Raw genomic sequence first — 55329 nt, 5'->3', positions numbered from 1 at the left:
ACGCCCGCGGCGAAGTGACGCGACTGATCGACACCTTCCGCATCGCCGCCGGCGAAGCGACCCGCATCGGCGGCGAGGTGCTGGAACTGCAACTGTCGCCGCGCACACGCGCCTATCGCGGGATGACCAAGCGCGTGCCGGTCGGGGCCTGCAGCTTCATCACCCCGTTCAACTTCCCGCTCAACCTGGTCGCCCACAAGGTGGCGCCGGCGATCGCCGCGGGCTGCCCGTTCGTGCTGAAACCGGCAGCGAAAACGCCGCTGGGCGCGCTGATCATCGGCGAGGTGCTGGCGGAAACGCACCTGCCGGCAGGTGCGTTCTCGATCCTGCCCTGCAGCAACGAGGACGCCGCCGCACTGGTCGAGGACGAGCGCATCGCCCTGCTCAGCTTCACCGGCGGGCTGGTGGGCTGGGACATGAAGGCGCGCGCGGGTCGCAAGAAAGTGACGCTGGAACTGGGCGGCAACGCCGCCTGCATCGTCGATGCCGATCCCGGCCGGCGGCTCGACGAAGTGGTCGAACGACTGGTGTTTGGCGCCTACTACCAGAGCGGCCAAAGCTGCATCAGCGTGCAGCGCATCCTGGTCCATCGCGATGTCCACGATGCACTGGTGAAGAAGCTCGTCGCCGCGGTGAAGAAGCTCAAGGCCGGCGATCCGCGCGAGGAGGCGACCTTCATCGGCCCGGTGATCGATGAAGCCGCGGCGACGCGCATCGACGGCTGGATCCACGCCGCCCTCCGCGGCGGCGCGAAGGCACTGGTGCGCGGCAAGCGCCTCGGCAACCTGCTGGGCGCATCGCTGCTGCGCGACGTCCCGCACGATGCCGACCTGCAGCGCAAGGAAGCCTTCGGGCCCATCGCCTGCATCGACGTCTTCGACAACTTCGATGACGCCATCGCGCGGGTCAACGACAGCGACTTCGGCCTGCAGGCGGGCGTGTTCACCGCGCGCATCGACCATGCGATGCGGGCCTGGGATCGGCTGGAGGTGGGTGGCGTGGTGGTCGGCGACGTGCCCAGCGTCCGCGTCGACAACATGCCCTACGGCGGGATCAAGCAGTCCGGAGTGGGCCGCGAGGGCGTGCGCTGCGCGATCGAGGACATGACCGAGCCGCGCCTGCTGGTGCTGCGCGACTGAGCGCAGGCGTTACGCCGCCGGCGGCGGGATGACCAGCGCCGGCGGGGCCGGCCGGCCGAACAGGTAGCCCTGCGCATACATGCAGCCCAGGTCGTGCAGGCGTTCGCGCTGGCGCTGGGTTTCCACGCCCTCGGCGATGATCTCGATGTTCAGGCTGTTGGCCAGCGCCACGATCGCGCGGATCACCGCCACGCTCTCGGTGCGGACGTCGCCATCCAGCCCGGAGACGAAGCTGCGGTCGATCTTCAGGCTGGCGATCGGGTAGCGGTGCAGGTAGGACAGCGCGGAAAAGCCGGTACCGAAGTCGTCCAGCTGCGCCAGCACGCCGTGCGAGCGCAGCATGTTCAGGCTTTCGCTGGTGCGCGGTGCATCGTCGAGCAGGGCGACCTCGGTAATCTCGATGCGCAGCCGCGATGGCGCGACCTGCGCGGCGTCCAGCAGGTCGAGCAGGCGGCTGGCGAAATCCGGCGCGCGGAAATGCCGCGGCGACACGTTGATCGCCACGTAGCCGGGCATCGGATGGTGGCCCATGTCGGCGATGACCCGCGCGTACATCAGCCAGTCCACCTGCTCGATCAGCCCGCTCTCCTCGCCCACGTCCAGGAAGTCGCCGGGGGTGAGCAGGCCGCGCTGTTCGTGGCGCCAGCGCAACAGCGCCTCGTGGCCGACGCGCTCGCCGCTGACCAGTTGCACGATCGGCTGGTAGAACGGCTCGAACGCCTCGGCGTTGATCGCGCGGCGCAGGTCGGATTCCATGTCGAGGATGCGGGTGGCTTCGTCGCGCATGTGCTCGTCGAACATCACCGAGCGGTCGCGGCCGTCGCCCTTGGCGCGGTACATCGCGGCGTCGGCATCGCGCAGCATGTCCTCGCCGCTGTCGTAGCGCGCATGCGACAGGGCGATGCCGATGCTCGCGGTCGGGAACAATTCGCGCCCGGCCAGCCAGACCGGCGTGCCGAGCGCGGCCAGCACGCGGCGACCGAGTTCGGCCGCCATCTCCGGCCCGTCCAGGCTTTCCGCGAGGATCGCGAATTCGTCGCCACCGAGCCGCGAGACCACGTCGCCAGTGCGCACGCTGCCGACGATGCGGCGGGCAGCCTCGATCAGCAGTTCGTCGCCGACCGCGTGGCCGGCGCTGTCGTTGACCAGCTTGAAACGGTCGAGGTCGAGGAACAGCACGGCGAAGCAAGCCTGCGGGTTGCCGCGCGCCACCGCGATCGCCTTGCCCAGGCGTTCCAGCAGCTGGGTGCGGTTGGGCAGGCCGGTCAAGGCATCGTGGGTGGCCTGGTAGGTCAGCTTGCGCTCGGCGCGCATGCGTTCGCCGATCTGTTCGACCAGTTCGGCATTGGCCTCGGCCAGCTCGCGGGTGCGCTCGCTGACCCGCTGTTCCAGCCCCGCGTGCGCGTGCATCAGCCGATCCTGTGCCTGCTTGCGGGCCAGGCTGCTGCCGATGTGGTAAGCGACGAAGGTGAGCAGTTCCTGGTCGCGGGTGGTGAACGCCACGTCCGGCGAATAACTCTGCACGGCGATCACGCCGACCACCTTGTCGTCGTAGAGCAACGGCACGCCCAGCCAGCAATGCGCCAGGGTGCCGATGCTTCGGACCTTGCCTTCGGATTCCAGCCGACGGATCCGCGCACGATCGGCCAGCAGGGGCTTGCCGGTGCGCAACACGTACTCGGTCAGGCCGTTGGCGACCCGGCGCGGTTTGCGCATCTGGTCGCGGTCGTCCACCGAATACGGGAGCTCCAGCATGCTGCCGTCGATGGTCAGCATCGCGATGTAGAAATTGCGCGCGTACAACAAGCCGCCGACGACCTTGTGGATCTCGGCGTAGAAACGCTCCAGCGTCTCGCTGGTCATCGACAGTTCGGCGATCCGGAACAGCGCGCGTTGCAGTTCCTGCGCCCGTTGGCGCTCCACCACCTCGGCCTGCAGGTCGTGGTTGGCCTGCTGCAGCTCGGCGGTGCGCTCCTGCACGCGCTTCTCGAGTTGCTCGCGCGCTTCGTAGCGATCCAGCGCGGTGAGGATGTGCTGGGCCACGTAGGCCAGCAGCGCGCGATCCTCGTTGCTGTAGACGTCGCGCTTCTCGTAGTTCTGCACCACCACCGCGCCGACCACGTGGCTGCCGCGGCGCATCGGCACGCCCAGCCAGTCGGCGCTGTCCGGGCCGCTGGATTCGCCGAACGGGATGCCGTGCTGGATGCGCAGCTCCGCCGACGGCCCACGCAAGGCGTCGCCGGTGCGCAGCAGGTGCATGGTCAACGTGTTTTCGTCGTCGGTGACGGGGATCTCTTCGGCGGGATCGTTGACCCACGGGTCCAGCAGGTCGACGAAGTACAGGAACCGCATCGTCTGCTGGTGCTCGTCGTAGAGCACGATGTAGAGATTGCCGGCGTACATCAGCTCGCCGACGATCGCGTGGATCCGGCGCAGCATGTCCTGGAGTTCCAGGCTGCCGCCGGCCAGGTCGGCGATCTCGTACAGCGCCTGCTGCAGGCGCTCCGAGCGATGCAGGGACTGGATCCGCTGTTCCGCCGCGTCCAGCAGGCGGGCCAGCTCGTCGCGGCCGAACCCTTCGCGCGCGGGCGCGGCACCGCGAGGCAGCTGCGCCTCATCGGCACCATTCGGCAACGGCACGATCCGGACCCCGTTCATGCAGCGAGCATACTTGAACTACGCCGCCGGGCACCGCGAGCGGGCAACCCCATTGCGTCCATTCGCCCGTTCCCGTCTGCGTGCCCCATGCCCTGCCCGCCCCCGACGCCCGTCGCGCACCCTTCCCGACAGCCGCGCCAGTCCGTAGGCTGGCGAGCGTGGATGCCCCGGAGACCAGCGACGAAGCCCTGATGCTCGCCTACGCGGCGGGCGATGCCGCGGCGTTCGGGGAACTGTATGCGCGCCATCGCGGAAAGCTGTACCGCTATCTCCTGCGGCAATTGCGCGACAACGCGCTGGCCGACGAATTCTTCCAGGACGTCTGGCAGCGTGTGGTCTCGGCACGCGCCGGGTGGACGCCGGATGCCGGTTTCGCCACCTGGTTGTACACCATCGCCCACCACCGTCTGGGCGACCATTGGCGCAGCCTCAAGCACCGCCCGTCCGCGCCGTCCGACGCCGACGAGCGGCTGGCCCGCGTTGCCGACCCCGACACGCCCGAGCGGGTATTGTCGGAATTCGAGCGTCGCCGCCAGTTGCAACTGGCGCTGGACGACCTGCCCGAGGAACAACGCGAGGTCCTGCTGTTGCGGCTGGAACAGGAACTGACGCTGGAGGAAATCGGCACCATCACCGGCGTTGGCCGGGAGACGGTGAAATCGCGCCTGCGCTATGCCATGGACAAGCTGCGCATGAGGTTGCCCGCATGACCCGCCTGCCTCGCGAACCGCTGGACGCCGAGGAGCGCGCGCTGGCCGCACGCCTGCCGCGCCTGCACGGCCGCGACGAACCGGACGCGGCCCTCGACGCACGCATCCTGGCTGCCGCGCATGCCGCGCTGGCGCCGGCCCCCATTGCCAAGCGTCGCCGCGGCTGGATCGTGCCGCTGACTGCGGCGGCGTCGGTGAGCCTGGCCGTGGGCCTGGCCTGGCAATTGCAGCCACCACCACCGGCGCCTTCGGTATCGCCAGCGGACACCGCGGCCGCCAGTGCGGGCCAGGCCCACGATGGCGAACATCCCGTCATGCGCTCGATGGAAGCGGCCCCGCCGCCCACGGCGCGTGCCATGCGATCCCCGCCGATGCCGATGACCTCGCCGGCAACGCAAGCGGTGCTGGTCGAAGACGACGCCCGGATCGCCCGCGAACGCGCGCCGGCAGAACCTGTCGCCGACCCGCGAGCCGCCGCCCCCGAGTTCGTCCCGGCCCCGCCGCCGGAAGCGGCAATGGCCGAGACGATGCCGGTCGAAGTGATGGCACCGCCCCTTGCGCCACCGGCACCACCCGCCCCCGCCACGCCCGCGGCTCCGCAGGCGGCGCTGGGACGATCCGCGGCGACCGACGAGGCGGTCAGCGTCTCCGGCACGCGCGCCAGGCCGGAGGCGAAGCGCGCTCGTGCGCAGAACGAGGCCGAAGCCGCTGCGGACGCCGCCACGCTGGACACGTTCAGCAAGGCGATGGACGAGGACGACGTGCCGCCGGCGACGATGGACGCACCCGCCGCGCGCGATGCCTGGTTGCGCCGGATCTTGGAACTGCAGCAGCAGGGCAAGATCGACGAAGCCAGGGCCAGCCTGGCCGAGTTCCGCCGCCGCTATCCCGATGCGGTGCTGCCGCCGGAGTTGCGCAAGCTCGAACCCTGATGCCCGGTCGCGGCACCACGCCGCTACCATGTGCACCATGACCTCCCCCACTTCGGCGCCGAAGGCGCCCATCGGCTCGCTGCGCGCGCTGTGGCCGTTCGTGCGCCGGCATTCCGGCCTGTTCCTGGCCTGGCTGCTGGCGCTGGCCTGTTCCTCCGCCGCGACACTGAGCCTGCCGGTGGCGTTCCGTTCGATGATCGACCACGGCTTCAGCAGCGGGGCGAACACCGACCGCACCTTCGGCTTCGTGCTGCTGGTGATCCTCGCGCTGGCGCTGGCCACCGCGGCACGCTACTTCTTCGTCACCCTGCTCGGCGAGCGCGTGGTCGCCGACCTGCGCACCCGGTTGTATGCGCACCTGCTGGGGCTCGATGCCGGTTTCTTCGATCGCACCCGCAGCGGCGAATTGATTTCGCGGCTCACTGCGGATGCGGAACTGCTGCGCAGCGTGGTCGGCTCCAGCATGTCGGTCGCGTTGCGCAGCGTGGTGACCGTCATTGGCGCGCTGGCGATGCTGTTCGTCACCAGCCCGAAACTCGCCGCATGGGCACTGGTCGGCATCCCGCTGGCAGTCCTGCCGATCGTGGTCGGCAGCCGGCGCATCCAGAAGGTCTCGCGGGCCAGCCAGGATCGGGTCGCGGATGCGAATGCGGTCGCCTCCGAGGCGCTGGGCGCGGTGCGCACGGTGCAGGCGCACGCGCGCGAAGCCTACGAGCGGCAGCGCTATGCCGCCGCCATCGCGACCGCGGTGGCGACCGCACGCAAGCGCATCGGCGCGCAGTCGATCGTCACCGCGGTGGCGATGAGCCTGATCTTCGGCGCGATCATCCTGGTGCTGTGGTCGGGCGCACACGACGTGATCGCCGGGCGAATGAGCGCCGGTAGCCTGGGCCAGTTCGTGCTTTATGCGCTGATCGGCGGTGGTTCCGTCGGTGCGCTGGCCGAGGTCTGGAACGAATTGCAACGCGCCGCCGGCGGCATGGGCCGGATCAACGAACTCCTGCAGGAAGATCCGCAGGTCACCGCACCCGCGGCACCCGCGAAGCTGTCCGAGCCGGTACGCGGCGAGATCGTGTTCGACGCGGTCACCTTCCACTACCCGCAGCGCCCTGACAGCGCGGCGTTGCACGACTTCAGCCTGCACGTGCGGCCCGGCGAGACCGTGGCCCTGGTCGGCCCGTCGGGTGCCGGCAAGAGCACCCTGCTCTCGCTGCTGCTGCGCTTCCACGACCCGCAGGCGGGCACGATCCGCCTGGACGGCATCGACCTGCGCACACTGGATCTCGATGCGCTGCGCGAAGCGATCGCGCTGGTGCCGCAGTCGCCGACCCTGTTCGCCGCAAGCGCGGCCGACAACATCCGCTACGGGCGCCTCGACGCCAGCGACGCCGAAGTCCGGCAGGCCGCCGCGGCCGCGGAAGCGGAGACTTTCCTCGACGCATTGCCGGACGGCTTCGCCAGCGAACTCGGCGAGCGCGGCGCACGCCTGTCGGGTGGCCAACAGCAACGCGTGGCCATCGCCCGCGCGTTGCTCAAGGACGCGCCGGTGCTGCTGCTGGACGAAGCGACATCGGCACTCGATGCGCAAAGCGAGCGCGCGGTGCAGACGGCACTGGAGCACCTGATGGAAGGGCGCACCACGCTGGTCGTCGCCCATCGCCTGGCCACGGTGCTGCGCGCCGACCGCATCGTGGTGATCGATGCCGGCCGCATCGTCGCCGAAGGCACGCATGCGCAGCTGCTGGCGGAGGGCGGCCTGTACGCCGAACTGGCGAAGCTGCAGTTCCTCGACTGACCCCCGCCGCGTCGTCGACAAAAAAGCCCCGCGCAAGGCGGGGCTCGAAATCGTCCGTTCGCTGTCGCGATCAGATCGGCTTGACCCCGGCCGCCTGCGCGCCCTTCGCGCCCTGCTGCACTTCGTAGCTGACCCGCTGGCCTTCCTGCAGGCTGCGGAAGCCCTTGGAATCGATCGCGGAGAAATGCACGAACACATCTGCACTGCCATCCTCGGGCGAGATGAAGCCGAAGCCCTTGGCGTCGTTGAACCACTTCACGGTGCCGGTTTGCATGGATTGAATGACCTCTTGCCGAGCGGTTGCAGGAACGTGCGCCGCCGGCTGGCGGCTGCACCGCGCGAGTATGCCGCAAGCGCGTTTCCGCGCAACGGCGCGCAGGCGTCACGATGGATTGGCGTTCCCGACGGCTCGCAGTGCGTGCTGCAAGCCGGCCACGAATGCCTCCTCCAGCCGATGGCGACCCCACCAGCCCTGCTGGGTACCGGCCAGCACGCGGAGCATGTGCCCGCGTGCACCTGGCATGCGCCCCATCGGCAGGAACGCGAGGTCGCGCACGCGCGCCAATGCATCGCGATCGGACTGGAACAGCGGCGTCAGCCAGCGACTGAAGCGGTGGTATGCCGCCAGGTGCGCGCGCCGCGCGCGTTCGTAGCCCTCGAATGCCGCGCGGACATCGCCTTGCGCGTCGAGCGCGCGCGCCAGCGCCAGTGCATCCACCAGTGCCATGTTCACGCCCTGCCCGAGCTGCGGACTCATCGCATGCGCGGCATCGCCCAGCAAGACGGCACGGCCGCGCGACCATCGTTCCGGGATGGCATCGCGATAGGCCGCGCGTGCCAGGCATTCGACCGGGAACGCATCGCCCAATCGTTCGCGCGCCTGCGGCCACAGCGCGTGGACTTCGCCAAGCCACGCGTCGCGCCCGCCCTCGCGCCAGGCATCGAACTGCGCGACCGGCAGGCTCCAGAAGAAGCTCAACCGCCGCACCGGATCGCCGGGCATCGTCCCCACCGGCAACATCCCCACCATCTGTCGCGCGAGGCGGTAGCGCTGGCGCAATTCACCCGGCCACGGCCAGTCGCCTTGCGGCAGCAGGCACCACAGCGCGCCCCACGGGTACGGCGCATCGATGCGCATGCCGGTGACCGCGGCGCGCAACGACGATGCCGACCCGTCGGCGATCACCACCGCATCGAACGGACCGCGCCATCGTCCATTCGCATCGCGAATGCGTCCACCCTCGCAGTCCAGTTCGACAATGGCATTGCCGGCATGCAGCGCGATGCCGGCTTCCAGGCCGATCGCGTCATGCAGCAACGCGAACAACGCGCCGCGCTGCATGCCGATGCCGCACAGGCGCGGATCGAGGCCGGCGTAACGCATGTCCATCACTGCGCGGCCTTCCGGCGTCTCGCCATGGAGGCGGGCGACCGGCGCACCCAATGCGCAGGCCTGGCCGAGCAACCCCAACTGCCACAAGGCCTGCAGGCCGGTGGGTTGCAGCAGGAAACCGGCGCCGACCGGGCCGGGATTCGGCACGCGCTCGAAGACCTCGACCGAATGCCCGTGGCGCGCCAGGGCCAGTGCCGCGGCCTGTCCGCCGGTGCCGTAACCGACGATGGCGACGTGCCGGCGCGTCATCGCGCGGCTCAGCCGGCCAGCATCGCCCGCAGCAGGCGCGCTGCGTCGTCCATCGCCGCCGCCACGTTGTCCAGCACGTCCTGCAGGGTGATCACTTCGTCGACATCGGGTCCCGCGCCCGCTGCCCAGTTGGCGACGATGGCCAGGCAGGCATAGTCCAGCCCGAGTTCGCGGGCCAGCCCGGCCTCGGGCATGCCGGTCATGCCGACCAGGTCGCAGCCGTCGCGGCGCATGCGCGCGATTTCCGCCTTCGTTTCCAGGCGCGGCCCCTGGGTCGCGCCGTAACAGCCGGCATCGACCAGTGCCACGCCCGCCTGCTTCGCCGCGGCGATGACATCAGCGCGCAGCGACGGCGTGTACGGATCGCCGAAATCGACATGCAGCACCTCGGTGCCCGGCTCCTCGCACAAGGTCGAAATGCGGCCCCAGGTGTAGTCGATCAACTGATCCGGGCAGGCCAGCACGCGCGGCCCGCAGTGCGCGGTAATGCCGCCGACGGTGTTCATCGCCAGCACGCGCGATGCCCCGATCGCCTTCAGCGCGGCCAGGTTGGCGCGATAGTTGATCTTGTGCGGCGGCAGCGAATGACCTTCGCCGTGCCGCGCCAGGAACGCCACGCGCTTGCCGGCATACGTGCCCACGCGGATCGGCCCCGACGGCGCGCCGTACGGCGTCACCGGCTGGTGGGTTTCGACATCGGCCAGTTCGCCCAGCGCGTAGACGCCGGTGCCGCCGATCACTGCGAGTTCGATGGACATACCGAGTTCCGAAAATGTCTGGAGGGCGTGGTCGGGCGGGTGCCTGCGGGATCTTCGGCGACAGGGATGTCGCCGATGAGCCTACATGGACGTATTTACGGCGTGTCCCGCTGGCATTTTCCCGACCGCGCCATGACGTGAAACCGCTTCACTCACCAAGTGCATAAATCGCCGGCAGGTTGCGTCCCTGCTCGTGGAAGTCCATCCCGTAACCGAACACGTAGGCATCCGGCACCTGCACGCCGATGTGGTCGGCGCAGATGCCTTCGACGCAGCGGTCGTGGACTTTCTCGGCGAGCACCGCGATCCGCACCTCGGCCGCGCCCTGGTCCTCGCACCACTGCTTCACTGCCAGCAGGGTGTGGCCCTCGTCGAGGATGTCGTCGGCCAGCAGGACCTTGCGCCCGCGCATCGGCGTAGCCGGGCGATGCAGCCAGGCCAGGCCGGAACCCGTGGTCTGGCCGCGATAACGGGTGGCGTGCAGGTAGTCGAACTGCAGGTCCAACCCAAGTTCGCCCAGCGCGAACGCAAGCTGCGCGGCGAACGGCAGCCCGCCGTTCATCACCGTGATGTACAGCGGCACGTCGCCGTCCTCATAGGCCGGGCGGATCTCGCTGGCCATGCGCACGATGGCGGCCTCCAGCGTGGCCTTGTCGAAGACGACATGGGCAGTCGCCAGTGCATCCGCCAGTTTCGGTCCGCTCATGCCACGTCTCCCACGTTGATCGCGCCCGAGGTCGCGCCCGCATCCACCGCCGATTCGCGCACGCGGCCGAGCCGCGCCTGCACGTCATCGCGCCGACCATCGGCCAGCAAGCCGTCCCAACCCAGCGCACCGCGCCCCATCAACCCGGCCAGCGCCATGGTGTTGGACACGCGCCCGGCCATGCCGCGCAATGATTCCTCGACCAGCGCCGGACTGGCCACCAGTACCACGTCGCATCCCGCATCCAGGTGTGCATCGATGCGTGCCTTCACGCCGCCAGCCGAATGCGCGGCGGCCATGCCGATGTCGTCGGAGAACACCACGCCGCGGAAGCCCATGTCCTTGCGCAGGATCTCGCCGATCCAGCGCGGCGCGTAACCGGCGGGTTCCGGTGCGACCTGCGGATAGGTGATGTGCGCCATCATCACCGCATCGGCGCCCGCTTTGATCCCGGCCACGAACGGGACCAGGTCGGTGGCGCGCATCGCATCCAGCGAACGGTCGTCCACCGCGATATCGAAATGGGTGTCTTCCGGGATCGAACCGTGTCCCGGGAAATGCTTGAGCGTGGCGGCCATCCCGGCCTCGTGCATGCCGTCCACGTACGTGCGGGCGAACGCAGCGACCACCTGCGGATCCGCGGAGAACGCACGGTTGCCGATCGCCCGGTTGCCGCGCCCGAGGTCGATCACGGGCGCGAAGCTCAGGTCGATGCCGGTGGCGCGGATTTCGCTGGCCATCAGCCAAGCGTGCTCGCGCGCCAACGCCAGCGCGGCGTCGGGGTCTTCGCGATACAGCGCATCGAAGCCCTGCAGTGCCGGCAATGCGGTGTAGCCCTCGCGGAACCGCTGCACCCGCCCGCCCTCCTGGTCCACGCTGATCAGCTGCGGCCGCGATGCGGTCTCGCGGATGGCCTGGGTGAGTTCCGCCACCTGCGCGCGGCTGGCGAAGTTGCGCGCGAACAGGATCACCCCGATGCAGGCGTCGTGCTGCAGCCAGTCGCGCTCCTGCGCGGTGAGTTCGTGCCCGGAAACGCCGATCTGCAGCATCTAGTGTCCTTCGTTGAGATCCAGCGCCAGACGCTCGTCGTCGCGCCATTGCGCGTACGGGTGAGAGGCCAGTGCGAGATTGTAGTAGCGCTGCGCATGGGTCGCTTCCGCGCCCAGCCATGCAGGCTTGGCGAAGATTTCATCGACGTTTCTCAGTTCGATCTCGGCAACCACCAGACCGGCATTGTCGCCGTGGAATTCGTCGATTTCCCACAGATGCCCGTCATGGGTGACGTAATGCCGATGCTTGTCGATCCGGCCGCCCACGCACAGCGCCAGCAGCGCGTGCGCATCGGCCAGCGGGATTGCGTATTCGAACTCCTGGCGGCTCGGACCGGCTTCGCGCGACTTGATGTTGAGGAAGGCGGCCTCGCCCTCGATGCGCACGCGCACTGAGGTCTGCATCGCGCCGGAATCGACCATGGCCAGATCGTTGAGATAGCCCTGCGCCATCGGCACGACCTTGTGCGCCGCCGCGCGCCAACCGTCATCGGCCAGCAGGAACTTGCGCTCGATCTCGATGCCCATCGCGCGGTCGCCTCAGCGCTTCTTCGGCGGATCGAACACGGCGATGGATTCGACGTGGGCGGTGTGCGGGAACATGTCCATCACCCCGGCCTCGCGCAGGGTCCAGCCGGCCTCGTTGACCAGGTAGCCGGCATCGCGCGCAAGCGAACCCGGATGGCAGCTGACGTAGACGATCCGCTTCAAGCCTTTCAGCGGCAATTGCTTCAGCACCTCGATCGCACCCGAACGCGCGGGATCGAGCAGCAGCTTGTCGAAGCCCGCCTTCACCCACGCCTGCCCGGCCAGGTCCTGCGCCAGGTCGGCGGCATGGAACTGCACATTGGTGAGGCCGTTATGCGCGGCATTGGCGCGGGCGCGTTGCACCAGGCCGGCTTCGCCTTCCACACCAACGACATCGCCATCGCCCGACGCCCGCGCCAGCGGCAAAGTGAAGTTGCCGAGACCGCAGAACAGGTCGAGCACGCGCTCGCCCGGCTGTACGTCGAGCAGTTCCAGCGCGCGCGCGATCATCGCCTCGTTGAGCTTGGCGTTGACCTGGATGAAGTCCAGCGGCCGGAACAGCAGTTCGATGTCCCATTGCGGCAGCCGGAACGACAGTTGCGGTGCCTCGCCGGACAGCGGGTGCACGGAATCGTTGCCGCCGGGCTGCAGGAAGATCGTGAAGCCGTGCTCCGTGGCGAAGGCATCGAGCCTGGCCTGGTCGGCATCCGACAACGGCTGCAGGTGGCGGAACACCAGCGCTACATGCGCATCGCCGGTGATGAATTCGATCTGCGGGATGTCGCGGCGCGCATCCAGGCCATCGACCAGCTCACCGAGCGCGGCGACCTTGAAGCCGAGTTGCGGCACGACCACGTGGCATTCGCCGATGTCGGCGACGAAGCGCGGGTCCTGCTCGCGGAACCCGACCAGGGTCTTGTCCTTCTTCTCGACCCGGCGCACCGAGAACCGGCCCTTGCGCCGGTAGCCCCAGCTGTCGCCGCGCAACGGCGGCAACACCGACTGCGGGGTCACATGGCCGATGCGCTGCAGGTTGTCCAGCAACACCCCCTGCTTGGCTTCGATCTGCTTCTCTTCATCGAGGTGCTGCAACACGCAGCCACCGCAGGTGCCGAAATGCGGGCAGCGCGGCGTGACCCGGTCCGGCGATGCCTGCACGACCTCGAGCGTCTTCGCCTCGTCGAAATTGCGCGAGCGCGTGGTCTGCTGGACCAGCACGGTTTCGCCCGGCAACGCGCCGGTGACGAACACGGTCTTGCCGGCATGCGGGCCTTCGGGCCAGCGGGCCACGCCACGACCGTCATGGGTCAGGTTGACGATGTCGAGGGATTTCGGGGAATGATCGAGTCGGGCCACGTGGCGGCTGGCTGCGGGGTGGCCTGCCATTGTCGCATCCCGCGAAAGCGAACGGCCCGCCGAAGCGGGCCGTCCATCCGTCGTCTTGACGCTGCGTAGCCCGGATAAGGCCAAAGGCGCATCCGGGATTGGACCTGTCGAGAGCATTCCCGGGTGCGCTGCGCTTACCCGGGCTACAACCGCTTGCTGCTACGCAAGCAGATCCTTCGCTTCGCTCAGGATGACTTCGCCACTGGCAAAGTCACTTCTGCTTCCAGCTCCCGCCGGACTCGTACCACCAGCCCGGGCGCGCGCTGGCGATCCACTGGCGGGCGAACACGTCGCGGATCTGGCTCTCCCATTCCGGGTGGCCATTGGCCACCGCGACTTCGCGATAGACCGCCTTGCGGTCGCGATTGTCGTCGGCGACCGCGGCGTTCATCGCAACGCGATCCTTGAGTTCCAGCTTGCCGGCGTCGCGCACGGTGACCAGGCCGTCGGCGGTGAAGCCGAGTGCGCCACTGTCGAAGCCGGCGCGCAACGTCGCGTTGAAGCGCGACTCCATCCGCGACTGGATCGACTGGATCGCCGGTGTCTTCAGGCTGATGTCCGGCGCCGACTGCGCCTGCGCGCTGCCGATGCCGACCAGCACCCACGGATCGAAACCGGACAGGTCGGAGCGGATCCGCGTGCCCAGCGCCGCCATGCCGCCAGCCGGCGCGGACGGATCCTTCATCTCGACCTTGTCGGCCTCGTTGATGACCTTTTCCACGAACTCGCGCGCCGCTTCCTTCGCCTCCGCGGCGGGGAAATAGACGTTGATCGTCACGCAGGCGCTCAACAACAACGCGCCCGCGACCGGCATGCCCAACCACTGCTTCATGACCTTGCTCCTGTATGCATCACTCGACGATTCGTCATTCCACGACCGGTGCCACTTCGCCCTTGCCGACCGCCACCAGGCGTTCGACCAGGGTGGGCCAGTCGACGTTGCGGTTGAAACCGACCACGTCCAGCCGTGGCAAGCCGGCCCCTTCGACGATAGTAAAGGCGTTGCCGCCCTGACTGCGATGTGAATCGAGGCCCGACATCGCGCAGACGTCGTTGGCGAGGCGGCAGCCGATGCCGATCCGCCGATAGCCGAAGTCGTCGAACAACCCGATCAACTGGCCTTGCAGGCTGGTCACGAAGGACGCATCGCCGACGCTGCTGATGTTCTGCACCGCGCGCTGGCTGATCCGCTGCTTGACCCCGGGCGCCTCGTCGGTGATGAAGCGCGCGTCGAACGCGACCGGCGTCCAGTCGACCAGGCGCAATCCCTCGATGCGCCCGTCGATGCGACCGGTGATGCTGCCGAAGCCGAGCACTTCGGTGAGCCGCAACAGGTCGAGGCCGTCGAACGCGATGTCCGCGCTCAGGCTGGGCGCGCTGCCGAACGGGCGCTCCAGCGACAGTGCCGAGAACGCCACCCGGCCGTCGAACAGCCGCAGCGACAGGCCGCCGTCGAAATCGATGCGCTCGTCGGCGTAACGCGCCTGCGGGATGTTGCCGCTCAGGCGTCCCTGGAACGCCGGCAGGCCCAGCGCCTGCGAGACCTTGCCGAAGTCGATGTCGTCCAGCGCCAGGCCAAAGTGGATGTCCATGCCGGCGGTTCCCTGCGGCGGCCGGATCACCACCTCGCGCAGGGTCATCGTCCCGTCCATGAGCGGGACCCGAACATCCTCGCGGAAGCGCAGCAGGCCATCGGCGCTGCTCATCGGCAGCCGGGCTTCGCCGAACGCCAGGCCGTACAACTGGCCACCCTGCCAGCGCAGCTCGCTGCGCACCGGTATCGATGCCGAATAGCGCAGGTCGCCGGCCAGCCGATCGAAGACGAAACGCCGCGCGGGGTCGCGCAGGTCGACGCCGTGCAGCACAGCGTCGACCCGCGACAGTGCGCCAGCCTGCGCTTCCACGCGCAGGTCCATCGCCCCGTGCAGGTCGACATCGCCCAGACCGAACAAGCCCATCCATCCGGACAGGTAGCGCTGCCGCAGCGGCGACATGTCGCGGCTGCGGGCATCGACCGCCATCGAGGACAATGCGCCATCGTTGGCGAATGCGAGCGTCCCGCTCGCCTGCAAGGCATCGCCATCGCGCCATTCGATGCGCGGCACGTGCCAACCGGCACCGACCTGTTTCATTGCATCGACGCGCAAGCCCACCGGCGTGGCCGGCAACGCGACATAGGTGTTCCCGGCGAGGAACTCGCCACCGCGCAGGTCGCCATCGAGTGCCAGCAAGGAGCGCGCGGGGGTGGTGCGGTAGTCGATGCGCAAATCGCCACCGAGGTTCTCGCCGGCGATCGTCGCGTCCTCGGTTTCCAGGCCGAGGCCACGCACTTGCAGCGGCCCGCTGATCCGCAACGGACGATTGGCTGGCGCCTCGATCGCCAGCGATGCATCGAGCAATCCGCCCTTCAAACGCGCTTCCGGCCACGCCTGCGACAGCAGCGCCTGCGCCCAGGCCATCGGCACGCGGGTGAGGTCGAGCGTGGTCAGGTCCGGCGTGGCGGCGCTGCGATCCAGTGCGAAGCGCGCGCCACCTTGCGTCAACGAGGCCTGCGTGGTCGCGGCATCGAACTGCACGGCCAACCGCAAGGGCGCGGCGTTGCCCGAACGCAACACGCCATCGCACTGCCAACCGTCGTTGGCCACGCGCCGCAGCGGGCAGCGCCAATGCAGGTCGCGATAGCGGTAGCCCAGGCCCGCCGCCTCGACCTTGCCCGCCCACAACTGCAAATCGCCGGTCGGGGCGCCTTCCGGCCAGTCCAGTCGCACCCGCACCTGTTCCAGCGTGGCGACCACCGTGCCGACCCTGGCGATGCGCGCCTGCGCCGTGCGCGCATGCACGGGCATGGCCGCTAGCATCGCCAGCACGTAACAACTCGTTAAGATCGAACGCCACATGCCCGCAGCATACAAAGCCGAGGTCGCATCGCGATGAATCCAGCCACCACCAGCGCCTTGCCGCGCCTGTTGCTGGTCGAGGACGACCCGATCAGCGCGGCCTTCCTGCGCGATGCCGCAAGCGCGCTGCCTGCCGAGGTACATGTCACCGGCAACCTGGCCGAGGCACGGCGCGCGATCGCTACAACGGACTTCGACCTGTGGCTGGTCGATGCCAACCTGCCGGATGGTCGCGGCGAAACCCTGCTCGATGCCGCCACAAGCAGGCATCGGACACCTGCGATCGCCCATACCGCCGCCGATGACGCAGCGGCGCGGGACCACCTGCTTGCCGCAGGCTTCGTCGAGGTATTGCGCAAGCCGCTGGGCGTGGCAGCGCTGCATGCGGCGCTGCGCCGGCAATTGCCGATGCCATCGCATCGCGTGGCCGACACCGACCTGCCGGACTGGAACGATGCCGGCGCGCTGGCCGCGCTCGGCGACGTCGCCCATGTCGACGCGCTGCGCCAGTTGTTCCGCCGCGAACTGCCCGGACAACGCGCGCGCATTTCGGCGGCCGCAGGCAATGTTGCGGCGATGCATGCAGACCTGCACCGGCTCGCTGCCAGTTGCGGGTTCGTCGGCGCAGACCGGTTGCGCGACGCAGTGCGCCACTTGATGGCAAGTCCGTCCGATCCTGCCGCAATGCAGGCATTCGTGGCCGCCGCCGATGCTGTGATCGCGGCCTAGGGCCTCGGCGTGGCCAGTCGTCCCAGTTCGCCCAGCATCTCCCACGACTTCAGGCCACGCCCGCCGAGGTGGTGCAGCAGCACGCCGCGCAGGGGCAGGCGCAGACTGGCCAGGTCCTCGCCGTTCGGCAGGCTGTCCTCGCCCAGCGCCTGCAGCGCGCGCCCGGTGGCGCTCTCGCGACGCTCGCCGGCGCGCTCCCCGAGGACGCGCCGCGGGCCGTGTTCCGCTTCGAGGCGATAGCGCGCGGCGGGATCGATCGGCGCACCATCGCCATCGCTGGCGTAGTCGAAGCCGCTGCCCAGTGCGTCCAGCAGGTCGCGCTCGAAACGGCGCAGGATCCACGCCAGCGCCTCGCCCGCACGCAGGCGCTCGCGCACCCGCGCATAGGCCGAATGCAACTCCGGCTGCGGCGCCTGCCGGGGCGCCAGCCGCATGCACAGCTCATTGAGGTAGAAGGCCGCCAGCACGGCATCGCCATGCAGCAGCGGCGCAGCGTCGACCGCTTCGGCCGCGGTCAGCTGCGCCAGTTCGCCGCGCTGCACGCCATCGAAGCGGATCGACTGCAGCGGCTGCAGGGCCGCACGCAAGACGTGCTTCTTCGGGCCCTGCACGCCGCGCGCGACCAGGCCGATGCGGCCATGCTCGGCGCTCAGGACCTCGACGAGCAGGCTGGTCTCGCGCCAGGCCCGCGCATGCAGCACGAACGCCGGCTCGCCGACGAAGCGCATCAAAACCTGCCCAGGATCCGTCGCGAGCGAAGGCACGCAGCCCGTGGTGGGTGAGGATGATTGATTGCAAGCCACCGGCTTGCAGTCGTCCGAACGCCCGAAGGCTGCGCCTGAGGGCCGGACTCGCAGAAAGCGGAATGTATGTGCGAATACATGAGCATTTCGAGCACCGCACGCGGGCTGCGTGCCGAGCGCAGCAGGATCATGGGCAGGTTTTCAGTCGTGGTAACCGAGCGAGCGCAACGCCGCTTCGTCGTCGGACCACCCCTCGCGTACGCGAACCCAGGTCTGCAGGAACACCTTGGCGTCGAACAGGCGCTCCATCTGCTGGCGCGCGCGGCTGCCGATCTCGCGCAGGCGCTCGCCGCCCTTGCCGATCACGATCGCCTTCTGCCCTTCGCGCTCGACCCAGACCACCGCGTCGATGCGGTACATCACGCCGCGGGTCGGCGACGGTTCTTCCTCGAACCGCTCCACCTCGACCGTGGTCGCGTACGGCAATTCCTCGCCGAGCTGGCGCATCAGCTGCTCGCGGACCAGCTCGCCGGCCAGGAAACGCTGGCTCTTGTCGGTGATCTCGTCCTCGCCGAACGCCGGCGCGGCCTCCGGCACCAGGCCCAGCAGGCTATCGACCAGTGCCTCCAGTCCCTTGCGCTTGAGCGCCGAAAGCGGATGCACCGCGGCGAACTCGCGGCCTTCGCTGACCTTGGCGATGAAGGGAAGCAACGCCCCCTTGTCCTTGATCTTGTCGACCTGGTTGACCACCAGCACCACCGGCAGCCCGCCGTCGCGGAGGGCGTCGAAGGCCAGGCCGTCCTCGGCATCCCAGCGGCCGGCCTCGACCACCAGCACCGCCGCATCCACGCCTTCCAGCGCGCCGCGCGCCGCGCGGTTCATCATCCGGTTCATCGCCTTGCCGGAACGCTTGCCCTGTTCGCCGTGGATCCCGGGCGTATCCAGCAACTGCAACTGCCCCCCGGGGAAGGTGGCGATGCCGAGCAAGCGATGGCGGGTGGTCTGCGGCCGGTTGGAGGTGATGCTGACCTTGGCGCCGACGAGGGCGTTAACCAAGGTCGACTTGCCGACATTCGGACGCCCGATCACCGCGATCGCGCCACTGCGTTGGGTCTGGTTGTTCATGCGTCGATGACCTGCATGGCGGCTTCGGCCGCCTGTTGTTCCGCGGCGCGGCGCGAACTGCCCTCGCCTTCGGTGGTGATGGCCGGTTCGGCCAGGCGGCAACTGACCCGGAACACCCGGGCATGGTCGTCGCCGGATTCATCGACGAGTGCGTACACCGGCAGCCCGCGCTGGCGCGCCTGCAGCCATTCCTGCAAGCGGGTCTTGGCATCCTTGCCGACCTTGTTGGCCGGCGGCAGCGCCGCGATCAGCGGGTCGAACCACGGCAGCACCACCCCGCGGCAGGCGTCGAAGCCGGCATCGAGATAGATCGCCGCAACCAGGGCTTCCAGTGCGTCGGCGAGGATCGAGTCGCGGCGATGGCCACCGGTCTTCATCTCGCCGGGGCCCAGCACCAGGTGCGCGCCGAGATCCAGCGTGCGGGCGATCCCGGCCAGGGCGGACTCGCGGACAAGCTCGGCGCGGCCGCGGGTCAACGCGCCTTCGTCGGCCTTCGGCCAGTGCGCGTAAAGCGCCTCGGCGATGAACTGGTTGACCAGCGCGTCGCCGAGGAATTCCAGGCGTTCGTTGTGCGGACTGCCGGCGCTGCGATGGGTCAGCGCCTGGTCGAGCAGTGCCGGGGCGGCGAACGCATGCCCGGCAAATGCCCGTGGCGCCAGGTCATTGCGCGGCTGCGCCACGCACCACGGCCTGCTCTGCATGGAACCTGCCGACCACGTCGAGGTTGGCGATCAGCTCTTCGCGACGCTCGTAGTCGACGGTCAGGTTGAAGCCGCTGTCGGTGGCTTCGATCTTGAGCATGTCCGGCTTGATGATCTTGACGTAGTCGATCTTCAGGTGCCTCGCGAACAACGCGCGGATCGCATCCTTGGACGTGGCGCTCGCGCTCTGCTCGTTGGCGATGCTGGCCAGCGCCTTTTTCACCGAGTAGTACTCGATGTACATGGGCACGATCTTCATGCCGCAGAACAGGAAGAGGATCACCACCGACAGGGTGATCAGGAACCCCAGCATGGTCATGCCGCCTTGCTTGCGCTTCATTCGTGCTCCCCTTTCCACAGTCGATACATCACGGAATCCGCTTGCCGATCCGGGAGGTGTCCACCCAGTGGTCGGCCTGGCGGTCGAAATTCATCCACACGATCATCGCCTTGCCACGCAGGTTGGCCTCCGGCAGGAAGTGCGTCTCCCAGAACCGGCTGTCCTCGCTGTTGTTGCGATTGTCGCCCATGACGAAATAATGCCCCTCCGGCACCGTCCAGTCACCCTCCCCCTGGTAGGGCAACGGGGTGTCGTCGCGGCGCAGGACAAAGTGGGGGCGACCGGGCAGTCCCTCGGTGAGCCTCGACGCACCGGTCATGTCGGCGCCCTGTCCTTCGCCCTGGTACACGCCTTCCATGCGGTAGGGGACTTCGCGGCCATTCACGGTCAGCTTGTTGTCGTGGTAGCCGACCGTGTCGCCGGGCAGGCCGATGACCCGCTTGATCCAGTCCTGGCGCGGATGGTGCGGCGGCCGGAACACCACCACGTCGCCGCGCTCGGGCGCACCGTTGGCGAGGAACTTCTTGTTGGTGATCGGCCAGCGCAGGCCGTAGGAGAACTTGTTGACCAGGATGAAATCGCCGATCAGCAGGGTCGGCATCATCGAGCTGGACGGGATCCGGAACGGCTCGGCCACGAAGCTGCGCAGGCCCAGCACCAGCAGCAGGATCGGGAAGAAGGCCTTGGAATAGTCCACGGCCACCGGCTCCTTGACCTCTTCGAGCGGGCTGGCGGCAGCGGCGCGGCGCTTGGCCAGGAACAGCTTGTCGAGCAGCCAGACCAGGCCGGTGAGGGCGGTCAGGGCGACCAGGATCGTCTCGAACCACACCATCATGCGAACTTCTCCATGTAGCGCCTGTTCCGTCCCGCGGGCACCTTCACCCGCCGGGAGAAGGAAGGGAACATCACTTGTTGTCGACCTGCAGCACGGCGAGGAAGGCTTCCTGCGGGATTTCCACGCTGCCGACCTGCTTCATCCGCTTCTTGCCCGCCTTCTGCTTCTCCAGCAATTTCTTCTTGCGCGATGCGTCGCCACCGTAGCACTTGGCCAGCACGTTCTTGCGCATCGCCTTGACCGTGGTGCGGGCGATCACCTGCGCGCCGATCGCGGCCTGGATGGCCACGTCGAACATCTGCCGGGGGATCAGTTCCTTCATCTTCTCGGTCAGTTCGCGACCACGGCGGTCCGCGTGGCTGCGGTGGACGATGATGCTCAAGGCATCGACCTTGTCGCCATTGATCAGGGTGTCCACGCGCACGAACGGGCCGGCCTCGAAGCGGACGAAGTGGTAGTCCAGCGAGGCATAGCCGCGACTCACCGACTTCAGCTTGTCGAAGAAGTCCAGCACCACCTCGGCCATCGGCAATTCATAGCTCACCTGCACCTGGCTGGCCATGTAGGTGATGCCGATCTGCACGCCGCGCTTCTCTTCGCACAGCTTGATCACGTTGCCGATGTAGTCCGGCGGAGTCAGGATGTTGGCGCGGATGATCGGCTCGCGGATCTCCTGCACCTGGTTGATCGGCGGCAGCTTGGCCGGGTTGTCCATCGGCACGATGCCGCCGTCGGTCTTCAGCACCTCGTAGACCACGGTCGGCGCGGTGCTGATGAGATTCAGGTCGTACTCGCGCTCCAGCCGCTCCTGCACGATCTCCATGTGCAGCATGCCGAGGAAGCCGCAGCGGAAGCCGAAGCCCATCGCCTCGGAGCTCTCCGGCTCGAAGCGCAGCGCGGCATCGTTCAGGCGCAGCTTGTCCAGCGCCTCGCGCAGGTCCGGGTAGTCCTCGGCATCGACCGGAAACAGGCCGGCGAACACGCGCGGCTGCATTTCCTGGAAGCCGGGCAGCGGGCCCGGCGCGGGATCGCCCGCCAACGTCAGCGTGTCGCCGACCGGCGCGCCATGCACGTCCTTGATCGACGCATGCACCCAACCCACCTCGCCTGCGCCCAGCCTCGCGAGCTCCTTACGCTTGGGGGTGAACACGCCGACCTTGTCGACCTGGTGGGTGCGGCCGGTCGACATCACCAGCAGCTTGTCGCCCGGCTTGATCTCACCCTGCATGACCCGCACCAGGCTGACCACGCCCAGGTAGTTGTCGAACCATGAATCGATGATCAGCGCCTGCAGCTTGTCGGTGTCGCGCGGGGTCGGCGCCGGGATTCGCTTGACGATGGCTTCCAGCACATCGCGCACGTTGAGGCCGGTCTTGGCGCTGATCGCCACCGCGTCCTCGGCATCGATGCCGATCACCGCCTCGATCTCCTCCTTGACCTTGTCGACGTCGGCGGTGGGCAGGTCGATCTTGTTGAGGACCGGCACCACTTCCAGGCCCTGCTCGACCGCGGTGTAGCAGTTGGCGACGGACTGCGCCTCCACACCCTGCGCCGCGTCCACCACCAGCAGCGCACCCTCGCAGGCGGCCAGCGAGCGGCTCACTTCGTAACTGAAATCGACGTGGCCAGGGGTGTCGATGAAGTTCAACTGGTAGGTCGTGCCATCCAGCGCGGTGTACGGCAGCGAGACCGACTGCGCCTTGATGGTGATGCCGCGTTCGCGCTCGATCGGGTTGGAGTCGAGCACCTGCGCTTCCATCTCGCGGTCCTGCAGGCCGCCGCACAGCTGGATGATGCGGTCGGCCAAGGTCGACTTGCCGTGGTCGATGTGGGCGATGATCGAGAAGTTGCGGATGGACCGCATGGCATCGTGCTGCATGGAAACTCGGCTGGGGGCTGCGACGGCAGCGGGTTCGCAGCCTGTCTGGGGTTAGCTCGACAGTATCGCACAGCCCCGTCCGCGCCTTGGCCGGCACGGACGGATTGCCGGCCGCGGCTCAGTCGCCGGCGGGGTTGATCGTCAGGTATTGGGTGCCGCCGCCACGCCTGACCAGCAGCATCACCGGCTTGCCGGTACCGACAGCGCGCAGCTGGGCATTGAGCGTGGCCGCGCTGGACACGTCGTTGCGGCCCACGGCCAGGATCACGTCGCCCGGACGCAAGCCGGCCTCGCGCGCAGCCACGCCTTCGACCCGCGCGACCAGCACGCCCTCGCCCGGCTGCAGGCCCAGCCGGCTGCGCCGCTGCGGGTCGAGATCCTCGCCGACGATGCCCAGCGCATTCGCCTGCGCGGCAGCGGCCGGGCGTGTTGCGCCGTCATCACCCGTTGCGGTACTCGCCGTGGCTTCGGTCAGCTGGTTGAGGGTCGCAGTGACCGTGCGCGGCTTGCCGTCACGAACCACTTCGATCGAGACCTTGGTACCGGGTGCCATCGCGCCGACGATCGGCGGCAGGTCACTGGAGTCGTAGACCGGCTGGCCATTGATGCTGCGGATCACGTCCTGGCGGAGGATGCCGGCGCGCTCCGCGGGACTGCCCACCTCCACGCGCGATACCAGCGCACCATTCGGCTCGGCCAGGCCCAGGGCCTTGGCATTGTCGCGGGTGATCGGCTGGATCTCCACGCCCAACTGACCACGGGTGACCTTGCCGGTCGCCTTGAGTTGCTGCACTGCGTTCATCGCCACGTCGATCGGGATGGCGAAGCTCACGCCCATGTAGCCGCCGGAATTGCTGAAGATCTGCGAGTTGATGCCGACCACCTGGCCGCGCGTGTCCAGCAGCGGGCCGCCGGAGTTGCCGCGGTTGATCGCCACGTCGGTCTGGATGAACGGCACGTAGCGCTGGCCCGCATACGGGTTGGCGCGACCGACCGCGCTGATGATGCCGGCGGTGACCGAATGGTCCAATCCGAACGGCGAGCCGATCGCGACCACCCACTGCCCGGACTTGAGCGCGCGGGAGTCACCGATGCGCAGCGTCGGCAAGCCCGAGCCGTCGATCTTGAGCAGGGCGACATCGGACTGCTCGTCGCTGCCGACCACCTTGGCCACGAACTCGCGGCGATCGGTCATGCGGATGCGCACCGTATCCGCGCCATCGACCACGTGGTGGTTGGTCAACACGTAACCGTCGGCGGAAATGATGAAGCCGGTGCCCTGCGACACCCCGCGCGGGCGGGCGTTCGGCTGGCCTGGCATCCCGGGCATCCCCGGGGTCATGCCGGGCCCGAAGAAGCGGCGGAAGAATTCCGGAATTTCCTCATCGTCCGGCATCTGCCGCGGGTCGCCCTGCTGTGCGATGGCCTGCGGCTTGCTGCCGATCTCCGCCTGCACGCTCACCACCGCCGGACCGACCTGGTCGACCAGGCGGGTGAAATCGGGCAGGCCGGCGACCAGCTCGGGGGCCGGCGCCTGCACCGCCGATTGCGCGGTGGCCACGCCATACCAGCTCCCCGCAGCAAGCCCGGCAGCGGCCAGGGCAACGGAGAGGACCAGCGGGCGCAGCAGCGGAGTCTTGGCAGCAGTCATCGTCGACGAATCCTCGTTCGCGTGAATGGAATCAGGTTGGCTGGATCGGGCGGTGCGCGTGCCCCTCAGGGCCGGCTGGCAGCGGTCGCAGGTGCATCGGCAGGCGTGTCCTGCGCGGCGGCAGGCGGCGGGATATCCGCCAGCCCCGGCGCCTGGAAGGGGTTGTACGGTGCGGCGACGCGGTCGTGCTCGCCGAAGCCGACGGTCAGTGCGTTGTTGCCGGCGTATTGCGGCAACACCGAACGCGGCCAAGGCCGGGTGACGATGTCGGGTTGCGGCGCGTCGATCGGCAGGCTGGCGACGGCAGCGACGGATTCGGCGTGGCGCTCGCGCAGCGGCGCGGCGATGGCGCGCGATGCCTCCACGTTGCGCGCGGTGTCGCGGTTGCGCTGCGGCCTTGCAGCGGCGGCAATCGCGGTCGCGGCGACCAGGGTCTCGCTGGACGCCGGCAGCGAGGGCGAGGTGGGCTCCGGCAATGACGGAACCGGTGCGGGATCGAGTGTTGTCGGTGCCGCTGCGATCTGTGTTTGTGGGGTGATGCCGGCGGGATCCACTGCAGGCTGCCGGGCGACGAAACCCACGACAACTGCAAGCGAGGCCGCCATCGCCGCACCACCACCCCAGCGCAGCCATGCCGGCTTGCGAGCGCGTGGTTCGACAGGCTCGCCTCGAACGGAACCTTGAGCCTCATCGAAAATCGCCGCCGAAACGCGCGTTGCGAAATCCGCCGGCAGCCGCTGCGCCGGCGCCAATCCGCGCATCACTTCACCCGACAGTCGCCATCGCTCCCAGCATTCGGCCAGCGGCGCATCGTGTTGCAGGCGGCGCAGCAGGAAGCGAGTTTCGTCGGCCGGCAACGCGCCATCCATCAATGCGGACAATTGCTCGCGGCTGCTCAGCTGGGTCAGGGTATTGGCGCGGAGGGTGGTGTCGTGGGTCATGGCGGCGGGCTCAGGCGTGCGAACGCTTGCGTTCGTCGTGGTCCAGCAGGGGCTTCATGCGTTCGTCGATCGCCTCGCGGGCGCGGAAGATGCGCGAACGCACCGTGCCGATCGGGCAATCCATGCGCTCGGCGATCTCCTCGTAACTCATGCCTTCCACTTCGCGGAAGGTGATCGCATCGCGCAGTTCGGGCGGCAGGTCTTCGACCGCGCGCAGCACCGTTTGTTCCAGTTGCTGGCGCATCAGTTCGCGTTCCGGCGTGTCGTTGTCGCGCAGGCGCAGGCCGGACTCGAACTGCTCGGCATCCTCGATTTCGATATCGTCGGTCGGCGGCTTGCGGTTGCTCGACACCAGGTGGTTCTTGGCGGTATTCACCGCGATCCGGTGCAGCCAGGTCGAGAACTGCGCATCGCCGCGGAAACCGCCGATCGCGCGGTAGGCGCGGATGAAGGTGTCCTGCGCCACGTCCTGGACTTCCGACCAGTCGTGGATGTAGCGCGAAATGAGCGCGGCCGTCCGGTGCTGGTACTTGCGCACCAGCAGGTCGAAGGCGGCGCTGTCCCCGCGTTGCACGCGGGCGACGAGATCCTGGTCCAGCGCTTGCGACACGTCGTCCTCGGCCATTTCGCGCCGGTCCTCGTTGATGAGCCCGGTCGCGTCCGGGCCTTGTGACAGCGATGATCGACGGAAGTTCCGCGCCAGCGCTTTTACCTGAAGGCGATTTGACAGGTATTCAAGCCGGGCCGGGCTAGGATGCTTCTTCACATACTGGTATGGATGGTACGCGCATGGCCGACTCCCCCGCCGCAGGCTTCGACGGGCTCCGCCTCCGCCACTGGAAACCGCAGCGCCGCGAGGATGGCGTGCTCGTCCTGCAGTTCGATCGCGCCGATGCGCCGGTGAACGCGTTCTCGCAGGACACGCTGATCGAACTGGCCGACGCGCTTGAACGGATCGCCATCGACCCACCCAAGGGCGTGGTCATCGCCTCGGCCAAGGCCAGCGGCTTCATCGCCGGCGCCGACCTCAAGGAATTCCAGGAGTTCGACCGCAAGGGCACCGTCGACGATGCGATCCGTCGCGGCCAGGACGTGTTCCAGAAGCTCGCCGAACTGCCCTGCCCCACGGTGGCCGCGATCCACGGCTTCTGCATGGGCGGAGGCACCGAGATCGCGCTCGCCTGCCGCTACCGGGTGGCCAGCAACGATCCGTCCACGCGCATCGGCTTGCCGGAAACCCAACTGGGCATCTTCCCCGGCTGGGGCGGCAGCGCGCGGTTGCCGCGCTTGGTCGGTGCGCCGGCGGCGATGGACATGATGCTCACCGGTCGCGCGTTGTCGGCGGGTGCCGCGCGCGGGATCGGACTGGTCGACAGGGTCGTCGAACCGGCGCTGTTGATCGATGCCGCGGCCACGCTGGCGCTGCGCGGCACCACGCGTCCATTCAAGCAGCGCGCGCTCGCGTGGGCGACCAACACCACGCTCGCGCGCAAGCTGCTCGCTCCGCAGATGGCCAAGCAGGTCGCACGCAAGGCGAAGAAGGATCATTACCCCGCACCGTATGCACTGATCTCCACCTGGCAGCGTTTCGGAGGCAAGGGCCTGCGTACCCGGCTTGATGCCGAACGTCGCGCGGTGGTGAAACTTGCAGGCACGACCACCGCCCGCAACCTGATCCGCATCTTCTTCATGACCGAGCGCCTGAAAGGCCTGGGCAAGGGCGATGCCGGCATCCGCCACGTGCATGTGGTCGGCGCGGGCGTGATGGGCGGCGACATCGCCGCGTTCGCCGCCTACAAGGGTTTCGAGGTCACCCTGCAGGATCGCGAGCAGCGCTTCATCGACCCGGCGATGGCCCGCGCGCAGGCGCTGTTCGAGAAGAAGGTCAAGGATCCCGCCAAGCGTCCCGCCGTGGCCGCGCGCCTGCAGGCCGACCTGGCCGGCGACGGTGTGGCGCATGCCGACCTGGTGATCGAGGCGATCATCGAGAACCCCGAGGCGAAGCGCGCGCTCTACCAGTCGCTGGAGCCGCGGATGAAGCCCGACGCCCTGCTCACCACCAACACCTCGTCGATCCCGCTCGACGACCTGCGCGGCCACATCGCGCGACCGGCGCAATTCGCCGGCCTGCACTACTTCAACCCGGTCGCGCAGATGCCGCTGGTCGAGATCATCCACCACGACGGCATGGCGCCCGAGACCGAGCGCCGGCTGGCCGCGTTCTGCAAGGCGCTGGGCAAGTTCCCGGTACCGGTCGCCGGCACGCCCGGTTTCCTGGTCAACCGCGTGCTGTTCCCGTACATGCTCGAAGCAGGCACCGCCTATGCCGAGGGCATTCCCGGCCCGGCGATCGACAAGGCCGCGGTGAAGTTCGGCATGCCGATGGGCCCGATCGAACTGATCGACACTGTGGGCCTGGACGTGGCCGCCGGCGTGGGCCGGGAACTGGCACCGTTCCTGGGCCTGCAGGTGCCGGCGGCACTGGCGCAGGTCGATCCCGCCAAGCGCGGCAAGAAGGACGGCCAGGGCCTGTACGCATGGGAGAACGGCAAGGCGAAGAAGCCCGAACTGCCGGCCGACTACAAAGCGCCCGACGACCTCGAGGACCGGCTGATCCTGCCGCTGCTCAATGAGGCCGTGGCCTGCCTGCACGACGGCGTGGTCGCCGATGCCGACCTGCTCGATGCCGGGGTGATCTTCGGCACCGGATTCGCCCCGTTCCGCGGTGGCCCGATCCAGTACATCCGCAGCGCTGGCGCCGATGCCTTGCTGGAACGGCTCAAGGCCTTGCAGGCGAAACATGGCGAGCGCTTCGCCCCGCGCCAGGGCTGGGACAATCCGACCCTGCGCGAACCGCCGCAATGATCGCCACTTGAATCACGGCACGCGAAAAAGGCGCTTCGGCGCCTTTTTTCGTTTGGCGAGGTCAGGGCTCGATGCCGGCCTCGGCCAGCATCGTCGCCAGGAAGGCCAGTTGCGCGTCGCGACGATCCGGACCGTCGTAGCGGCGCACGATCCAGGTCTCCTTCGCACTGGCTTCGGCATCGGGCGCGAGCGTGACGTAAGGCCCATGCACTTCCATCTCCAGTAGGCTGCCCGCCTGATCATTCGGCAACCAGTTCAAGTACAACTCGACCTGGCCGTGTTCGGGTTGGATGCGCTCGCGCGGCTGCAGCTCGAAGCGGATCACGAACGCTTGTCCGGCGCGGAAACCCGCCATCCATCCGGCGCGCGGCGGGATGAAGACCTTGCCGCGACGCCCCTGCTTGCCGGTGGCGGGGCTTCGAGGTCGAGGGTGAAGAACCCGCCTTCGGTCGTGCCCGAGAGCCTATCGAAGCCGGCATCGACATCGTGGCGCAATCGCACGTCGGCGTCGCTTGCGACCGACACGTACACGCGCGTGTCGGCGGGCACCCGGCTGTTGAACCAGATATCGCAGCTGACCGGCGTCGTGCGGATATTGCGCATGCTCGCCCGTGTTTCCAGCGTGCCCGGCTTGCCTGCCGGCAACGCGTAGTCGTACGTCATGCGCACACCGCTGACCGGGCTGGGCGGACCGCGCAGTTCGATCCGGTCCGCAGCCTGCCCCACGACCTCCGTCGCGGCATAGGACAGCCACGGATCCGGTGGCCACGGCGCCTGCGCATCGCGACGCGCGGGGTTGGCCTGCTGGTGCACCCACCAGTGCGATTGCGGACCCAGCCAGACCTGGTGGCCGAGGTAGCCGATGTCGCCCGCCTCGGCATCGACGCGTGGATCGGGTTGCGCGGCGACCGCATCGCCGACCTTCAGCAGGTTCGGTGCAGCGGGCAATGCGAGATGTAGCATGCGGCCGCCGAGCCGCGGCGAGACCTCGACAACGAGTCCAGCATCCGCAAGTCGCAGCCGCGAAGCACCGGCGTCGCGATCGCCGGCGAACGCGATCGGCAAGCACGACGCGAGCAGCATTCCGCACGACGACAACCACGCGCGAAGCGGCATGATGCGGCGCTCCGGCATGGTGCCCATCACATCGTCTGGGTCGGTTTGTCCGAATTGAGCGTGCCGGCCAGCGTGGTCTCGATCTTGCCGCGCACCGCTTCGCCCTCGGCGGTATCGGCGAACTGCACGCCGATGCCGGCGGGACGGCTGCCCTGCGCACCGGTCGGGGTGACCCAGCACACCTTGCCGGCGACCGGCAGGCGCTCGGACGAATCCGGCAGGGTCAGCAGCAGGAAGACTTCATCGCCGATGAAATAACGGCGGGTGGTCGGCACGAAGATGCCGCCCTGGCGCACATACGGCATGTAGGCGTTGTAGAGCGACGGCTTGTCCTTGACCACCAGCGACAGGATGCCCTGCCGTGCACCACCACCCATCGGACTGCTCATGCGTCATCCCCCGTTCGCGATGCCTGGCCTGCGTTGGACATCAGCACCAGGCAAGCAATGATTCGGCCACTGCAAGGTCGGCGCGCACCGTGCTGCGCAACAGGTCGCGCGCGCGGTTGGCGGCGTCGAACCGCGCGGCCAGCGTGCGGGTTGCGGCCGGATCGGTCAAGCCCGCGGCCTGGTGCAGAGCGAGGTCCGCCAGGTGTTGCAGGCGCTCGCCGGCACGGCCATCCGCCACCCAGCGCTGCGCGACCTCACCCACGGCGGCTTGTCCGCGCCCCAGCGCCTGCGCGTCATCGGCCACCGCACGACGCAGCGCCAGGCCATCGCCCGAGGCCCAGGCATCGGCCAGTCCGGGATGCCCGCGCGCGGCGTCCAGCGCCTCGCCCGCCACCTTCGTCGCATGCCCCCGCGACAGCAGCCACGCCAGGGCTTCCTCGCGCGGCGGCAGGCGCACGTCGAGGCGCTGGCAGCGGCTGCGGATCGTCGCCGGCAGGCGCGCGGGATTGGACGACAGCAGCCACAGGTAGCGGCCCGGCTGCGGTTCCTCCAGCGTCTTCAGCAAGGCGTTGAAGGCATTCCAGTTGATCGCGTCGGCGGGGTCGACGATCACCACCTGCGCGCCACCCAGTTGCGGTGTCAGCGACAGCTTCTCGGACAGCGAGCGGATCTGTTCGATGACCAGCTCGGCACGCATCCTGGGCGGGGCCGGCTTCAATTTCCATTCGTACCCGACCATCAACAGGTCGGGATGCGCACTGTGGCCCCACGGATGCGAAAGCGTGCCGTCGGGACGCGTTTCCAGCGGGTCGTATTGCGCGCGCGCGGCGAACAGCGAACAGCCCTTGCACGATCCGCACGGTTCGCCATCCGCGTTCGGCGAGCGGCACAGCACGCGCCGCGCCAGGTGTTCCGCCAGCACGCGCTTGCCGATCAGAGCAGGCCCGGTGATCAGCGTGGCGTGGCCGAAGTGGCCGCCGTCGACCGCCGCGGTCGCATGGTCGTAGGCGCGTTGCTGCCACGGGCTCAGGGCCGGCAACAGGCTCACCGCAGCCCCTCGCGATAATCGGCCAGCGCCGACAGTGCAGACGCCGCCACGCTTGCCGCGTCCGGGCTCGCATCGATCACCCGCAAGCGATCCGGATGTTGCGCGGCGCGGGCGAGGAAGCCGTCGCGCACCCGTTCGAAGAAGCTGTCGCGCTCGCGCTCGATGCGGTCGGGCACGCTGCCGCCCAGCAGGTCGCGCCCGCGGGTGCGCTCGCGGCCATGGGCCACGCCGAGGTCGAGCAGCAGGGTCAGGCCGGGCTCGATGCCGACGACACGTTGCTCGAGCTTGGCGATGAAATCTTCGTCCAGCCCCCGCCCCGCGCCCTGGTAGGCATAGCTGGAATCGGTGAAGCGGTCGCTGATCACCCAGGCGCCGCGCTGCAGTGCCGGCAGCACGACCTCGCGCACATGCTGCGCGCGCGACGCGAACATCAGCAGCAACTCGGTTTCCGCATGCACCGGTTCGCCGGTGCCGCCCAGCAACAGGTCGCGGATGCGTTCCGCCAGCGGCGTGCCGCCGGGCTCGCGGGTGCTGACGACCTCATGGCCATCGGCCAGCAAGGCCTCGCGCAGGGCGGACAGCACGGTGCTCTTGCCGGCGCCCTCGCCGCCTTCGATGCTGAGCAGGCGCGGCTGGCGTTGCAGCGTCGCGGTCACTTCGGTGCGGCCTGGCGCTGCGCGCGGTAGCGCTGCACGTATTCGCGCACCGCGGCGTTGTGCGCCTCAAGCGAGGCCGAGAACACATGCCGGCCGCTGCCGTCGCCGACCGCGACGAAATACAGCGCATCGCCGTTCGCCGGATTGGTGGCGGCGCGCAACGCGGCCTTGCCCGGCATCGCGATCGGGGTCGGGGTCAGGCCCGCGCGGGTATAGGTGTTGTACGGCGTGTCGGTGGTCAGGTCGCTGCGGCGGATGTTGCCGGCATAAGCCGCGCCCATGCCGTAGATGACGGTGGGATCGGTCTGCAGGCGCATGCCGATCTGCAGCCGGCGCACGAACACGCCGGCGATGGCGGGACGTTCCTCGGCGATGCCGGTTTCCTTCTCGACAATGGACGCCAGGGTCAATGCTTCGTTCGCATTCTTCAGCGGCAGGTCTTCGGCGCGCGCGGCCCAGGCCTCGTCCAGCGCCGCCTGCAGTGCCTTGTGCGCACGCTTGAGCAGGTCGAGGTCGGTGTCGCCCTTCACCCATGCGTAGGTCTCAGGCAGGAAGCGCCCCTCCGGATGCTGCCCGGGGTGCCCGAGCGCCTTCATTAGCGCAGCATCGTCCAGCCCCTTCGAGTCGTGTTCCAGCCCATCCACCTTCGCCAGCGCGGCACGCACGTCGCGGATGTTCCAGCCTTCCACGATGGTGAAGTTGCGTCGCACCACCTTGCCGTCGCGCATCGCCAGCAGCAGCGCGCGCGGCGTCGTGTCGGGCGCCAGCGCGTATTCGCCGACCTGCAGCTTGCCCGCCGCGCCGGTCTGCCGCGCCAGAACCTGCCACTGCACGCGGTCGCCGGTGTCGATGCCTTGCGCCTGCAGGGTCCGCAAGACCTTGTCCAGCGAATCCCCGCGCGCCACGATCAGGCTCTCGTCGGGTTCAATGCCGGCCAGCGGCGCGTCGGCGAACCCCTGGTAGCGCTGCCAGTACCAGGCGGCTACGGCCAGGCCCGCCAGCAGCAGGACCAGCAGGAAACGCAGGAAGGCACCACCAGAAACGTGCTGTTTCATGCCGGTTCCCGCGATTCGGAAAACATCGGATACGCCATCGCCAATCGCTTCCGCAGGTCGGCCACTGCGGGATGCGGCGGCCATGCGCGCGCATCGAGTGCGTGCACCGGCAGGATACCGCGCACCGCGTTGCAGAGCGCCAACGCCTCGGCCGATTCGACATCGTCCATCGAGAGTGTGGCGACCTCGAGCAGGCCTTCATCGAGCAACCAGCCACGCAGCACGCCGGCCACGCCGCAGGCATCGAGCGGCGGCGTGGACCAACGGCCATCGCGCAGCACCAACAGGTTGGCCGAGGTCGCGCACACCGGGTTGCCGGCCATGTCGCGCATCAGGCCTTCGTCGCAGGACGCCCGCTCGGCGTCGGCACGACCGAGCACCTGTTCCAGCCGATTGCAGTGCTTGATGCCGGCCAACGCAGGCTGCATCGCCAGGCGCGTCTCGCAGGCATGCAAGCGCAGCGCGCCCTGCGGTGTAGGCAATGGCAGCAGCGACAGGCTCCATGTCGGCGCGGCGTCGAGCGGCGGCGCATAGCCACGCCCGCCTTCGCCGCGGGTCAGCAGCAGTTTGAGCACGCCGCTATCCACGCCCGCGGTCAGTTCGGCGATGCGGGCTTCGACGAACGCGAGATCGGGCATCGCGATGCCGAGCCGTCCCGCGCCCTCGCGCAACCGCACGAGGTGGCGTTGCCACATCGGCAACTCGCCACGATGGACACGCATGGTCTCGAACAGGCCATCTCCATAGTTCAACCCGCGGTTGGCGATCGAAACCGTATCCAGACGATCGCGACCGATGTATGCGGCGGATGTCATGGGGTTCGACTCACAAAGCGAGTATCGGGGAGTGCCCACGCAATTGCGTGGGCGTGAGTCGAACCCCATGGCGTCCGCAACCGGCGAGCGTGCACGCCCTTCATTCGACGCCCAATGCGCGCAGCATGCCGCGCGCCTTGGCCCGCGTTTCGTCCAGCTCGCGCTGCGGGTCGGAGTCGATGACGATGCCGGCACCGGTGCGGAAACGCAGCGCGTGGCCTTCCACTTCGCCGCTGCGGATCAGGATATTCAGGTCCATGTCGCCGTTGCGGTTGAGCCAGCCCATTGAGCCGGTATACGCGCCGCGACCCGTGCCTTCCAGCTCGGAGACGATCTGCATGCAGCGGACCTTCGGGCAGCCGGTGATGGTGCCGCCCGGGAACACCGCCGCGATCACCTGGCCCGGGGTCGCAGCGGGCAACAGGGTGCCGCGCACGTTGCTGACGATGTGGTGCACATGCGCGTAGCTTTCGACCGTCATCAACTCGTCGACTTCCACGCTGCCCGGCACGCAGACGCGCCCGAGGTCGTTGCGCTCCAGGTCGATCAGCATCACGTGCTCGGCGCGTTCCTTCGGATGTCCGATCAGTTCGCTGATGCGTGCGGAATCATCCCCATTGCCATCGAACCGCGGGCGGGTGCCGGCGATCGGGCGGGTCTCCGCGACATCGCCATGCACCGACACCAGCCGCTCCGGCGAGGCGCTGACCACGCTGCCCACGTCGGTGCGGAAGATGCCGGCGAACGGCGCGGGATTGTGGTCGCGCAGGCGCTGGAACAAGGCCGCGGGTTCAAGAGGCGCATCGAAGCGCGCCGTCCAGCCGCGCGACAGGTTGACCTGGAACACGTCACCGGCCGCCAGGTAGTCGAGCACGCGCTGCACGCCATCGACATAGCCTTGCGGGGCGTCTTCCCCGATGCCTGCAGGCGGCTGCCAAGCCGGCAATCGCGGCAACCCGCGCGCGCGTTGGACATCGTCCGCAACGCGATCCAGCCAGTCGCCCGCAGCGGTTTCGGCGATCGCGATGCATTCGCCCGTCACGCGATTGCGCAGGACGGCGGCCGGGCAACGCAGCGCACAGGCGACCGGCAACGTCCCGACCGAGCGTGGCAATCGCAGGACCGGCTCGACCTGCTGCGCGAGTTCGTACCCCAGCAGCAGCGCCCAGCCGCCACGGAACGGCAGCGTGTCGGCATCGTCGCGCGGAAGCCGTTCCTCCTGCCAACGCGCATCGAGCACGTCGAGGAATTGTCCATGAAGGCTTGCGCCATCGTGGTCGCGGACCACGCCATCGCGATGCAGCGCGAACGATGCGCCATCGTGCGCAAGCAGCATGTCCCAGCGCCCATGCGCGCCGGTCGCGCTGGATTCCAGCAGCACCGGATAGCGCGCCGGATCCAGGCGATGCAGGTCGAGCAGATCGAAGTCGGCGGCAAGCGGTCGATTCAGCACGCTGTCATCCCGCCATCCCGGTGTTCACCGGAACAACGGCCTCGCATCAGATCCGCTTGAATACCAGCGTGCCATTGGTGCCGCCGAAGCCGAAGCCGTTCGACACCACCACGTCGACCTTCGCTTCGCGCGCGACATTCGGCACGTAATCGAGGTCGCAGCCTTCGCCAGGCGTTTCCAGATTGATCGTCGGCGGGATGATCCCGGTTTCGAGCGCCTTGATGGTGTAGATCGCTTCTACACCGCCGGCCGCGCCGAGCAGGTGGCCGGTCATCGACTTGGTCGAGCTGACCATCGTCTTGTAGGCGTGGTCGCCGAGCGCTCGCTTGATCGCCAGCGTTTCCGCCAAGTCGCCGAGCGGCGTGCTGGTGCCATGCGCATTGAGGTAGCCGACCTCGTCGGCGTTGATGCCGGCGTCGCGGAAGGCCATCGCCATGCAACGTGCCGGGCCTTCGCCGTTCTCGCTGGGCGCGGTCATGTGGAAGGCATCCGAGGATGCGCCGAAGCCGGCCAGCTCGCAGTAGATGCGCGCGCCGCGGGCCTTGGCATGTTCGTATTCCTCCAGCACCAGGATGCCGGCACCGTCGCCGAGGACGAAGCCATCGCGACCCGCATCCCAGGGCCGCGAGGCCGCGGCGGGGTCGTCGTTGCGCGTGCTCATCGCCTTCATCGCGCAGAAGCCGCCCATCGAGGTCGGCGAGCTGCCGCGTTCTGCGCCTCCGGCGAACATCACGTCGGCGTCGCCGTACTGGATCATGCGCATCGCCATGCCCACGGAATGGTTCGCCGTGGCGCAAGCGGAGACCGCGGAGAACGTGGGGCCCTTGATGCCGGTCAGCAGCGACAGCTGGCCCGGCAGCATGTTGATGATCGTGCTGGGGATGTAGAACGGGCTGATCTTGCGCACCCCACCCTCGTGCAGCTTCACCGAGGTTTCCTCGATGCCCCAGATGCCGCCGATGCCGGCACCGACCAGCGCACCGATGCGCTCGGCATTCGCTTCGGCCACCTGCAGCCCGGAATCTTCCAGTGCCATCAGCGAGGCGGCCACGCCGTAATGGATGAAGTGGTCCATCTTCTTCGCGTCCTTCGGGTTCACCCAGCGGGTGACGTCGAAGTCGCGTATCTCGCCGGCGATGCGGGTCGGATAGGTGCTGGCATCGAAGCCGGTCACCGCACCGATGCCGGAGCGGCCGTTGACGATGCCGTCCCAGTTGCTCGCCAGGTCGTTGCCCAGCGGCGAGACGATGCCCATTCCCGTGACCACGACGCGTCGTTTCGACATGGCGATTCCCTTATTCGTTGCGATGGTGCCGTGGTGCGGATGTTGCGATGGTGAAAACGCACGGGGCCGCATCAGCGGCCCCGGCGTTGCGACTCACACGGGCGAATCAAGCCTTGACGTGGGCCTTGATGTAGTCGATCGCGGCCTGCACGGTGCTGATCTTCTCGGCCTCTTCGTCCGGGATCTCGCACTCGAACTCTTCCTCGAGCGCCATCACCAGCTCGACCGTGTCGAGCGAGTCCGCGCCGAGATCCTCGACGAACGACGCGCTGTTGCTGACGTCCTCTTCCTTGACGCCCAGTTGTTCGATGACGATCTTCTTGACGCGCTCTTCGATGTTGCTCATGTCTCGGTGCTCCTCAGGGGGCGGTTTCGTGGCTAGTGTACGAGAAAGCCGGCTGGCGTTCCCGGATGGATCCATGGCAATGGGGCCGCCCGCGGCACCCACGCCGCGAATGCTACGGCATGTACATCCCGCCGTTGACGTGCAGGGTTTCGCCGGTGATGTAAGTGGCACCGGGCCCGGCCAGGAAGGCCACCGCACGGGCGATATCGGCTGGTTCGCCGAGGCGGCCCAGCGCGATCTGGCCCAGCATCGCCTCCTTCGCGGCCTCCGGCAGGTCGGCGGTCATGTCGGTGGCGATGAAACCGGGGGCCACGACATTCACGGTGATCCCGCGCGAGCCGATCTCCTTCGCCAGCGACTTGCTGAAGGCGATGATCCCGGCCTTGGCCGCAGCGTAGTTGGCCTGCCCGGCATTGCCGGTCACCCCGATCACCGAGGCGATGTTGACGATGCGACCCTTGCGCGCCTTCATCATCCCGCGCATCACCGCCTTCGACGCCCGATAGACGGAAGTGAGGTTGGTGTCGAGGATGGCTTGCCAGTCCTCGTCTTTCATCCGCATCAGCAGGTTGTCGCGGGTGATGCCGGCGTTGTTGACCAGGATCGAGATGCCGCCGAACTCGCTCGACACCGCATCGACCAGGGCCTCGATGCTGCCGGCCTCGTTGACGTTGAGCCGGCGGCCGTGGCCGCCAGCCGCTGCCAGCCGATCACCGATCGCCTGCGCGCCTGCATCCGACGTGGCGGTGCCGATCACGGTCGCGCCGAGCGCGGCCAGTTCGTCGGCGATCGCAGCGCCGATCCCGCGCGACGCGCCGGTGACCAGCGCGACTTCACCCTTCAAGACAAACTCGCTCATGCATTCCATTCCTCGATGGCGCCGGCGAATTCGGCCGGCGTGCCCAATGCGCGTGCATCGAGCGATTTGTCGATGCGCTTGGCCAGCCCGGCCAGCACCTTGCCCGGCCCGCATTCGCCGATGCGGCCGACGCCGCGCGCGGCCAGCGCCTGCACGCAGCCGGTCCACTGCACCGGCAGGTAAAGCTGGCGCACCAGTGCGTCGCGGATCGCATCCACGCTGTCGTGCGCGGTCGCGTCCACGTTCTGCACGACCGGCAGCGAAGGCATCTGCCAGCGCAAACCGGACATCGTTTCTGACAGGCGGTTGGCCGCGTCGCGCATCAGCGGCGTATGCGACGGCACGCTGACCGCAAGCTTGATCGCCTTGCGCACGCCACGTTCGGCGAGCATCGCCAGCGCGGCGTCGACCGCGGCTGCGTGGCCACCGATCACGATCTGCCCCGGCGAATTGAAATTGGCCGGCACCACGACTTCGGCGGCGGAGACGGCTTCGCACACCTCGAGCACCAGCGCGTCATCGGCGCCGAGGATAGCGGCCATCGCGCCGGTGCCGGGAGGCGCGGCGTCCTGCATCAGCTGCCCGCGGATGCGCACCAGGTGCGCACCGTCCTCCAGCGACAGCGCACCGGCCGCGACCAGCGCGGTGTATTCGCCCAGGCTATGGCCAGCGAGGACGGCCGGGGCCGGACCACCGCTGGCCTGCCACGCACGCCAGACCGCCACGCCTGCGGCCAGCAACGCCGGCTGGGTGTATTCGGTGCGGTTGAGTTGTTCCTCGGGCCCGGCCTGCGACAGCGCCCACAGGTCGACACCGGCGCCCTGCGAGGCCTCCTCGAACGTCGCCTTCACGCCGGGATGCAGTTCCGACAGTTCGGCCAGCATTCCGACCGATTGCGAACCCTGGCCAGGAAAGACCAGGGCAAGTTGGGAGGGGGCTTCGCTCACGCGGCATCGGGCATGCAAGTGCCCGTAAATTCAAGGGATGCGCATGATACGAGCAATTGCTCTAGCGCGTCTGTACCGGGGCGTATTGGGGCTTCTCGCGGCGGTCGCCCGCGCCGCCAGTCCGCCGCCCCGATGCGTGCGAACATCCTGTTCGACGCATCGTCGCAGGCCATCCATGCCCTGCTTGCGGTCGCACCGGCAGCCCGGACGCCCGCTTACAGTTGGTTCGTTGAGATCAGTAGCGCAGCAGCGCCGAGCCCCAGGTGAAGCCGCCACCGAAGGCTTCAAGCAGCACCAGCTGGCCGCGCTGGATCTTGCCGGCGCGCACGGCTTCGTCGAGCGCCAGCGGCACCGAGCCGGACGAGGTGTTGCCGTGGCGGTCGACGGTCACGACCACCCGCTCCATCGGCATGTCCAGGCGCTTGGCCGTTGCTTCGATGATGCGCAGGTTGGCCTGGTGCGGAACCAGCCAGTCGATCTCGTGGCGATCCATGCCGTTCGCCTCCAGGGCTTCCTCGACGACGGAATCCAGCGCCTTCACCGCATGCTTGAACACCTCGTTGCCGGTCATCAGCACGCGCACGCCGGCGTTCTTTTCCTCGGGCTTGAAACCGACCGAGACACCGACCGGGTTCCATAGCAATTCCTTCTTGCCGCCGTCGGCATGCATGTGGGTGCTGAGGATGCCGGTCTCCGCATCGGCCTTGAGCACCACCGCGCCGGCACCGTCGCCGAACAGCACGCAGGTGCCGCGGTCGTTCCAGTCCAGCATCCGGGTCAGGGTTTCCGAGCCCACCACCAGCGCGATCTTCGCCGCGCCCGAGCGGATGAACTTGTCCGCGATGGTCAGCGCGTAGATGAAGCCGGAACAGGCCGCATTGACGTCGAACGCCGGGCAGCCGTTCGCGCCCAGCTTGTGCTGCAGCAGGCAGGCGCTGGACGGGAAGATCAGGTCGGGCGTGGTGGTGCCCATGATGATCAGGTCGATGTCGGCCGCGGTCACGCCCGCCGCTTCCATCGCGCGCAATGCGGCGTGGTAACCGAGGTCGGAGGTGGTCTCGCCCTCGGCGGCGACATGGCGTTCGCGGATGCCGGTGCGGGCCACGATCCATTCGTCGCTGGTCTCGACGAATTCGGCCAGGTCGGCGTTGGTCAACACCTTTTCCGGCAGGTAGCTGCCGGTGCCGGCGATACGGGAATAGACGCGGCCTTGGCTATCGCTCATGCGTGCGGTCCTGGCGAATCGGGGTTGTGAAGACCGGACACCATAGCGCGTGCGGCCAACGGGAAGCGGCATCCGTACCGCGATGCGGATGGGGGAAGCCGACACCCACCGCAGAAACGCCAACGGCCGCGCACGTGGCGCGGCCGGGCGTCATCCAGCAAACACGACCTTGCGGCCGCGGATCACTCTTCGTCGGCGACCTTGGTCTTCGGCGCGATGACCTGCTTGCCGCGGTAGTAGCCGTCGGCGGTCACGTGGTGGCGCAGGTGGGTCTCGCCGCTGGTCGGGTCGGTGGCCAGCTGCTTGGCGGACAGGGCGTCATGCGCGCGGCGCATGCCACGACGGGACGGGGAAACGCGGGACTTCTGGACGGCCATGGTGCAACTCCAAATCTGAAATGGATCACTGCGAACGGCGCGCGGCGATGCCGCGCTCAATCAATCATCTTTCTTCCACCCGGACAACGCCGCGAACGGGTTGGCTTGGGCGATTTCCTCGACGGTGGGCGCGAAATCGCGCTCGACCGCCTCGGCATCGGGCGACACCGGCACCACCGGCAACGCCAGAATCAGTTCATCCTCCACCAGCTCGGCCGGGTGCAACATCCCGTCGGCCTCCACCAGCAATGCTTCGTAGTCCGGCGGCAGGGCCGCTTCATCGGCCTCGTCGAGGATCAGGCCCAGGCGCTGCACCAGTTGCACCGGCAACAGGAACCGACGCAGGCTGCTCTGGCATTCCAGTGGCAGTTCCGCCTCGATCCGCAGTTCGGCGAACGGCACCTGCAGGGCATCGGTGTCGAACGCCAGCGTGTAGCGGACGTCGCCATCGGGTTCGAGCAGGCTGCCGCGCAACCGGGACATCGCCGCAAGCGGAATCCGGCCCTCGAATTCGCGCCGCGCCGCGACCATCCGCCAAGCATCCACGTGTTCGGGCACCCGGCTGTTCGGCATGTCGGACATAAGCCGGAAAATGTTACGTGGCGTGGCCGACACTGTCAAATCAAAGCGCATGCGTGCGCAGGACGGCCATGGGCCGGTTTGCCGACCGGATGACGCTCCTTCAGACTCGCCCCATGCACGAAATCCTCCTGCTCCTGCTGGTGCTTGCCGCCGGGATCGCCCTTGCGATGGCTTGGCGGATCCGCCAGCGCAGCCATGCCCGTCGCCAGGCGATCCGCGCGGTGCTGGACGCCGCCGATGCGCTCGAGGCCCGCCTGCGCACCGCGCGCGAAGAGATCGAGGCGGTTGCCGGCGACCATGAGAACCCGGTCCGCGGCGCCATGCAGGACCTGCTGCGCCAGCGGCTGTGGTTGCAGGATCATGCGATCACCGCGGAACTGGCGCAGTTGGACGGCGTCCGCGCTTCGCTGGACAGCGCGCGCGCCAGCCTGGACCAGCAACTGCAGCGGATCTCGATGGCGCGCGCCGGCACCGCGTGAGCATGCCTCGCCTGGTCCTGGCCTCCACGTCCCGATATCGCCGCGAGTTGCTCGACCGGCTGCGGCTGCCCTTCGACGTGGCCCGCCCTGATGTCGACGAGACGCCCCTCGCCGGCGAATCACCCCATGCGTTGGCAAACCGGCTCGCCGTGGCCAAGGCGGGGGACGTGGCGCGTCGACTGGGCGAAGACGCGTGGGCATTGGGCTCGGACCAGGTTGCCGACCTCGACGGCCTGCCGCTTGGCAAGCCGGGCGGGCGCGACGCCGCGATTGGCCAACTGCGGGCAATGTCGGGACGTGTCGTCCGTTTCCACACCGGCATCTGCCTCGCCCATGCCGATGGGCGCGCCTTCGCCGAATCCGACATCACCGAGGTCCACGTGCGTACGCTGACCGACGCCGAGATCGAGCGCTATGTCGATGCCGAGCAACCCTACGACTGCGCCGGCAGCTTCAAATCCGAAGGCCTCGGCATCACCCTGTTCGACGCGATCGACAACCGCGATCCGAGCGCCCTGGTCGGGCTGCCATTGATCGCGACCTGCCGGTTGCTTCGGCAGGCCGGCTTCGTCCTGCCCTAGCGCACCACGACCAGCTGCGCCGGCCAGTCCTCGGCGCTGCCGTCGGCGCCGTGCAGGCGCAGCCCCAGCCAGTGCCGGCCTGGCGAGAGGCCGGCAACCCGCGCACGGAAATACACGCGCGGATGATTCGGATCGGTGCTGCCCTTCCAGAAATCGGCCACGCCCGCATTCGCCTCGCCATAGCGCGCAGGTGCGACGACGCGTCCATCCACGAGGATGTCGACGCCGCGCAAGCCCACGCCATCCTTGAATGCCCAGCCGGCGACATCGAAGGCCTCACCCACCCCTGCGGATGGCGACGGCGCGTCGAGGAATGCCAACGCCGGCGTGGTACATGGCCCATCGCGGCGCATCGTTCCCAATTCGAACAACAGGAAGCGCTGCCGGCCGTGGTCGATGTTGAGCGCGCGCGGCGGCGGTAGCGACCCGACCTGTTCGCACAACCGGTGGTAGTGGGACAGCAGGTCGCGGAAATCGACGTCGTTGCTGCTGGCGACCAGCAACAGCGGCACATCGCCAAGTGATTCGCGTGACGCATGTTGAAGATCCCACAACGCCAACTGCGGCGCGCGACCATGCTTGTGGTTGAGCGGATGGTCGAGCACCGCGATGTCGGCATCACCGCGGGCGAAGCCGAGTTCGGCGGCGATCTTGAAGTTGCCGGCCAAGAGCCGCGTGCCGGGCGGCATCGTTGCGAGCGTGGCATCGACCTCGCGCGCCAGCACGTCCCAGCCGGCGAAATTGGTGGGATGGAAATTTCGCGATGCCGCCTGCTCCCGCAGCGACGGCACCGAGGCGGCCACGTAGAACGCCAGCACCGTCGCCAGCCCGACTACCGCGAAGGCCCATGCAGCGATGCGCCAGCCGCGATGCCAGCGCACGAGCACGGCAGGCACCAGCGGCAGCAAGGCGATGTAACCCGGCAACGGCCAGTGGAAGCTGGCGCGCTCGCGGTCGGCGAAGAAGCCCAATGCCAGGAAACCCAGCACGATCATCGCGCCCGACAACGCCAGGTAGCGCACGCCCGGCCGCGCATCGCGGACACCACGCCAGGCCGCGACGACCATCGCCACCAGCAACAGCGGCGTGGCCAGCAGCAACTGCATGCGCCCGAGGCGAAACCCTTCGCCGCTGAACTGCCAGGGATGGCGGTCCACCAGTTGGAAGCGCAGGCCCGCATCCGCGTTGTGCAGGTTCCAAAGCAGCAGCGGCAACCAGGCCAGCGCGCCCACCGCGATCGCCACCCAGGTCCAGCGATTGCGCAGCGCGGCGCGCCCTTCGCGCAAGGCCAGCAAGGCGAACAGCCCGACCGCGATCACCGCGGCGAAGCGGTAATGGCTCAACCCGCCGATCACCAGGCCCAGCGCCAGTTCGCCCGCGGCGAAGGCGTCGACCCGGCGCAGCAGCCGCAGCCCGGCATCCAGGCAGAGCACGCTGGCCAGCAGGAGTGGCGCATCCGGCAAGGCCAGCAGGCCCAGCGTGCCCGCCAGCGGCAGCAGCACGGCCAGCGACCCCGCGTGCCAGCCGCTGCGGGCATCCAGTTCGCGCGCGGTCATCCGCGCCACCAGCCACGGCACTGCCGCGCCGATGATCAGGAAGGGCAGGCGCAGGACCAGCAGATTGCCGGGGGCAATGGCGTCGCCGATGCGGGCCAACCACGCGCTCAGGCCCGGCAAATCCGAATACGCCCATGCCAGATGCCGGCCTTCCTGCCAGTAGAAGGCTTCGTCCACGAACAGCGGCAGGCGCGCCGCCACCACCAGCTTGATCGCGAATACCGCCAGCCACAGCACGAGGAACCCGCGCCTTGCGGCCATCGCGTCGTTCGCCTCCCGCATCCACCCGACCTCGCTACACTCGCGGCAACCTACCGAGGTTTCCAATGTCCGCATCCCCGGCGCCCGACGCGATCCTACCCGAAGCCCTGCGCGCGGCCCTGCGCGATGCCCAGGCTCAGGTGAACACACTGGTCCTCGGCAAGCCGCAGCAGGTGCGGCACGCCTTCGTCGCCCTGCTGGCAGACGGCCACTTGTTGATCGAGGACCTGCCCGGGCTGGGCAAGACCACCCTGGCGCATGCGATGGCGGCGACGCTTGGACTCGGTTTCGCCCGCGTGCAGTTCACCTCCGACCTGCTCCCGGCCGACATCCTCGGCGTGTCGGTGTACGAGGCGCAGGCGCGCCGTTTCGAATTCCATCCCGGGCCGGTGTTCAACCACATGCTGCTGGCCGACGAGATCAACCGTGCACCACCGCGCACGCAGAGTGCGCTGCTGGAGGCGATGGCCGAGCATCAGGTCAGCATCGACGGGCGCACGCATGCCCTGCCCGATCCGTTCCTGGTGATCGCCACCCAGAACCCGGTGGACCTGGCCGGCACTTATCCGCTGCCGGATTCGCAACTGGATCGCTTCCTGCTGCGGCTTGCGCTGGGTTATCCGGATGAAGCGACCGAACGCGCCCTGCTGGCCGGCAGCGACCGCCGCGAATTGATTGCGCAGGCGGCGCCATTGCTGGATGCCGAGCGCATCCTGGAATTGCGCCGCGCAGTGCAGGCCGTGCATGCCAGCGATCCGCTGGTGACCTACGTGCAGGCGCTGGTCGGCCGCAGCCGCCGGCATCCTGGCGTGCGCGTGGGCCTGTCGCCGCGCGCAGGGTTAGCCCTGCTGCGCGCCGCACGCGCGCATGCGTTGTTGCTCGGCCGCGGGCATGCGGTCCCGGAAGACGTGCAGGCGCTGTTCGCCGCGGTCGCCGAACATCGCCTGGTCGGCGAGGCCGATGCGTCGACCACCACGCTGGCGCGCGAGATCCTGCACGCGGTCGCCATCGACTGAGATGCGCGACGCGTTGCGCCGCCGCCTGCAGTCGTGGATGCGGCCCCGCCAGCCGGAGCCGCTGCCGGTGCTGCTGCGGCGCAATCGCATCTACGTGCTGCCGACCGCCACCGGCCTGTTCTTCGGCGTGTTGCTGGGCACGATGGGCCTGGGGGCGCTGAACTTCAACAACAACCCGGCGCTGCTATTGGCCCTGCTGCTGGCCGGCGCCGCGCAGGCCAGCCTGATCGCCGCGCACATGCAACTGTCGGGTGTGCGCCTGCTGGCGGTGTCGGCGGATCCGGTCGCCGCGGGCGAAGAGTTGCACCTCAAGATCGCCCTGGACACCGTCGATGCGCGCGTCCGTCGCGGCCTGCGCGTGGCAGCGGCGGACGATGCTGTCCACGCCACCCTCGACAACCACGGCACCACGGTCGAGCTGCGCCTGCCAACCCAGCGCCGCGGCTGGCTGGTGTTGCCGCGGCTGGAACTGGCCACCGTGCAACCGCTGGGGCTTGCCCGCGCGTGGTCCTACGTCTGGCCGAACCAGTCGGTGCTGGTGTACCCGGCGCCCGAGGCGCAAGCCCCGCCGCTGCCCACGCCAGCCGGCGGCAAGGGACGCCCGCGCCCGGCGCGCGCCGGCGACGACGTCCACCACCTGCGCAACTATCGCGCAGGTGATACGCCGCGTTCGGTGGCGTGGAAGGCCTCGGCACGCCGCGACGTGTTGCTGGTCCGCGAATACGAGCAGCAACTCAACGGCGAACTGGTGCTGGACTGGCAGGCCACCCACGGCCTGCCGCACGAGCAACGGATCAGGCGGCTCGCCCGCTGGGTGGACGATGCCGAGCGCGAGGGGCGCCGCTACGGCCTGCACCTGCCGGGCCAGCCAGTGATCGCGATGGGCCTGGGCGCGCTGCAACGGCATCGCTGCCTGCGCGCGCTCGCGCTGCTGCCGGGCGAGGCTGCGCATGGCTGAGCGTACGCCTTCGCCACCCATGCAACCCGCGGCTCGCCGCCACGTGCTGCTGGCCACCGCGACCTGCCTGTTGCCGCTGCTGCTGCAACTGCCGCCGGAACTCGGCCTTGGTTTCGGTATCGCCGCCGTGCTGGTGGCGGCGGCCTCGTGGCGGCGGCCGCTCCACGCGGTCTTCCGCATCCTGCTGGGCATTGGCGTGTTGCTTGCTGTGGTCGCGGTCTCGCCGGGGATCGGCCGCGACACTGCTTGCGCCCTGCTGGCGGGCATGCTGGCGCTGAAGCCGTCCGAAACCATATCCCTGCGCGACGGCCGCAGCCTGGTCGGCTTCGCCCTGTTCGCGCCGTTCGCCACGTTCCTGCTCGACCAGGGCCCACTCAGCCTGGTGCTGGCGCTGGCCGCCGTGCTGCTGGCGCTGCTCGCTTTGCAAGGCCTGGCCCGCGATGAAGCGGGGGTGCGCAAGGCGGATGGCCGGCGCTGGTGGTCGGCATCGACCGGCGTGCTGCGCCTGCTCGCGCTGGGTCTGCCGCTGGCACTAGCCGCGTTCTGGCTGTTCCCGCGCCTGCCCTCGCCGCTGTGGGGCCTGCCGGAGCGTGCCCTGGCCAAACCCGGCCTGTCCGACACCATGACGCCGGGCGGGTTCCTGGAGCTGATGAACGACGATAGCCCGGCGGCGCGGGTGCAGTTCTTCGGCGCCGAACCGCGGCAGCAGGACATGTACTGGCGAGGGCCGGTGCTGTGGGAGTTCGACGGCCAGACCTGGACCCAGGCGCACTGGCTACAACCCGCACCGGCCGCAGCGATGCGCCCGTCCGGGCCCGGCTGGGACTACCAGCTCGACCTGGAACCGACCGAATCCCGGCAGATGATCGTGCTCGACCTGCCGACGGTGGTGCCGGAGAACGCGCATGTCAGCATCGACTTCAGCACCTGGAGCGACACGCCGCTCAACAACGTCTCGCGCTGGCGGATGCGCTCGGCGCCTCCGGCCGCTGCAGAACCCGACCTGCACCCGATGCTGCGCGACCGCGCCCTGCGCCTGCCGCGCGACTTCAACCCGCGCACCCTGGCGCTGGGCCGGCAATGGCGGCGCGAGGCCGGGCGCGATGCCACCGGCGTCGCCGATGCCCGCATCGCCGACCGCGCGCTGGCGTGGATCGCCCGCGAGTTCGCCTACACCCTCGACGTACCGCTGGCCGGCGGCAACGAGGTCGACGATTTCCTGTTCGAGCGCAAGCAGGGCTATTGCGAGCACTTCAGTTCGGCGTTCGTGGTGCTGATGCGCGCCGCAGGCGTCCCCGCACGCGTGGTCACCGGCTACGCCGGCGGCTATCGCAACCCGATCGGTGGCTACTGGCTGGTGCTGAACTCCGACGCGCATGCCTGGGCCGAGGTCTGGCTGCCGCGCCGCGGCTGGGTGCGGGTGGATCCGACCGCGGCGGTCGCGCCGGAGCGCGTCTACGACACCCTGGCCGACCGCCAGCCAGGGCGGATCGGCGCGTTCGACGGGTTGGTGCCGATGTTCAATGCCGGCGACTGGCTGCGCCGTGGCTGGAACGACTTCGTGCTGGGCTTCAACGCGCAGCGCCAGCAGGACCTGCTCAAGCCGTTCGGGCTGGGCAAGCTGGAGGGTCGGCATCTGATCCTCTTGTTCTCTCTGCTGGCCGGACTGGCGCTGGCCTGGATGGCGTGGCTGATCGCCCGCGGAGAGCGCGAGCGCGACCCGCTGCTGCGTGCCTGGCACCGACTCGACGCGCGCTATCGCCGGCTCGGTCGCGGTCGCGCGCAACACGAGCCTGCGCAAGCCTGGGCCGAGCGCGTCGCCGCCGACCAGCCCCGCGCCGGCGAGCATCTCGCTGTCCTGGGCCGCAGATTCTCCGATGCGCGCTATGCGGCCAGCGCGGAGGCACGCGAACGACTCATCCGGGACCTCGACCGCCATCGCCCGTGACGCGACCTTGATCGTCGCCTGCTACCTTTCCGGCCGCACGCTGTCGTTCCGCATATCCGCACCTTCCGGAGCCACCATGACCCGCCGCCTGATCGCCACCGGCATCGCCACCGTCCTGCTGGCCGCCTGCGCCACCCAACCCAAACCGTTGCAGGGCCAGTTCGATGCGCTCACGCCGCACCAAGCCGTGGTCGGCGACCACACCGGTGCCAGCGTGCGCTGGGGCGGGCGGATCATCCGCACCGAACCGCGCCCGGACCGCACCTGCTTCGAAGTGATTTCGACCAAGCTCAATACCGATGGCCGCCCGGTCTGGGCCAGCGACGACACCTGGGGCCGCTTCATCGCCTGCCGCACCGGTTTCTACGATCCCGCCCTGTTCGAACCCAACCGCGAAGTCACCTTCACCGGGCGCATCGAAGGCTACGAAAAACGCAAGGTCGAGGGCTATGCCTACGACTTCCCCCGCGTCGCCGCGGATGTGATCTACCTCTGGCCGAAGCGCGAACGCGTGGACGTGGTCACCCGCCCGTCTCCCTGGCCGTGGGCTTGGGGCTGGTGAGCGAGGTCGACACCGGCGGAATCCACGACCTTGACCGGCTGTTGGCGGAGATGCGCCCGTTGCTGCACGCGGGTCGCTATGCGTTCACCACGTTGCCGCCGGGCAGAACCATCGATCCCGCGCAGGTGGTCGCCTCGATCCGCGAGACGGAAGGCCTGTCCGTCGTATTGACCGAAGCCGATGCGCTCGCCCTGGACCTGCCGATCGCCTTCCTCGCCGCATGGATTACCCTGGAGGTGCATTCCGACCTTGCAGCCGTCGGACTCACCGCCGCGTTTTCGCAGGCATTGGCGCAGGCGGGGATCGGCTGCAACGTGGTGGCCGGCACCGTGCACGATCATCTTTTCGTCCCCGCCGAACGAGCGGCGGATGCGATGGCGGTGTTGCAGGCGCTGCAGGAAGACGCAGCGGGCTGATCGCCCTCAGGCGGGCGTGCCGAAGCGTCCCAGCGGCGCACCGGCCAGCAGGTGCAAATGGATCTGGAACACGGTCTGCCCGCCGTCGCCATTGCAGTTCATGACGATCCGGTAACCGTGCTCGGCAAAGCCCTGCGCTTGCGCATAGCGCGCTGCCGCGGTGGCGAGCCGGCCCACCACGATGGCCTGTTCGTCCGGCACGTCGTTGAGGGTCGCGAAGTCGCTTTTCGGCACGAACAGGACGTGCACCGGCGCTTGCGGGGCGATGTCGCGGAAGGCGAACAGGTGTTCGTCCTCGTAGACGATGTCGGCCGGGATCTCGCCGCGGCGGATCTTGTGGAAGATGGTCTCGCTCATCGACTCGTCCTCAGTTGCGTTCGCCATGGGCGCGTTCGTCCAGGATCTCGCTGCGGCTGCCGAACGCATGCGACAGCGTCCCGCGATCCACGTATTCCAGCTCACCACCCAGCGGCACGCCATGGGCGAGCCGGCTGGGATGCACGCGACGCGCGCGCGCGAGTTGCGCCAGGTAATGCGCGGTGGCCTCGCCTTCCACGGTCGGGTTGGTGGCGACGATCAGTTCCTGCACCTCGCCTTCTTCCAACCGCTGTGCCAGCCGATCCAGCCCGAGTTCGCGCGGGCCGATGCCGTCGAGCGGGCTCAACCGGCCCTGCAGCACGAAGTACAGCCCGCGGAAGCCGGTCGCCTGCTCGATGGCCAGCCGGTCCGCCGGGGTTTCCACCACGCACAGCAGGTGCACATCACGCGCACTGCTGGCGCAGGTGGGACACACCGCGGTTTCGCTGAAATCGCGGCAGCGCTCGCAATGGCCGATGTGCTCCATCGCCTCGGCCAACGCATCGGCCAGCCGACGCCCACCATCGCGCTGGCGCTCGAGCAGATGGTAGGCCATGCGCTGCGCCGACTTCTGGCCGACGCCGGGCAGCACGCGCAGCGCATCGATGAGTTGTTCGAGGAGGGAGGTGGTCATGCGGCTGCGAAGCTCTTGCGCACATGGATGTGCGCACGCGGCGCGCCACGCGCGGCGCGCGAGCGGGCGAAAACCACGTTTTCCGCCCGCGGAACGAATGCGGCGGCAGGATGCCCCGTCATTCGCACTAGAACGGCAGTTTCATGCCCGGCGGGATCGGCATGCCGGCGGTTGCCTCGGCCATCTTCGCCTGCGAGACCTGGTTGATCCGGTTGACCGCATCGTTGAACGCCGCGGCGACCAGGTCCTCGGCCATCTCCGGATCAGAGAACAGCGACGGGTCGATGCGCACCTTGCGGCAGTCCATGCGCCCACCCAGGGTCACGCTGACCATGCCGCCGCCGGCATTGCCGGTGGCCTCGAGCGCGGCGATCTCGTCCTGCGCGCGCTGCATGTTTTCCTGCATCTTCTGCGCCTGCTGCATCAGCTGGGCGATGTCTCCACGCATGTCGTCGGTCCTGTCTTCGTGTATCGGTCGGGATGGATCAGGCGTCGCCGAGCGGGCGGATCGAGTCCGGCAGCACCTGCGCGCCATGCACCTGCACCAGGCGCTGGATCGCGGGGTCGGCGGCGAAGCCCTGCTCCGCGCCCGCCTGGCGCATGTCGCGTTCACGGCTGTTGCGCACGCTGGCGGTTTCGCCGCGCGCCGGGCCGGATTCGAAGCGCAGTTGCACGTTGCCGCCCAGCAGGCGCGACACCGCATCGCCCAGTTGCAGCACCAGGCTCGGCGACTTCAAGTGCTCGTGTTCGGTGGCCAGCGACAGCCGCAGCACGCCATCGGCATGGGCCAGGAAGGCCGCGTGTTCGGCCAGCATCTTCGCCGGCCCGCGCAGGCTGCTGCGCGCGACCAGGTCCAGCCAGTGCTCGCTGTCGGTGACCAGCAAGGTATTGGCGGGAAGCGGTGCTGCTGCCACGACTGGCTCGACAACCCGCAGCGGCGGTTCCGCCACGCGCGCGGGCGGCGCGGGTTCGCGAATCGGCTCAGGCAAGGACACAGGTGCAGGCGACGCCTTGGCGGCGACAGGCATGCTATCGGCCATCACCGCGCGCGCACGTTCCGCAGCGGCGCTGCGCTCTTGCGGCGACGATGACGATGCGGCGACCGGTTTCGGTGTCGATGCCTGTACGCCTGCGGTCTCCGGCCGGAACGCGAGCATCCGCAGCAGGCTCATCTCGAAGCCGCTGCGTGGACTCGGCGCATAGCCGAGGTCGCGACGCCCGTTCAAGGCCATCTGGTACCAGAGCTGCACCAGTTCGGGACGCAATCGGGTGGCCAATGCTTCGACATCGATCGCATCGCTGGCGACTTCGACGCTGGGCACCAGCTGCTTCACCTGGATGCGGTGCAAGGCCTCGGACACCGCATCCAGCACGCTGCCCCAATCCGGCGAGAACTCCGCGAGTTGGGCGGCCTCGTCGAGCAGGCGTGCGCCATCGCCATCGGCCAGCGCGGCCAGCAACGCCTGCACGCGGTTGCGGTCGACGGTGCCGAGCATCGTCGCCACCGCCGCGCCATCCAGCTTGCCGCCGGTGTAGGCGATCGCCTGGTCGAGCAACGACAGCGCGTCGCGCAGGCTGCCGTCGGCGGCATGCGCCAGCTGGCGCACCGCCGCGTCATCGGCCTCGATCCCTTCCGCGCCGAGGATCTTCCCGACCTGCCCGCGGATCTGCGCTTCGTCCAGCCGCTTCAGGTTGAACTGCAGGCAGCGGCTCAACACCGTGACCAGCAGCTTCTCCGGATCGGTGGTGGCGAACAGGAACTTGACGTGCCCCGGCGGCTCTTCCAGCGTCTTCAGCAGCGCGTTGAACGCGGGCTTCGACAGCATGTGCACTTCGTCGATCAGGTAGACCTTGTACTTGCCGCGCGACGGCATGTACTGCGCGTTCTCGATCAGCTCGCGGACGTTGTCCACGCCGGTGTTCGAAGCGGCGTCGATCTCCAGCAAGTCGATGTAGCGGCCGGCGTCGATCGCCAGGCAGGTCTCGCATTCGCCGCAAGGATCCGCGCTGGTGCCCTGCTCGCAATTCAGCGACTTGGCGAAGATCCGCGCGATCGTGGTCTTGCCGACGCCGCGCGTGCCGGTGAACAGGAAGGCATGGTGGACGCGGCCTGTCTGCAGCGCATTGGTCAACGCGCGCACGACGTGTTCCTGCCCGACCAGTTCGGCGAAACGCTTGGGTCGCCACTTGCGGGCGAGGACGAGGTAGGACATGCCCGCATTGTCGCATGCAGCGACGTTCCGCTTCGATGAATCCGAGCCCAGAAAACGTGTGCCGCGATGCGCTAGCTCTTGATCTTCACCCCCCTTGAGTCAAGGGGGTGGCGCGCAGCGCCGGGGGTTCTGGAAGAACGAGCCGGGGCCCAATGATTTGCGCAGCAAATCTTGGGATTCATGGGCGGAGCCCATGGATAGCCCCCTTGGCAAGGGGGCGCTCGCGCTGCGAGCGGGGGATCGGAAGTACGAGCCGGGGCCCGAAGTTTGCGACGCAAACTTTGGGATTCATGGGCGGAGCCCATGAATGGCGATGGCCCCGCCGGCTGACCTCGGCGCCCGCGTCAGTCGATACCGTTGCTGCCTTCCGGCCCTGGCGGAGTTTTCGACCTAGCGTCGCGAGGGGCCGACGGGGCCACCATGGAGACGTACGTTCGCGACGATGCAGCGTGAAAATGGCGGAGAGAGGGTCCGTGTTTTAGGGTCCCAAGCGCCCCCAACCCCTCACAAATCCATCGCGTAAATCATTGATCTGTCGCGAGTTGTGAGTTCTTGGGTTCCCAAACCCTCACAACCGAGCCCATTATAACCGAAATTCTAATGGTAGAGTGGATGGTAGGAACGAAAAGTCTCCGCCATGCCCAAGAAGGCCAAAGAGCTTAGCGCGCTCGAAGTCAGCCGGCTAACCAAGCCAGGCAACCATGCCGTGGGCGGAGTCTCCGGCCTGTACCTCTACGTCAACGAAGCCCAAGGGCGTTCCTGGGTGCTGCGGGTGATGATCGCCGGGCAACGGAAGCACCTTGGCCTTGGTGGCTACCCTAGCGTCACGCTGGCACAGGCACGCGAGAAAGCTCGGGCCGCCAGAGAGCAGGTCGTCAGCGGGATCGATCCCATCCACGAGCGCAAGGCGGCCGCCAGTGCATTGCGTGCCCAGCAGGCCACGCGTCGAACCTTCAGCGAGGTGGCAACCGCCTACATCGCGTTCCAGGAGCCGGCGTGGAAGAACGCGAAGCATCGCGGGCAATGGACCAGCACACTAGAGACGTACGCCTTCCCCGTCATCGGCCAACTCTCGGTCGATGCGATCACAGAGCACCATGTCATCGCGGTGCTTGAGCAGATCTGGACGACCAAGAGCGAGACCGCATCCCGACTCCGAGGGCGCATCGAAAGCATCCTGGATTGGGCGCGAGTCCGCGGCCACCGAGAGGGGGAAAATCCGGCGCGCTGGAAGGGACACCTGGACAAGGTCTTCCCGGCGCAAAGCCAGGTCCATCAGGTGCGGCATTTCCAGGCCATGTCTGTCGCCGACACTCCCAAGTTCCTGGCTCGCCTTGCGATGCAGGACGGCACAGGCGCTTTGGCACTGCGGTTCCTGATCTTGACCGCCGCTCGTAGCGGCGAGGTGCGTGGGGCCGAATGGACAGAAATCGACTTCGAGCAGGCGATCTGGACAATCCCCGCGTCGCGCATGAAGGCAAAGCGCCAGCACCGCGTACCGTTGAGTGATCCTGCCCTGCAAGTGCTGAGAGAGGCGCGTGATCGTCTGGTAGCACGCCCGACGAGCCTGGTCTTCAGCAGCATCAAGGGTGGCGCGCTTTCGGACATGAGCCTGACCGCAGTTATGCGTCGTATGGACGTGGATGCAGTGCCTCACGGATTCCGTTCCACCTTCCGGGATTGGGTCGGCGAGTACACCCAGTACCCGAGTGACCTGGCGGAGATGGCCCTCGCCCACGTCCTGCCGAACAAAACGGAAGCTGCCTACCGCCGAGGCGACGCCCTTGAGAAGCGCCGGGGCATGATGGATGCTTGGGCGACTCATTGCCTCTCGGCAGAAGCCCATGGCTGAAAGCACCGATCGCCATTTCCTGCGCCCGCGAGAATTGCTGTCCGCGACCAAGATCGATTTCTTCGACGCGATCAACCTGGTGATCTACGCCAAACTCCCCTTGGTTTCAGTCCTGAAGGGACGAGGCCTCATCGCCGGGTACCTCCGACGTGATGAAGCAGGTGGCATTAAGCCCTTGAGATCGTTCCATGGAGAGGGTGAACTCCTCGAACGATACGCCCACCAGATCGATCGCCTCACGTTTCCGGTAGGGCCGTTCGTCTACGAGCCCTTGCTCGATCACATGAGCCGGGCGAAGGAGTATGCATTGCCGTACTTCTTCCATGAGCACCACCTGATGGTGGATAGGCGTCGCCGGGCGGCGCTCTTCGCACTGCAGTACAAGGATCTGCAACGCGATGTGATGAACGGCAACGTGAGTTTGCAAATGACTGACGCGGAGCTTGCGTCAATTCCCGTCGCCGGGAGTTGGATGACAAACGACACCCTCAAAGCACATTTGCGCAAGACAGGGGTAATACCATGGTGGGAGAATGAAGCGAACCTCTCGTCCCATGTCTTGCTTGAACGCATGGTTCTGAGCGATTCACTCACGAGGCCGCCGATCTCCACGCCTAGCGAGGCAGCGCAGGCACCACAACGCCTGTCAGAGCCGTTCAGTCCTCGCTGGACAGAGCCCAAGAATCAAACCCATGGCCCCGCCAATACCCCCGAAACCACCAGCGAAGGCCCTACGTCTCCAGAGTCCGAGGGCATCCCACCATCGCCACCATTCAATCGAGGGCTCCTGCAACGCATCCTGGCTGCCGTGGCACCAAACGTGGGCTCCGACGGAGCAAACAGCACAAGACACCATGAAGCATCAGGTGAGGCTAACCCGACCAAGGCAAGGGGTACGCAAACGAGCTCGGTTCCGGATCAGCAGCAGGAAGGTATAGCGCCCAAGATCGAAATTGTCAGCAATCAGCTTCCGGATGCTGACAAGCGGAGTGAGGCAATTTCGGTGGCGGTGAGACTCATCACCCCTCCGATCCCACCGGAGCATGAGGCGTACGACGAGCAGCAGGCTCCTTCGTTCCTGTTGGCAGAGAAACTATTGAGGCACTCGCGATTCAGGAGCGGCGATCAACAGGCACCACCAAGAATCCAAGATCCCACCTTGTCCTTTAAGGCGTCAGACCGCCTCCACATCCCCGCAGATTCGCTGGTTAGCCCAGTAGTGGCTGCAGCTCCTAGGGAGAAGGAGAAAGCCACAACCACTGAATCGCCCCTTCCCGACAAACATCATCAGCAAGTAGCTACTGGCAAGAATGACATCGATTCAGTGAAGAGGGATTCGAGCGGGCAACATGGGTTGGGTCACCAATCCCAAGCGTCGCCGGATCAAGCAGATCCGTACGCCGATGAAACCCTTATGACGAGAGATGAAGTTGCCGAGTTCTTAAATCGGCACGTCAACTCCGTGGACAACTATCGAAAGCAACCGGACTTTCCAGAGCCTGTCTACATCGGAGACAGCCCGATGTGGAAGCGAGGGGAGATTCGAAAGTGGAGAGATCGCAAGCCAGCGAGGTAAAGCTTGTGATCCCTAGGATCGCTCACGCGGTCTTGCCCGGGCGGCCAGCGACATGGGCGGACTTCGCTTTTTCCGACATCTCCCGAATTCGTGCTGGCCCTAGGTACTTCTCGGCCTCCCTGGATTCGCCACGCGCCGTTAGCGTCCGGTGGTCAACTCTTACGTCGTGACCGTGCATCGCCAAGTGTTCGTTGATGGTTTCAGATGCCAACTTGCGCATCCCAATAAGTGCATCACGCATCTCCATGCGATTCCGTCCACCGCTGGATTTCCTGCGCCCGCCCAGGCCGGGCTCTTTGGCGTTCGGGCGCTTGAAGAAAGTGTCGGCTGGCCGATCAACCCCGTCATCGACCCGATCCGACGTCATGAGGTGGAGGTGGGGGTTCGCTTCCCCTGCGATCGATGACTTGGGAGCGTGGATGGCGTACTGATGGGGCTTGCCCAGCGCGAGCTTCGACACCAGATCGACGGCCAACACCCTGTTCTGCTCATCAGTCAATTCGTTCGGCAGAGAAATGGTCACTTCGCGGTACACCGCACCGTTCTTGCGCTCGTATTTCTCTGCCGCTTTCCACAGGACTTCCGGCGCACCTCCTGTCCAGTCAGGCAAGTTGCCGTGCCCAGAGGCGACCTGAACCGCCCCGGGAATCCCGGAGACTCGTTGGTGTGAGTCACGCCGCCATGGCGAGTTCACGCTGCTGTTGATGGTAAACGGCTTCTGCTTCCGCCGGCGGGATGTTCCCGATCGGCCCCAGTAA

55 protein-coding genes and 1 other RNA gene (1 of these 56 only partly in view) are annotated in these 55329 nt (G+C 68.0%); 15 read left to right on the top strand and 41 right to left on the bottom strand.

What is annotated here, in order from left to right:
• Window positions 1–1139, top strand: partial view of an aldehyde dehydrogenase family protein gene (locus ACE3T8_RS09620; protein ID WP_374608846.1) — the 3' portion only. The gene continues 286 nt to the left of window position 1, outside the view; the window shows 1139 of its 1425 coding nt (coding positions 287–1425); the start codon falls outside the window, past its left edge; the stop codon is at window positions 1137–1139.
• A gap of 9 nt (window positions 1140–1148) precedes the next feature.
• On the opposite strand, the gene ACE3T8_RS09615 is transcribed toward ACE3T8_RS09620, so the two are convergent.
• A complete protein-coding gene (locus ACE3T8_RS09615) occupies window positions 1149–3797 on the bottom strand; it encodes an EAL domain-containing protein (RefSeq protein WP_374608844.1) in 2649 nt (882 codons plus the stop codon).
• A 158-nt stretch (window positions 3798–3955) separates the two neighbouring features.
• On the opposite strand from ACE3T8_RS09615, the gene ACE3T8_RS09610 reads away from it, so the two are divergent.
• The 3 genes from ACE3T8_RS09610 to ACE3T8_RS09600 are packed head-to-tail and all read left to right on the top strand — an operon-like array spanning window position 3956 to window position 7234.
• On the top strand, window positions 3956–4507 hold the full coding sequence (locus tag ACE3T8_RS09610) for an RNA polymerase sigma factor (RefSeq protein ID WP_374608842.1): 552 nt from the start codon (window positions 3956–3958) through the stop codon (window positions 4505–4507).
• Window positions 4504–5439: a hypothetical protein gene (locus tag ACE3T8_RS09605; protein ID WP_374608840.1), complete on the top strand. Its 936-nt coding sequence runs from the start codon at window positions 4504–4506 to the stop codon at window positions 5437–5439. Before ACE3T8_RS09610 ends, ACE3T8_RS09605 begins: the two co-directional genes overlap by 4 nt.
• A 37-nt stretch (window positions 5440–5476) precedes the next feature.
• A complete protein-coding gene (locus ACE3T8_RS09600) occupies window positions 5477–7234 on the top strand; it encodes an ABC transporter transmembrane domain-containing protein (protein ID WP_374608838.1) in 1758 nt (585 codons plus the stop codon).
• A 70-nt stretch (window positions 7235–7304) separates the two neighbouring features.
• Here the strand turns inward: ACE3T8_RS09600 and ACE3T8_RS09595 are convergent, their stop codons facing one another.
• The 9 genes from ACE3T8_RS09595 to ACE3T8_RS09555 form a co-directional block, all read right to left on the bottom strand.
• The gene (locus tag ACE3T8_RS09595) at window positions 7305–7508 is read right to left on the bottom strand and encodes a cold-shock protein (RefSeq protein WP_374608836.1); all 204 of its coding nucleotides are present in this window, start codon (window positions 7506–7508) and stop codon (window positions 7305–7307) included.
• 108 nt (window positions 7509–7616) lie between these two features.
• Window positions 7617–8876: an FAD-dependent oxidoreductase gene (locus tag ACE3T8_RS09590; RefSeq protein WP_374608834.1), complete on the bottom strand. Its 1260-nt coding sequence runs from the start codon at window positions 8874–8876 to the stop codon at window positions 7617–7619.
• Window positions 8877–8884: 8 nt separating this feature from the next.
• A complete protein-coding gene (locus ACE3T8_RS09585) occupies window positions 8885–9634 on the bottom strand; it encodes an S-methyl-5'-thioinosine phosphorylase (RefSeq protein WP_374608832.1) in 750 nt (249 codons plus the stop codon).
• A 148-nt stretch (window positions 9635–9782) separates the two neighbouring features.
• A complete protein-coding gene (locus tag ACE3T8_RS09580) occupies window positions 9783–10340 on the bottom strand; it encodes a hypoxanthine-guanine phosphoribosyltransferase (RefSeq protein ID WP_374608830.1) in 558 nt (185 codons plus the stop codon).
• Window positions 10337–11389: a beta-N-acetylhexosaminidase gene (gene nagZ / locus ACE3T8_RS09575; RefSeq protein WP_374608828.1), complete on the bottom strand. Its 1053-nt coding sequence runs from the start codon at window positions 11387–11389 to the stop codon at window positions 10337–10339. The genes ACE3T8_RS09580 and nagZ overlap by 4 nt, the downstream gene beginning before the upstream one ends.
• Window positions 11390–11917, bottom strand: coding sequence for a CYTH domain-containing protein (locus tag ACE3T8_RS09570; RefSeq protein WP_374608826.1), 528 nt, complete (start codon window positions 11915–11917; stop codon window positions 11390–11392).
• A 12-nt stretch (window positions 11918–11929) separates the two neighbouring features.
• Complete coding sequence (rlmD, locus tag ACE3T8_RS09565) at window positions 11930–13303, bottom strand: 23S rRNA (uracil(1939)-C(5))-methyltransferase RlmD (protein WP_374608824.1); 1374 nt, start codon at window positions 13301–13303, stop codon at window positions 11930–11932.
• Between the two features lie 211 nt (window positions 13304–13514).
• Window positions 13515–14135, bottom strand: a complete 621-nt coding sequence (locus ACE3T8_RS09560) for a YdbL family protein (RefSeq protein ID WP_374608822.1) — start codon at window positions 14133–14135, stop codon at window positions 13515–13517.
• A gap of 34 nt (window positions 14136–14169) precedes the next feature.
• Window positions 14170–16170, bottom strand: coding sequence for a hypothetical protein (locus ACE3T8_RS09555; RefSeq protein ID WP_374608820.1), 2001 nt, complete (start codon window positions 16168–16170; stop codon window positions 14170–14172).
• 63 nt (window positions 16171–16233) lie between these two features.
• On the opposite strand from ACE3T8_RS09555, the gene ACE3T8_RS09550 reads away from it, so the two are divergent.
• Entirely contained in the window at window positions 16234–16929 is a 696-nt protein-coding gene (locus tag ACE3T8_RS09550) for a response regulator (protein WP_374608818.1), read from the top strand.
• On the opposite strand, the gene recO is transcribed toward ACE3T8_RS09550, so the two are convergent.
• From recO to rpoE, 9 genes are all read right to left on the bottom strand, one after another.
• Complete coding sequence (gene recO, locus ACE3T8_RS09545) at window positions 16926–17657, bottom strand: DNA repair protein RecO (RefSeq protein ID WP_374608816.1); 732 nt, start codon at window positions 17655–17657, stop codon at window positions 16926–16928. The two genes, ACE3T8_RS09550 and recO, sit on opposite strands and share 4 nt — an antisense overlap.
• Window positions 17658–17873: 216 nt before the next feature.
• A complete protein-coding gene (gene era, locus ACE3T8_RS09540) occupies window positions 17874–18797 on the bottom strand; it encodes a GTPase Era (protein WP_374608814.1) in 924 nt (307 codons plus the stop codon).
• Window positions 18794–19498 carry a ribonuclease III gene (rnc, locus tag ACE3T8_RS09535; RefSeq protein ID WP_374608812.1) on the bottom strand — a complete coding sequence of 235 codons (705 nt, stop codon included), beginning with the start codon at window positions 19496–19498 and terminating at the stop codon, window positions 18794–18796. The genes era and rnc overlap by 4 nt, the downstream gene beginning before the upstream one ends.
• The gene (locus ACE3T8_RS09530; protein WP_374608810.1) at window positions 19458–19838 is read right to left on the bottom strand and encodes a DUF4845 domain-containing protein; all 381 of its coding nucleotides are present in this window, start codon (window positions 19836–19838) and stop codon (window positions 19458–19460) included. Before ACE3T8_RS09530 ends, rnc begins: the two co-directional genes overlap by 41 nt.
• A 28-nt stretch (window positions 19839–19866) precedes the next feature.
• Entirely contained in the window at window positions 19867–20670 is an 804-nt protein-coding gene (gene lepB, locus ACE3T8_RS09525) for a signal peptidase I (RefSeq protein ID WP_374608962.1), read from the bottom strand.
• Between the two features lie 73 nt (window positions 20671–20743).
• Complete coding sequence (gene lepA / locus ACE3T8_RS09520; protein WP_374608808.1) at window positions 20744–22537, bottom strand: translation elongation factor 4; 1794 nt, start codon at window positions 22535–22537, stop codon at window positions 20744–20746.
• Window positions 22538–22670: 133 nt separating this feature from the next.
• Window positions 22671–24203: a DegQ family serine endoprotease gene (locus ACE3T8_RS09515; protein WP_374608806.1), complete on the bottom strand. Its 1533-nt coding sequence runs from the start codon at window positions 24201–24203 to the stop codon at window positions 22671–22673.
• A gap of 65 nt (window positions 24204–24268) precedes the next feature.
• Window positions 24269–25144, bottom strand: coding sequence for a sigma-E factor negative regulatory protein (locus ACE3T8_RS09510; RefSeq protein ID WP_374608804.1), 876 nt, complete (start codon window positions 25142–25144; stop codon window positions 24269–24271).
• A gap of 10 nt (window positions 25145–25154) precedes the next feature.
• Window positions 25155–25769: an RNA polymerase sigma factor RpoE gene (gene rpoE / locus ACE3T8_RS09505; RefSeq protein WP_374608802.1), complete on the bottom strand. Its 615-nt coding sequence runs from the start codon at window positions 25767–25769 to the stop codon at window positions 25155–25157.
• A 164-nt stretch (window positions 25770–25933) separates the two neighbouring features.
• Here rpoE and ACE3T8_RS09500 point away from each other — a divergent pair, with 164 nt between their 5' ends.
• Complete coding sequence (locus tag ACE3T8_RS09500) at window positions 25934–28009, top strand: 3-hydroxyacyl-CoA dehydrogenase NAD-binding domain-containing protein (protein ID WP_374608801.1); 2076 nt, start codon at window positions 25934–25936, stop codon at window positions 28007–28009.
• A 61-nt stretch (window positions 28010–28070) separates the two neighbouring features.
• Here ACE3T8_RS09500 and ACE3T8_RS09495 read toward each other — a convergent pair whose 3' ends face one another.
• From ACE3T8_RS09495 to ACE3T8_RS09425, 15 genes are all read right to left on the bottom strand, one after another.
• A complete protein-coding gene (locus ACE3T8_RS09495; protein ID WP_374608799.1) occupies window positions 28071–28364 on the bottom strand; it encodes a DUF4380 domain-containing protein in 294 nt (97 codons plus the stop codon).
• Window positions 28331–29152: a DUF4380 domain-containing protein gene (locus ACE3T8_RS09490; protein ID WP_374608797.1), complete on the bottom strand. Its 822-nt coding sequence runs from the start codon at window positions 29150–29152 to the stop codon at window positions 28331–28333. The genes ACE3T8_RS09495 and ACE3T8_RS09490 overlap by 34 nt, the downstream gene beginning before the upstream one ends.
• Entirely contained in the window at window positions 29152–29514 is a 363-nt protein-coding gene (locus ACE3T8_RS09485; protein WP_187551693.1) for a PilZ domain-containing protein, read from the bottom strand. Before ACE3T8_RS09485 ends, ACE3T8_RS09490 begins: the two co-directional genes overlap by 1 nt.
• A gap of 40 nt (window positions 29515–29554) precedes the next feature.
• Complete coding sequence (locus ACE3T8_RS09480) at window positions 29555–30556, bottom strand: DNA polymerase III subunit delta' (protein WP_374608960.1); 1002 nt, start codon at window positions 30554–30556, stop codon at window positions 29555–29557.
• A gap of 2 nt (window positions 30557–30558) precedes the next feature.
• The gene (gene tmk, locus ACE3T8_RS09475; protein WP_374608796.1) at window positions 30559–31218 is read right to left on the bottom strand and encodes a dTMP kinase; all 660 of its coding nucleotides are present in this window, start codon (window positions 31216–31218) and stop codon (window positions 30559–30561) included.
• A complete protein-coding gene (gene mltG, locus ACE3T8_RS09470) occupies window positions 31215–32273 on the bottom strand; it encodes an endolytic transglycosylase MltG (protein ID WP_374608794.1) in 1059 nt (352 codons plus the stop codon). Before mltG ends, tmk begins: the two co-directional genes overlap by 4 nt.
• Window positions 32270–33088, bottom strand: coding sequence for an aminodeoxychorismate lyase (gene pabC / locus ACE3T8_RS09465; protein WP_374608792.1), 819 nt, complete (start codon window positions 33086–33088; stop codon window positions 32270–32272). The genes mltG and pabC overlap by 4 nt, the downstream gene beginning before the upstream one ends.
• 100 nt (window positions 33089–33188) lie before the next feature.
• Window positions 33189–34538: an aminodeoxychorismate synthase component I gene (locus ACE3T8_RS09460; protein WP_374608958.1), complete on the bottom strand. Its 1350-nt coding sequence runs from the start codon at window positions 34536–34538 to the stop codon at window positions 33189–33191.
• Between the two features lie 49 nt (window positions 34539–34587).
• On the bottom strand, window positions 34588–35826 hold the full coding sequence (gene fabF, locus ACE3T8_RS09455) for a beta-ketoacyl-ACP synthase II (protein ID WP_374608790.1): 1239 nt from the start codon (window positions 35824–35826) through the stop codon (window positions 34588–34590).
• 106 nt (window positions 35827–35932) lie between these two features.
• Window positions 35933–36172, bottom strand: a complete 240-nt coding sequence (acpP, locus tag ACE3T8_RS09450; RefSeq protein WP_187551688.1) for an acyl carrier protein — start codon at window positions 36170–36172, stop codon at window positions 35933–35935.
• Window positions 36173–36284: 112 nt separating this feature from the next.
• On the bottom strand, window positions 36285–37031 hold the full coding sequence (fabG, locus tag ACE3T8_RS09445) for a 3-oxoacyl-ACP reductase FabG (RefSeq protein ID WP_374608787.1): 747 nt from the start codon (window positions 37029–37031) through the stop codon (window positions 36285–36287).
• Window positions 37028–37978 carry an ACP S-malonyltransferase gene (gene fabD / locus ACE3T8_RS09440; RefSeq protein WP_374608785.1) on the bottom strand — a complete coding sequence of 317 codons (951 nt, stop codon included), beginning with the start codon at window positions 37976–37978 and terminating at the stop codon, window positions 37028–37030. The genes fabG and fabD overlap by 4 nt, the downstream gene beginning before the upstream one ends.
• Before the next feature lie 235 nt (window positions 37979–38213).
• Entirely contained in the window at window positions 38214–39203 is a 990-nt protein-coding gene (locus ACE3T8_RS09435; RefSeq protein WP_374608783.1) for a beta-ketoacyl-ACP synthase III, read from the bottom strand.
• Between the two features lie 182 nt (window positions 39204–39385).
• A complete protein-coding gene (gene rpmF, locus ACE3T8_RS09430) occupies window positions 39386–39580 on the bottom strand; it encodes a 50S ribosomal protein L32 (RefSeq protein ID WP_187551685.1) in 195 nt (64 codons plus the stop codon).
• A 60-nt stretch (window positions 39581–39640) separates the two neighbouring features.
• A complete protein-coding gene (locus tag ACE3T8_RS09425; protein ID WP_374608956.1) occupies window positions 39641–40153 on the bottom strand; it encodes a DUF177 domain-containing protein in 513 nt (170 codons plus the stop codon).
• Window positions 40154–40275: 122 nt separating this feature from the next.
• Here ACE3T8_RS09425 and ACE3T8_RS09420 point away from each other — a divergent pair, with 122 nt between their 5' ends.
• Complete coding sequence (locus ACE3T8_RS09420; protein WP_374608781.1) at window positions 40276–40641, top strand: hypothetical protein; 366 nt, start codon at window positions 40276–40278, stop codon at window positions 40639–40641.
• Between the two features lie 2 nt (window positions 40642–40643).
• Complete coding sequence (locus tag ACE3T8_RS09415) at window positions 40644–41222, top strand: nucleoside triphosphate pyrophosphatase (protein ID WP_374608954.1); 579 nt, start codon at window positions 40644–40646, stop codon at window positions 41220–41222.
• On the opposite strand, the gene ACE3T8_RS09410 is transcribed toward ACE3T8_RS09415, so the two are convergent.
• Window positions 41219–43039 carry an ArnT family glycosyltransferase gene (locus ACE3T8_RS09410; protein ID WP_374608779.1) on the bottom strand — a complete coding sequence of 607 codons (1821 nt, stop codon included), beginning with the start codon at window positions 43037–43039 and terminating at the stop codon, window positions 41219–41221. The two genes, ACE3T8_RS09415 and ACE3T8_RS09410, sit on opposite strands and share 4 nt — an antisense overlap.
• 65 nt (window positions 43040–43104) lie before the next feature.
• Here ACE3T8_RS09410 and ACE3T8_RS09405 point away from each other — a divergent pair, with 65 nt between their 5' ends.
• The 5 genes from ACE3T8_RS09405 to ACE3T8_RS09385 all read left to right on the top strand — a co-directional run bounded on the left by ACE3T8_RS09405 (window position 43105) and on the right by ACE3T8_RS09385 (window position 47939).
• Window positions 43105–44055 (top strand): AAA family ATPase, encoded by a 951-nt coding sequence (locus ACE3T8_RS09405; protein ID WP_374608777.1) that lies wholly within the window; start codon window positions 43105–43107, stop codon window positions 44053–44055.
• A gap of 1 nt (window position 44056) precedes the next feature.
• Entirely contained in the window at window positions 44057–45013 is a 957-nt protein-coding gene (locus ACE3T8_RS09400; protein WP_374608775.1) for a DUF58 domain-containing protein, read from the top strand.
• Window positions 45006–46961 carry a DUF3488 and DUF4129 domain-containing transglutaminase family protein gene (locus ACE3T8_RS09395; protein ID WP_374608773.1) on the top strand — a complete coding sequence of 652 codons (1956 nt, stop codon included), beginning with the start codon at window positions 45006–45008 and terminating at the stop codon, window positions 46959–46961. Before ACE3T8_RS09400 ends, ACE3T8_RS09395 begins: the two co-directional genes overlap by 8 nt.
• Window positions 46962–47037: 76 nt before the next feature.
• Window positions 47038–47523: a Slp family lipoprotein gene (locus tag ACE3T8_RS09390; RefSeq protein WP_374608772.1), complete on the top strand. Its 486-nt coding sequence runs from the start codon at window positions 47038–47040 to the stop codon at window positions 47521–47523.
• Complete coding sequence (locus ACE3T8_RS09385; RefSeq protein WP_374608770.1) at window positions 47520–47939, top strand: ACT domain-containing protein; 420 nt, start codon at window positions 47520–47522, stop codon at window positions 47937–47939. The genes ACE3T8_RS09390 and ACE3T8_RS09385 overlap by 4 nt, the downstream gene beginning before the upstream one ends.
• A gap of 6 nt (window positions 47940–47945) precedes the next feature.
• Here the strand turns inward: ACE3T8_RS09385 and ACE3T8_RS09380 are convergent, their stop codons facing one another.
• The 5 genes from ACE3T8_RS09380 to ffs form a co-directional block, all read right to left on the bottom strand.
• Window positions 47946–48296, bottom strand: a complete 351-nt coding sequence (locus ACE3T8_RS09380) for a histidine triad nucleotide-binding protein (RefSeq protein WP_374608768.1) — start codon at window positions 48294–48296, stop codon at window positions 47946–47948.
• A 10-nt stretch (window positions 48297–48306) separates the two neighbouring features.
• Complete coding sequence (recR, locus tag ACE3T8_RS09375) at window positions 48307–48930, bottom strand: recombination mediator RecR (RefSeq protein WP_374608766.1); 624 nt, start codon at window positions 48928–48930, stop codon at window positions 48307–48309.
• Window positions 48931–49057: 127 nt separating this feature from the next.
• Window positions 49058–49378, bottom strand: a complete 321-nt coding sequence (locus ACE3T8_RS09370) for a YbaB/EbfC family nucleoid-associated protein (RefSeq protein WP_374608764.1) — start codon at window positions 49376–49378, stop codon at window positions 49058–49060.
• Between the two features lie 37 nt (window positions 49379–49415).
• Complete coding sequence (dnaX, locus tag ACE3T8_RS09365) at window positions 49416–51143, bottom strand: DNA polymerase III subunit gamma/tau (protein ID WP_374608762.1); 1728 nt, start codon at window positions 51141–51143, stop codon at window positions 49416–49418.
• Window positions 51144–51459: 316 nt separating this feature from the next.
• An RNA gene (ffs, locus tag ACE3T8_RS09360) (signal recognition particle sRNA small type) lies at window positions 51460–51556 on the bottom strand.
• Between the two features lie 224 nt (window positions 51557–51780).
• Here ffs and ACE3T8_RS09355 point away from each other — a divergent pair.
• Window positions 51781–52995 carry a tyrosine-type recombinase/integrase gene (locus tag ACE3T8_RS09355; RefSeq protein WP_374608761.1) on the top strand — a complete coding sequence of 405 codons (1215 nt, stop codon included), beginning with the start codon at window positions 51781–51783 and terminating at the stop codon, window positions 52993–52995.
• Window positions 52988–54571 carry a helix-turn-helix transcriptional regulator gene (locus ACE3T8_RS09350; protein WP_374608759.1) on the top strand — a complete coding sequence of 528 codons (1584 nt, stop codon included), beginning with the start codon at window positions 52988–52990 and terminating at the stop codon, window positions 54569–54571. Before ACE3T8_RS09355 ends, ACE3T8_RS09350 begins: the two co-directional genes overlap by 8 nt.
• Window positions 54572–54593: 22 nt before the next feature.
• Here the strand turns inward: ACE3T8_RS09350 and ACE3T8_RS09345 are convergent, their stop codons facing one another.
• Window positions 54594–55265: a MobA/MobL family protein gene (locus ACE3T8_RS09345; protein WP_374608952.1), complete on the bottom strand. Its 672-nt coding sequence runs from the start codon at window positions 55263–55265 to the stop codon at window positions 54594–54596.
• Window positions 55266–55329: the final 64 nt, after the last annotated feature.

Origin of the sequence: Thermomonas sp., assembly GCF_041919455.1 — a bacterium.
In the GTDB taxonomy this organism is placed as follows: Bacteria; Pseudomonadota; Gammaproteobacteria; order Xanthomonadales; family Xanthomonadaceae; genus Thermomonas.
Note: the sequence above shows the minus strand (reverse complement) of the source record. Positions and strands in the feature narration are given on the sequence as shown.

Coding starts and splice junctions, on each gene's coding strand:
- ACE3T8_RS09615 (WP_374608844.1), bottom strand. CDS start 3,797: ATGAACGGGGTCCGGATCGTGCCGTTGCCGAATGGTGCCGATGAGGCG.
- ACE3T8_RS09605 (WP_374608840.1), top strand. CDS start 4,504: ATGACCCGCCTGCCTCGCGAACCGCTGGACGCCGAGGAGCGCGCGCTG.
- ACE3T8_RS09600 (WP_374608838.1), top strand. CDS start 5,477: ATGACCTCCCCCACTTCGGCGCCGAAGGCGCCCATCGGCTCGCTGCGC.
- ACE3T8_RS09595 (WP_374608836.1), bottom strand. CDS start 7,508: ATGCAAACCGGCACCGTGAAGTGGTTCAACGACGCCAAGGGCTTCGGC.
- ACE3T8_RS09590 (WP_374608834.1), bottom strand. CDS start 8,876: ATGACGCGCCGGCACGTCGCCATCGTCGGTTACGGCACCGGCGGACAG.
- ACE3T8_RS09585 (WP_374608832.1), bottom strand. CDS start 9,634: ATGTCCATCGAACTCGCAGTGATCGGCGGCACCGGCGTCTACGCGCTG.
- ACE3T8_RS09580 (WP_374608830.1), bottom strand. CDS start 10,340: ATGAGCGGACCGAAACTGGCGGATGCACTGGCGACTGCCCATGTCGTC.
- nagZ (WP_374608828.1), bottom strand. CDS start 11,389: ATGCTGCAGATCGGCGTTTCCGGGCACGAACTCACCGCGCAGGAGCGC.
- ACE3T8_RS09570 (WP_374608826.1), bottom strand. CDS start 11,917: ATGGGCATCGAGATCGAGCGCAAGTTCCTGCTGGCCGATGACGGTTGG.
- rlmD (WP_374608824.1), bottom strand. CDS start 13,303: ATGGCAGGCCACCCCGCAGCCAGCCGCCACGTGGCCCGACTCGATCAT.
- ACE3T8_RS09560 (WP_374608822.1), bottom strand. CDS start 14,135: ATGAAGCAGTGGTTGGGCATGCCGGTCGCGGGCGCGTTGTTGTTGAGC.
- ACE3T8_RS09550 (WP_374608818.1), top strand. CDS start 16,234: ATGAATCCAGCCACCACCAGCGCCTTGCCGCGCCTGTTGCTGGTCGAG.
- recO (WP_374608816.1), bottom strand. CDS start 17,657: ATGCGCTTCGTCGGCGAGCCGGCGTTCGTGCTGCATGCGCGGGCCTGG.
- era (WP_374608814.1), bottom strand. CDS start 18,797: ATGAACAACCAGACCCAACGCAGTGGCGCGATCGCGGTGATCGGGCGT.
- rnc (WP_374608812.1), bottom strand. CDS start 19,498: ATGCAGAGCAGGCCGTGGTGCGTGGCGCAGCCGCGCAATGACCTGGCG.
- ACE3T8_RS09530 (WP_374608810.1), bottom strand. CDS start 19,838: ATGAAGCGCAAGCAAGGCGGCATGACCATGCTGGGGTTCCTGATCACC.
- lepB (WP_374608962.1), bottom strand. CDS start 20,670: ATGGTGTGGTTCGAGACGATCCTGGTCGCCCTGACCGCCCTCACCGGC.
- lepA (WP_374608808.1), bottom strand. CDS start 22,537: ATGCGGTCCATCCGCAACTTCTCGATCATCGCCCACATCGACCACGGC.
- ACE3T8_RS09515 (WP_374608806.1), bottom strand. CDS start 24,203: ATGACTGCTGCCAAGACTCCGCTGCTGCGCCCGCTGGTCCTCTCCGTT.
- ACE3T8_RS09510 (WP_374608804.1), bottom strand. CDS start 25,144: ATGACCCACGACACCACCCTCCGCGCCAATACCCTGACCCAGCTGAGC.
- rpoE (WP_374608802.1), bottom strand. CDS start 25,769: ATGGCCGAGGACGACGTGTCGCAAGCGCTGGACCAGGATCTCGTCGCC.
- ACE3T8_RS09500 (WP_374608801.1), top strand. CDS start 25,934: ATGGCCGACTCCCCCGCCGCAGGCTTCGACGGGCTCCGCCTCCGCCAC.
- ACE3T8_RS09495 (WP_374608799.1), bottom strand. CDS start 28,364: ATGGCGGGTTTCCGCGCCGGACAAGCGTTCGTGATCCGCTTCGAGCTG.
- ACE3T8_RS09490 (WP_374608797.1), bottom strand. CDS start 29,152: ATGGGCACCATGCCGGAGCGCCGCATCATGCCGCTTCGCGCGTGGTTG.
- ACE3T8_RS09485 (WP_187551693.1), bottom strand. CDS start 29,514: ATGAGCAGTCCGATGGGTGGTGGTGCACGGCAGGGCATCCTGTCGCTG.
- mltG (WP_374608794.1), bottom strand. CDS start 32,273: ATGAAACAGCACGTTTCTGGTGGTGCCTTCCTGCGTTTCCTGCTGGTC.
- pabC (WP_374608792.1), bottom strand. CDS start 33,088: ATGACATCCGCCGCATACATCGGTCGCGATCGTCTGGATACGGTTTCG.
- fabF (WP_374608790.1), bottom strand. CDS start 35,826: ATGTCGAAACGACGCGTCGTGGTCACGGGAATGGGCATCGTCTCGCCG.
- acpP (WP_187551688.1), bottom strand. CDS start 36,172: ATGAGCAACATCGAAGAGCGCGTCAAGAAGATCGTCATCGAACAACTG.
- fabG (WP_374608787.1), bottom strand. CDS start 37,031: ATGAGCGAGTTTGTCTTGAAGGGTGAAGTCGCGCTGGTCACCGGCGCG.
- ACE3T8_RS09435 (WP_374608783.1), bottom strand. CDS start 39,203: ATGAGCGATAGCCAAGGCCGCGTCTATTCCCGTATCGCCGGCACCGGC.
- rpmF (WP_187551685.1), bottom strand. CDS start 39,580: ATGGCCGTCCAGAAGTCCCGCGTTTCCCCGTCCCGTCGTGGCATGCGC.
- ACE3T8_RS09425 (WP_374608956.1), bottom strand. CDS start 40,153: ATGCCGAACAGCCGGGTGCCCGAACACGTGGATGCTTGGCGGATGGTC.
- ACE3T8_RS09420 (WP_374608781.1), top strand. CDS start 40,276: ATGCACGAAATCCTCCTGCTCCTGCTGGTGCTTGCCGCCGGGATCGCC.
- ACE3T8_RS09415 (WP_374608954.1), top strand. CDS start 40,644: ATGCCTCGCCTGGTCCTGGCCTCCACGTCCCGATATCGCCGCGAGTTG.
- ACE3T8_RS09410 (WP_374608779.1), bottom strand. CDS start 43,039: ATGGCCGCAAGGCGCGGGTTCCTCGTGCTGTGGCTGGCGGTATTCGCG.
- ACE3T8_RS09405 (WP_374608777.1), top strand. CDS start 43,105: ATGTCCGCATCCCCGGCGCCCGACGCGATCCTACCCGAAGCCCTGCGC.
- ACE3T8_RS09400 (WP_374608775.1), top strand. CDS start 44,057: ATGCGCGACGCGTTGCGCCGCCGCCTGCAGTCGTGGATGCGGCCCCGC.
- ACE3T8_RS09395 (WP_374608773.1), top strand. CDS start 45,006: ATGGCTGAGCGTACGCCTTCGCCACCCATGCAACCCGCGGCTCGCCGC.
- ACE3T8_RS09390 (WP_374608772.1), top strand. CDS start 47,038: ATGACCCGCCGCCTGATCGCCACCGGCATCGCCACCGTCCTGCTGGCC.
- ACE3T8_RS09380 (WP_374608768.1), bottom strand. CDS start 48,296: ATGAGCGAGACCATCTTCCACAAGATCCGCCGCGGCGAGATCCCGGCC.
- recR (WP_374608766.1), bottom strand. CDS start 48,930: ATGACCACCTCCCTCCTCGAACAACTCATCGATGCGCTGCGCGTGCTG.
- ACE3T8_RS09370 (WP_374608764.1), bottom strand. CDS start 49,378: ATGCGTGGAGACATCGCCCAGCTGATGCAGCAGGCGCAGAAGATGCAG.
- dnaX (WP_374608762.1), bottom strand. CDS start 51,143: ATGTCCTACCTCGTCCTCGCCCGCAAGTGGCGACCCAAGCGTTTCGCC.
- ACE3T8_RS09355 (WP_374608761.1), top strand. CDS start 51,781: ATGCCCAAGAAGGCCAAAGAGCTTAGCGCGCTCGAAGTCAGCCGGCTA.
- ACE3T8_RS09350 (WP_374608759.1), top strand. CDS start 52,988: ATGGCTGAAAGCACCGATCGCCATTTCCTGCGCCCGCGAGAATTGCTG.